Below are 57,671 nucleotides of genomic sequence, written 5' to 3'. Positions count from 1 at the left end.
GCCCAAATCATCAATAATAATGGCAACTCGTTTTGTGGATGGAGGAGAGTTAGAGAAACCTATTAGCATGGAAACGCTAGCTAATAGAAATGCTGCAAACAAATGAAAACATCTCACCTTATACACTTTCCTTTACTTTAGGATAATAATTTCATGATGTGCATTTTTGCTTCCCTTTATCCTCTGTTTTCTTTTTCCACTTTCCATTATAAGTTAATAATTCTTTCCATTTAGTCTTAAAGTTTTTATAAACTTATCCAAATTACACTTGAAACAGTCTGTTATAATATATTTTAATATTGGTATAAAATCATTTTTAATATTGTTTAGAATCTTATAATATCGAATGAAGGAGGCATCAGAATGATCAGCTGGTGGGTTCTTGCTACTATATTTTTTATATTTTTACTGATTTCCATCGTGATATACAGTATTTCACTGTTTGGCTATCGAAACATAACCCAAAAGAAAAAATTCACACCAGAAGAATGTTTTAAAGTGGTGGAAAAAAGGGGACTTTATACAAAAACACAGTTTGAGAAACTATCCAAACAAGAAATTGTGATTGAAAATAAAGATGAATTAAAGCTTCATAGCTACTATATTGAAACAAACCCACTTTCTAAAAAAGTTATGATTTTACTACATGGTTATACAAGGGCATATCCAATGTCTATGCAATTTACTGATCTGTATATCAAACATGGATTTAATTTACTTGCGATTGATCATCGTGCTCATGGAGAGAGTGAAGGAACGCACACCAGCTATGGTTACTATGAAAAATATGACATTGACAGCTGGGTAAACTGGATTCGAGAGCATATCGGAGCTGATACTCTCATCGGACTGCATGGCATCTCCCTAGGCGGCGGAACAGCTCTCGAATACCTTCATATTAACCAACACGCCAAATTCATCATAGCAGACTGTCCCTACTCTGATCTCGCAGAACTCATCCGATATCAAATAAAACATATCTATAAAGCTCCTACTTTTATCTTTTATCATACGATTGGTCTGCTTGTGAAAATATTTGCCCGTTTCCGACTTTCAGACGTCCGCCCTATTTCAGCAGTTGCCAATAGCGATGTCCCTATTTTCTTTATTCATGGTAACCGCGATCACTACATCCCTACCTATATGAGCAAAAAATTATATGAGGCAAAACAAAGAGGATTGAAACGTTTATACATCGCGGAAGGAGCTGGACATGGTGATTCCTTCCTGCGAAATAAAAAACGATATGAAGAGGAGGTCAGTACTTTTCTTCAAGAAGTATTTGTAAATGATAGTGTGGAAGTGGTTTAGAAGAGCTGATGACATAAATTCAGCTCTTTTTTCTCTGAATGTTTATTTAGTAAAAACACTATTTTGAATTACGCAATAACCTTTTGTCCCTGTCATCTCCGTTATCTTGATTTTCTTCCTTCTCTTCTTTTTCTTCATGAAATTCCGTTGAGGTTTGGCCGGTTATATAATCAAATGGAGTGTAGACTGTTTCAATCGTTCTTCGTTGGATATAAAATTTATACAATACAACACCGATCAACGATGTAATAACAGCTAATGGTAATAACATCACGATCATCATAAACATTAAACTTTATCCTTTCAGTTGAAGGGTAAAGATAGGACTTCTGCTCTGATTCATTTGCCCCTCACTCCTAAGAAGTTAATTTCTTTCTTCTTGTTCCCTAAATCTTCAATCTACAAAAGAAAAAGTACCTATTTCGTGATACATGGGCTCTTTCCCCAATAACGTCTCATAAAGTACAACTCGATCCGCAATCCATTTGAAATTGCCAACATTTAACGAAGTTAATTGATTACGATCAAAATCACTGGAAGTATATTTTCGGGCTAGGGTAATATGGGGATTGTAAGGACGACTTTCTGGAGGAAATCCAATAGGAGCTAAGGCAGTTGTAACCCTTTTTTGTAATTGTCGAAGCTCATCTAATTGCCCCCCGACACCCGCCCAAAAAATACGAGGTTGATCCAACTTACCGAAAGTTCCCAAACCATCGATAAAAAGCTCAAAAGGAACCTGCTGCTGACATACTGTCCTTAGAGCCTGTATCGTCTCTTCTAATTGTTCTTGCGAAGTACTTCCCAAAAAATGAAGCGTAATATGTATATCTTGTGGGTGTATCCACTTGCGAAAAGACAACTCATTTTGTGTTTCTTTTATCCATTCTCCTAATTGCTCTCGGAGAGAAGCTGGCAATGGAAGTGCAACAAATATACGTCTTTCTTGTTTTTGTTCCATAAAGACCCGCCTTCTTTGCATTTCGTTCACATTAACTAGTTCAATGTTGTGAAACCCTTAATAATCAAGGAGTTCGGTGTTTTCAACGACCTACTAGGAAAATAGCTTAATTTATCGATATTATAAGTCAATTATACAACAACCTTTTTATACAGAAACAGAGTACGTCCAATACCTCATAATTCCTTTTTCCGGTTTCTCCATTTCATTTGGATAAATCCGATGGCTAGCATAAGACATATAGGCAAAAATGCCAAAAAGAAATCGAGGAAAGGTTTTAATCGATGTAAATTAGCAAGATAGATCGTATCTGTTGATACAATGGCTGTAAAAGTGACCAGTAAGATACCAAACGGAATAATGAAAGGCCGCGAATCCTTTATACGGAACAAATGTGTCAACCCAATCAAAGAGCAATAGAAACACAATGATATACGTGCATACATGGAAAAAAAAGACATCAAATTAATGGCTACTTCAATTTTTTGGAAATACTCACCAAGACTCACTTTTCTAGCTATCTTCCATCCAGGATAAAGTTGGTCGGCAGTAATATTTACTCCTAGTGTCATTATGCACATAATTGCAAACATAACAAGACAAGCTCCTCCTAGTAAAGCACCGAGCAGCCAAGATTTTTTTACTTTTTCCTGCGGTTTCACATAGGGTACCAGCATAAGAAAAAAAATTAATTCAATGAAGGGTAAGCTCACAAAAGTAATAGATCCCTGTACAATTGGTTTCCATCCCCCCTCGAAAAGCGGTAATAGATTTTTGATTTCTACTACTGGAATCAATGCTACACCTAACAAGGTAATTGCTCCGAACAACGGAATATATAAGATTTCAATACTGCGTGCAATCGTTTCCATTCCCTCCAGCAGCCCCATCACAACAATGATGGCAAATAAAATATAGATAACTACTTTTGGTGTTTTCGGCAAAATTTGCGAAGTAGAGAAGTCTCCTATATACCGCAAGGTGAGACAAGCATAGTAAAAAGAATATAAAACAAAAAAGAATGTAAACAGTTTTCCAAACATAGATCCCAATAATTTTTCACTGTATTCCACAAGGTTTTTTTCCGGATAAAACTTGCTTACAGGATAGTAAATAAACAAAAGGATAAGCAACCCGATTACCAAACTGAGCAATCCCACAAACCAAACATTTTGCTTTGCATCTGCCGCTTGAATGGGGGGTAAAAGCGCAATCTCATCACCAACCATAAAAGCCAACAGAAATGTGATAAGTTGATGAGGAGTTATCTGAATTTTATTTCCCACCAAATCTACTCCTTTTTAATCCAATAAATCGTAGATATAATCTTTCAGCGGTTGCATCGTATAGACAACAATATTTGATGGATTGGGAACAGTTATATGCAAAGATAGAGATATACTTAATCCGAATCCGATTAAAATGAGGAAAAGATATAATCCAACTATCCTTTTTTGCTTTTTTTTCCACAGAATGGGTACTTCTTTTGAAACGATATAGAAAAAAAATATACAGAGCATTATCACTCCCACTTTTGCGATACTCCTTTATCGCTGTGTCATGGACCCTTGGGTTGTTCCAGTAAAAGTAATGTTGACTTCACTTTGAATACTTACAGGCAGCCCTACAAAAATACGATCCCATTTTGTTTTATTTTTCGCCCAATATTCTGCATCTGAGCGATGGATAGCATGTCCAAATTCTAAAATATCGGTTCGATATTTTTTTTGTGCTGCAAAAATGGCAGTGGTAATAATTCGTTTTATTTCTTGTTTTGAAAGCTTATTTAACGTATTTATATCTTCTAAATCTCTACATTGGGATTCATTTATATTTAACTCTGATTCTACTTTTAGTAAGATTTTAGGATGATTATTATTTACCAATCCTTTCACTTTTGTTTTGGTGTGAATAACTTCCATCGCTAATCGCCTTTTTGAATTTTTTGGACATGGAACATTTATATCTGTCGATTTCATTTTATTTAAGATCATCACCAGCCCTTTGCTAGCATCATCTGAAAGCCAGCCGACCAATTTATCATTATGGAAAGCCGAGATCGTATTGGTTTTCAATAATTTTTTAGGAACTATTTTCTTTGTATTTTCATCGGACCCATCTTCTTTATCTCCTATTACTTCGATACCAGTTATTTTGGCTTCTTCTCCTTCATTCATGATATTTGCTAATAGATCATCTGTAGTAGTCGCAAGCACAGTTCCTTTTGTCCTGACTAGTGTTTGAATGGAAGAATAAATCATATCTGAAGGACTTTTTGCTACCGGAGTCATCGTATTCAATATTTGTGCTGCTGTTGCTTTTTTAGCAATAACGATATAAAACGTCGGTTCTAAATCAGAACTTCTTGACAGATAATCTGTAAACTCATTGATTCCTTCTCTTGCTAAATTTTCACCTAATACGAGGATTTTCACTTGAGAAGTGTAGTTTTCTCGAGAACCTAATGTCATTCTCTTATGTAGTGCTTCCGTCAATGTCTTTCCTTTCGTTCGATACATAAAAACAGGAGACTGGTTGCTTCCTCCACCTTGTTGGGATGCAACAGCAGTAGGATTTACGACTTGAGTCGTCAGCAAATACTCTCCATTCTCCTTGTCAATTCCCATTGCAGTAATAAGTGCTAAATCATCTATTTCTCTAGTATCCCAACATCCTGTACACATCATACTTATCATCAGAAGGGCAATCCAAATGATCCGGATCATCCTTTCTCACTCTCCTTATTTGTCGGAGTTAGCGGCAGACGAACCAAAGCATCTTTTTGAGCCCCCATCACAAATGGCGCTAATGGGCTCATATAGGGTACTCCAAATGAACGTATGCTGCACAAATGAATAGCCAGAGCCGCAATTCCAATAATCACTCCAACTAATCCAAATAATCCTGCGATGAGCATAAATACTACTCGTAAGATACGAACGGCGATTTCCATATTATTTGCTGGCAGTACAAAACTTGCTATCGCAGTAATAGATATCACAATAACAACAGCTGCCGAAACAATACCTGCGGACACAGCTGCTTGACCAATAACTACTGCTCCGACAATGGATACCGTTTGACCGACAACTCTCGGCATCCTTACTCCTGCTTCTCTTAAAATCTCAAACATTAACAGCATCAAAAGAGATTCAGCAAAGGTAGGAAGAGGTACTCCTTCATGTTGAGCAGCTATGCTGAGGAGAAGAGGATAAGGTATCATTTCTTGATGAAAGGTAGTGACTGAAATATAAATTGCTGGCCCGAATAGTGCCAGTAAAAGTCCAATATAACGAACAATCCGAACGATTGTCCCAATATCTGTCCGTTGATAGTAATCTTCCGGTGATTGAAGAAATTGCACAAATATGGCAGGTACTAAGAGAACAAAAGGTGTTCCATCTACTAATATTGCTATTCTCCCTTCCAGCAATCCTGCTGCAATAACATCTGGACGTTCTGTATTGAAAATAGTCGGAAAGGGAGTAAATTTCTTATCTTGAATGGACTCTTCGATCATCCCTCCTTCTAACACACTATCCAGATCCACTTTTTTTAAGCGTGTACGAACTTCTTGCACTAAATTTTCATCCACTAGTCCATTTATATACATAATTGCTACACTGGTTTGTGTTACTTTACCAGCAGACATATTTTCAAACTTTAATTTTGGATCTTTAATTTTTCTTCGAATTAAAGCAATATTTGTTCCTAATGTTTCTGAAAATCCTTCCTTAGGACCTCTAACAACCGTTTGCGTCGTGGGTTCTGTTACTCCACGTTCTTTTGATTCATTTAAACCGATCGCTAAACAAATGCTGCTTCCATCAAGTAAAAAAATAGCATATCCAGCTAACAAATCTGCATACACTGTTTCAAAATCATAAACTTCCTGAATATCCCCTGCTGTCAATACAGATTCTTCCAATAAAATAAGAGGTTGATCACTGAGCATCACTAACTCTTCTAACTCAGTTCCTTTCATTTCTAATAAAAGTGGTTCTAATATATGTTGTTGGACAGACTTTTTATCTACTAGTCCTTCTGTGTAAACAATACAAGCCTGTAAGCTTCTTTCTTTTCCAAATTGAATTTTACGGAAAATAATATCCTTACTTTCCCCCATTTCTTCTTTTATCTGTTTTACATTATCCTCTAAAGTTTTCCATAATTTCTCTTTCTTTATTTCTTTTCTTTCTTTCGGAACTTCTAATGTTCCTTGCTCCATTCGCTTGAAAAAACTCATCTTGTATTCCATCCTGTTTAAAATGTTATGATTGTATTCTTTACTTCTTTTTCCATTGTTAACAGAAATTTTTTGTACACGTTAATGGGGCCTGATAATTGAAGTCAAGGGGTTAAAACATCCTGTCATGATGGCGTTTTGGAGGTAAGGATACCAAAAGTATAGATAACGAAGCTGATTCTGATAATCGGGAATCAGCTTTTTGCATTTTTTATCTCATTACTACTTTTGTTTTTTGGAGGAAAAAACTCAAAAGGAGCATAATCATAAGTGAATGACAAAAACCTCTAGTATCGTAGGCTAGAGGTTTTTTATACATGCTAAAAAATTTTATTTAAACGAACACTATTATACATTCCCCCGCACCGCGGGTTGTACTGTAGCAGCACAACCGCGGACGGGGAGAACCCTTGCTCAGAGGAAGTGGCGGTTACCGCAGCGGATGCAGCGACCCGACGAATCCGTCGGGAACCAGCGGAAGAACGTCAGCTGGAACACCAGCAGATCGCTGGGCGCCGCGGGCGGCTCCTCGACGGACTGCTGCTCCTCGACGAACTCCCTGTGGGCGCTGGCGACGATGCCGTCGACGAAGTGCTTGTCGTCCATGGCACTGGCGAGCGCGCCGTCGATGAGTTCGTTGAAGCGAGAATGGATCATCCCTTCCGGGTTGTCGAGATCCTTCTCGATCCGTTCGGCGATCTTGCCGGCCAGCCAGTCGGAGTCCAACTCCGCCGTCAGAGCCATCTGGGCCGACGAATTGAGCTTGTTCGTGGGACGCATGTCCCCTCCTTAAGGGTTCGGAACCTGTAAACTCATTTTAACAATATATTAAGAAAGTATCAATGTTTTCGATAATCGAACTCATTCTATTGGGCAGTTACAATATCTCACCTCATCGCTCTATATTTGGATTTTTCTTATACATTACTGAATAAACACCTATCAAAAATGAAAGCAAGCCCATCAATCCCCCTACCCATGCATTCATTGTTACAGGATAGTGGTTTACAATGTATCCACCGAAAGCAGAGCCGATAGCTACTCCTAAATGCATAAAAGAAGTAAACAAACTTATTTGAATGTCGGCTGTTTCTGGAGAGGTCTGGATGAGATAATTTTGTATTGGTGCAGCTGGGGCCCAAGCTAAAATACCCCAAATCACGATAACTGGTATTAATGTATAATACGAAGCAGCAGCAAACGGTAAGACAAAAAGAGACAAACTAAATAATATCAATATAATTAAAAATGTTTTCGCACCACCGAACTTATCAGTTGACCAACCACCGATCCAACCTCCTAATACCCCTGAGATACCAAAGACTAACAGAATAATACTAATCATTCCGATAGATAATCCCATTGTCCGCTGAAGAAATGGACTAAAATAAGTATAAATAGTGAAATGCCCGATCAACATCAAAGCAACCATGGTCTGAGCAGAAATAATTTTTGCATTCTTCAATGCTGATAACTGCACTCGGATTGGGACAGTTGGCTGAGGAGGAATATGGGGTAGAAATTTGAATATTCCTAATGTCGAGACAGCACTCAATGCAGCAACTAAAAGAAAAGTCATGCGCCAACCCCATTGTTCAGCGATAAATGTACCTAAGGGTATCCCTAAAACAAGAGAAGCACTTATTCCCATAAAAACTAGTCCCATCGCACGTCCAACTATTTCTGGTTTTACGATTTTTGAGGCTATCGTCAGCGCATTTACAACGATAACGGAACAACTTACAGCTATAATCACTCTAGCAATCATAAGAACAGCAAAATTTGGACTAAAGACTGAAAAGATATTACCTAGAATAAAAATAAGCATAGACCCAACTAATAACCTTTTTCTCTCTATTTTTGCCGTTAAAACATTAAAAATAGGTGTCCCAAATGCGATAACAAGAGAATACACAGAGACCAACAAACCTACTGTACCTAATGAAACGTGTAATTCTGTTGAAACCATGTCTAAGATCCCTGCGATAACCAATTCCACTGTACCTGTAACAAATGTTGCAAGTGTTAAAATATATATCCCTCTGTTCACACAACACCCTCCTAAAACCTAAAATTCTCTGAAAACATATTTATTTTTGATACATTTGGCTCGTTTAAACCTTTTTATATAGTTTATTAATCAAATGAAACGGAACAGTTCTGTTCTGTAATGGGTAAAAATTATTGCATAAACCCCGATTAGGAGGTTTATGCAACTTATGATTTCTGCTTTTTTTGTAGATGTCTATCAATCAATTCCGTAGCAATATTTCTTAACTGCGTACCGGAAACCTCCGATCCCATTACGGGCACAGATGACATTGCACCATTGATCACCAGTAAAAGTTGATTGTTTAATTCCTCATCTTTTATACCTGCTTGTTCACTTAAACGAGAGATTCTTAATCGCAGAGCACGATTGTACTCAATTGCAAGCTGATGAGCAGGATGATTTTCTTCTGAAAATTCCGCAAGTGCATTTAAGAACGCGCATCCTCTATATCCGGGTTCCATTAGAAAATCAATCGTTGCTTCAACTAACCCTAACAACTGGTCTCTTGGTGAATCTCCTCGTTGTGCAATCGCTTCATCGAAGTGTTTCCAATTTAAATGATCTTGTTCCACTAAGTAAGCAGCGATTAAATCATCTTTAGTTGGAAAGTGACGATAAAGTGTCGCCTTCCCAACACCTGATTGTTCCACAATTTTATCTACACCAACGGAACGAATTCCTTCTTTATAAAATAAATTGGATGCCACTTCTAAAATACGTTGACGTGCCGGAGTACGTGTTGTTACCATGATTTCCACCTCAACAAAGATTGGTTTCCTATTCTTTCCTTACGAGACAGAACAGTTCTGTAGATGATTGTATCGTGAACCTCTCACGACTGAAGTCGCAAGCTTCGTCTACGAAGGTTGACAGCTAGGCTATCCTTATTCGTACAGGCGTGTCCACTTCGCCTCTAGCGTATAAGCCCGTAAGGGCTACAACGTTACTTTTTCGCAAGATATTTAATGCTCCATGGATATCCGCGTTGAGCAAACTGCCCGAAGACGTACGATACAAACCACGTTTTACACGTGTCCCACTAAAGGTGTACGTTTTCGGGTCGGATTCCTTGTAGACTGGCAGTTCATCTCGATCCCAAAAACTCGCTTTGGATGTGTAGCTTTCTTCTTGTTGCACCAATGTCATCCCATATCGCTGACACAAGTATTCCAGTTTCTTTTTGATCCGTCCAAATGGGATATTCACGAAATTTTGGTTATTCCGTTTGCCTAAGTTGCTTCCTCTTTGCAGATTCTCGTTATATCCGATGACCAGTGTCCCAATGCGATTTTTCAAACAGTAGTTGATCATCTTACGACAGCTCTTGTTCAGGTAATCGTTCACCCGACGATTTCGTTTGGCAACCAGAGCAACTTGTTGTTTCGAACATCTTTTCTGCTTCTGTTTGTCTTTGATTCGCTGCAAACGGGCATTTCGTTTGTTATACCATTGGTTGATTGCCTTTAGTTGTTTTCCATCTATCAGAAAACTTTTTCCCTCGGAGGTGACACATGCCGCGAGATTGCTGATTCCCAAATCGATTGCAAGTGTATGGTTTTTATCGGTATCCCTTTGAACTGCTTGCTCTTCATACGTGTAATGCACTTCAAAGAACCTTGCTCGGTGTTTGGGAAGAATGCGAATCTCTTTGATTTTTTTGTCCGCCAACAAGGGAGGAATGCGAATCACCAGTGGTGGATGTTTCTTCTGATCCAAACGAGAAAAGGGCAGCACAAACTGATTTCCGTTTAAACGAATGAAGCCAACTACTAACGGATAAAATCCATCTTTCGGTAGATATCGTGGCATCTGAATGGCTGGAAAGTCATACTTCCCCTGTTTGGCATGTCGGATCAATGCAAAAAAGGATTTCCAAACCCCATCGACTTCTTTTAGAATTTGTTGTGCCATATTACTATTCAACCGCTCATAATTTTCGCTACCTTTTAAGAGATGATAGTTTTTCTGGTAATTCAGATATTTTTTCTCCTGAAAATAATGCTGGCGAACTTGGTATAGACCTTGGTTGTACAGGTTTTTAGCAGTATGGCACAATTCTTTCAAAAGCAGATATTCTTCTTTCGAAAGATGTTTAAGTTGTTGTTTGATGGTGAAATACATGAATTTCTCACCTCTTTTCTAGACTGGAATGAATCCTAACATACAAAATATGGATGGATTTGTCAAAAAAGAAAATCAAAAAACCTGGCGATTCATCCCTCGATTGAATTCACAGGTGTTTTCGCCACAAAAATAAAAATAAAGCCTAACTTACCATCTACGAAACGGAAACTACCTATTTGAGAGGATCGAAATATGTTATTCTCCATCGAACTCGGTATGAAGGGATAGTTCCTCCCATTCTTCTATTTCTTTTATCCGGTTTGATAGTGTTTCACGAATGCCATAAAAAGCATCTGCTCCTACAGGGAAATGAACAGGAGGATTAGGACTCTTTGCCATTTGGATGATTGCTTTTACTGCCTTAGCTGGATCACCAGCTTTTAGTTCACTAAAACTTTTTTGTGTTGCTTCATGTATAGGTGCATATTCCTCTAATCTCTGTGCAATTTGCATTGATCTACCACTAAAGTCCGTGGCAAACACACCTGGTTCAACAACTGTCGTTTTAATACCAAAATGAGCTAACTCCAAACTCATCGCATCCGATATGCCTTCAATCGCAAACTTAGAAGCAGAGTAAAGACTCAAAGTTGGCATAGTCATTACACCTAAAATGGAAGAAAAGTTGAGATAATGCCCAGACCCCTGTTTCTTAAACACAGGAAGCGTAGCTCGAATAACATTTAAAACGCCAAAAAAATTGACATCAAACTGTTCTCTCATTTCACCATCGGTATATTCTTCGAGCATTCCACCAAGCCCATAGCCGGCATTATTTACAACAATATCAATCTTACCAAATGCTTTTACTCCTTCTTCAACAGCTTGCTTGATCTGTTCCTTATTTTTCACGTCTAAAGCAGCAATATGGACATTATCGGGTGATTTTTCTTTAAAATGTATAATCGAATCCACATTACGTGCTGTAACAATAACTTTGTCCTCTGTCTCCAGCAATTGTTCTACAAACTCTCTACCAAAACCTGTAGAAGTTCCTGTAATAAACCAGACTTTGCTCATTATCGAATCCCCTTTGATGTATAATAGGAACAGAACTGTTCTGTCTACTAATAATACAGAACAGTTCTGTCTCGTGTCAAGATATAATGTCATTACTATTTGAGGTTATTTGCATATCCCCCAAAAATGTTCATTAGGGATCAGTGGAACAGAAATCCAGAGTAAGTGTTACTGGCAATAAAAAAACACTTGATCCGTGAAGCATATAGAATCAAGCGTTATCTATTGTATTAAAGCCCTAACACCTGTCCAAGAGGCACCCATCCGGCCACCGCAACCGCACAACAAAACATGGATAACAAAACGAGATTTCTTTTCATTAAAACAACTCCATTTTAATATTTTGTCAATTCTATCTCTTCTATTATCTCTTTAAATATGAGAATTGTCTAATCATGGATTTGCCAATTGCTGGACAAGCTCAGGCACCTAAATAGATGGTAAGCTCCACTAAAAGATAGAAAAGCTCAGACTTTTAAACAAAATCTGAGCATGTAGACTTCTTAACTTATGGATGTTGTTAGACCAATCTCCAACTCTATCGGACAGTGATCCGAACCCATGACTTGATTACAGATTCTCGCCTCTTTGATCTTATCTTTGAGTCTTTCTGAGACAACAAAATAATCAAGACGCCATCCACTATTTTTTGCTCGTGCATTGGAAAAATGTGACCACCATGTATAGGCACCCTCTTGATCTGGATAGAGGTGTCGATAGGTATCGATAAATCCTTCCCTCAATAAAATACTGAATTTCTCTCTTTCTTGATCAGAGAAACCTGCACTTTTGCGATGGTTTTTTGGGTTTTTGATATCAATTTCCTGATGGGCTACATTAAGATCACCACAAAATATAACAGGTTTATGTTTGTCTAACCGCTTGATGTAATCCAAAAATACTTCTTCCCACTTCATCCGATAATCCAGCCGAAGTAATTCACGTTTGGAGTTTGGTGTATATACAGTGAGCAAATAAAAATCTTCAAAGACCACGGTGATGACTCTGCCTTCTTGGTCATACTCTTCTAGGTCTAGTCCATAGGTAACAGCGAGTGGTTCTTGTTTAGTGAAAATAGCAGTACCCGAGTATCCTTTTTTCTCCGCATAATTCCAATATGTATGATAGCCCTTTAAATCAAGCTCTACTTGTCCTGCTTGTATTTTGGTTTCCTGCAAACAAACAATATCTGGATCTGTCTCTTCTAAATAATGTTGAAAATCCTCTTTTTTCATAACGGAACGCAGGCCATTTACATTCCAGGATACCAGTTTCATCATATGTGCTCCTCTATTAAACAAATGAATAAATACTAGTTTTATTTTATCAAACGATCAACTATATGCGAATATATATTCTCAAATGTGTAACAAAATTAATATCAAGTATTACCTTGTCATCTAAGTTGCAATCTTAATAAAATATATACATGAAAAACTACATTGCAACTATTAATGATCTCACTTGGACTGAAATTCAAGACCGATTGGATAAAGGCTGCACAATTGCCGTCTTACCTTTTGGTCATACAGAACAACATGGACCGCACCTTCCCTATGGAACCGACACCTATTTAATTTCTGAACTTACCAAACGCGGGGTTGAGCTTGCCATGAAAGAAACGAGTAAACCTATTGCTCTTGTTTTTCCTACGCTGCCGTTTGGCAATGGAGGTAAATTTGCAAATGGAGAAATGAGGCTGCGGCCATCTACCTTTCATGCAGTTTTCACTGATCTTATCAAAGAATTAGAAGAGCAAGGATTTACGAAAGTAGTGATTGCCAGCGGACACGGATCAAATGGCTCTATAGTGGGAAATGTCTTAAATGAGGCTTATTGGAATGGATCTAAATTAGAAGGATATACTGTTTCACCGTTTGCATTTTTTGGTAAAGTAATAGACGAAATACTAGAGAGCAAAGATTATGGTCATGCATGTGAAGTAGAAACCTCTGCCATGTTATATCTATTTCCAGAGCTAGTACAAATGGATAAAATTTCAAATGAAAAAGAACAACCTGAATTTTGGCTACAAGATGAAATGGTAGATGCTGCCAAAAAACAAATTGTCAGTCACTATTGGCCAAATGCTCGTCAAGTTTCAATAGATAAAATGCCAGGATACGTTGGTCGACCTCGTTTTGCATCCAAAGAAAAAGGAGAAAAGCTAGTCACTGCTTGGGTTCGTGGATTTGCTGACTTTTTAATAGATCTCGACAAAAATTAGCTTCTCTACTGCAAGAAGCACAATAAATGTTTCTCTTTACTTATGCAAATCCTCTTTTGGTCAGTTGGAACACTGCCGCTAGAGGATTTGCTCTATGTGAAATTATACTTCCCTCCTCTTTATTCATTATTCTTCGGATAGTAAACATATGGCGGATATTTAACTACTGGGTATTTCTCTTCATGAAGAGCATTTATTACATCAGGACCAACATTCAAATTATCCGCTACTAATTGATGTGGAGTTAGTGCCATCCACTGATTTAATGAAACATCTTCAAATCGACTACTCTTAAACATTTCTAAAAACCATAAACTATCATTTCCGGTGTTTTGAATATAATGACCAAAAGCAAAAGGTACATACCCCACATCTCCTGCACGGTAATCAAAGGTTCTAGCCGCTCCATTCCCGGCAAAAACCGTCATTCGACCTTTCCCTGTCAAATAATACTGCCATTCATCATTAGTGGGATGCCAATGCAGTTCCCTCATCCCTCCAGGTTTAATTTCGACTAATGCCGCAGCTATTGTTTTCGAAATGGGAAAATTAGTAGAATCGACGATTCTTACTGTGCCACCTGAAGTAACGATTGGTTCTTGCGCCATTAATTCATGTTTAAAACTTAGGGGAACCGTTCCATAAGGTGAGTCCACTTTTTGACTTTCCAATGAACCTGGAATTTCATCTTGGAAAATATACACTTGGTGATTTGGAATACACTTAAATTCCTTTTTGGAGACACCAAAATTAGCTGACAGCACCTCTTTAGGAGTATGTGCAAACCAATCGGAAATCGATAATGTATTTAAATCTGAAAAATTCCCATCATCAAATACTAATAAAAACTCACAACCTTCTTCTAATCCCTGAATCGAATGTGGAATTCCAGGTGGAAAATACCACAGATCACCAGGACCTACATCCGCAATAAAATTTCGTCCATTTTGATCAACAGCAGTGATTCTTGCTTTTCCTAAAATCATATAAGACCACTCTGCTTGCTGATGCCAGTGCAGCTCCCTCACTCCACCTGGCGTCAAACTCATATTTACTCCTGCCAAAGTAGTCGCTATGGGTAAGTCTCTCTTCGTGATTTCTCTAGACCATCCCCCATGATTCAACTGCATATGGGTATCTGAAAACGAAAACTTTAGGTTTGGAATAAGTCCATTATCTGTCTTAGGGGGAACCAGCAAATCGGGATTTTCAATATCCCTCCACACATCTCTTGGCCCAAAATCAGGACCACCAGCTCCATCTCTTCTTATGGGCTGTGGTATTTCTTCATATGACATCTCCCTACCTGCCCTCCACGTTTTTATTATCAATATGATAAAAAGGGGGCAATGTGCCTATCTTGAACTATCGACAAAAAAGGAACATACGTTTGATTTATATTCATTAAATAGGTAGAATAAAACAAGAAAGTTTGTTCGTTGTACATCGAAAAAGCAACCATGTGATAGGGAGGAATATCTGTTGATAGAAAAAAGAATATGCCACAACTCGGAACGAAAATCATACGGTATGTTAGAAAAAGATAATGTAGTAGTTCTGAATGGAACTAATATTCCTTGTCGTGTTATTGGAAAAGGACCTTCACTTGTCGTACTCCATGGAAAATTTCGGAATACCTATGATTATGAAAATCTCTGTCGCAATCTCGCTTATTGGTTTACGGTATATGGCATAAATCACCAGGGACATGGGAGCAATGTAGTTCAAGGATGGATTACTGTCTGCAAAAAAACTGGATAACTGCTTGAATAAAAAACGCTCAATCCTAAAATTCAAGGATCGAGCGTTTTTTATGTTTCATGCTTTAAGTGAGCACTTACCCAAAAATCCATTTCTTTTCTAACTCTTTAAATTTTCCATGTAACTTCATTTCATCCATCCACAAGTTAATCCAATTTTGAAAATCTAAGTCGCCTCTTTGCATCAAGTATCCCTTTTCATCAAGGTTGAAAGGATTTTTTGTTAAGATTGCAAGTAGCCGCTTATCTTGACCAGCATAGTATCGAGCTTCAGTAGTATCGGTAATCATTACATCTGCTTGTCCTTCGGCTACCATCTTCGGAATTTCCAAATTATTTTGGACAGTAATAATTTGTGCATTTTTGATATTTTCTTTCACAAATTTTTCGTTCGTACCTCCAGGATTTACAGCAATCTTCACATCAGGTTTATCGATATCAGCTAATGTTTTGAATTTACCCTTATCACTGCTTCGAATCAATGGTGATTTCCCATCTTGAATGTAAGGCTCTGAAAGATTAGCAGTCTTTTGGCGCAGCAACGTTCTTGTAATTCCGCCCATCGCAATATCAAATTTATTGTTTTGCAAGTCTTGCATCATCGTTGACCAAGTCGTTTTGACGAATTCTACTTTTACCCCTAGATCATTTGCTAACATCTTAGCTGCATCGATATCATAGCCTTCGTATTGTTTGGTTGTTGGGTTCCAATACGTAAATGGCCTGTAGTCCCCTGTCGTTCCTACACGAATTTTACCTTTAGCGATGATTTGATCCAACCGAGATTTTTGGGTATTTTGATAAGTGCCTGCATCAGACCTTTGAAAGAAAAAAACACCAGACACAAATCCAGATACGAAGAGAATTAAACTAGTTAAAATAATCAGTAATCGCTTTTGCAAGTTACCTCTTCCTTTCATCGTTTTAACTTTTTCATATATCAATCTTAAAACGAAGAATCTTATACTTTTATAAAAACACACATGATTGAAAATGACTAATTTGAGTAAGGAATAGCTTTATTTGTCTCTGTCTAATATCATATGATAAAAAGTTAATATTTATTAGAATCAATTATAAAAACTACCTCTTTCAATTGCTATATAACTGAAAATTATGTAAAATATATAAAGTATCGTCCTCGACTATAATCAAAGGATTTTCCATGTACTGGTTGAGACTAGCACCTCTAACTCTCGGGCAAATGTTCGTCATTGTGACGATCACTAGCCTAATCAGTCAAGCATTGCATATTCTACTCGATCAGCAAGGGCTGTCCATCGGGTTGATTATGACCAGCTTCTCATTGACCGGATTGATTTGCGGACTCCTCTTTGGAGAGGTGGTTGATCGGTTTGGAGCGAAAAGGTTGGTACTCTTTTTCCTCCCTATCCTTCTGGGAACGATCTCCCTTTATCCTCTAGCTCACACGACGACAGAATATGTGATCATTCAAGTACTGGTCGCTATCGTATATTCTTTGCTGGGAAATGCTTTCGTCGTGTTGATGCGGAGGAGTACTCCTTCCGATCCCAAAGTTCAAGCACAAGTCAATGGCTACCGTCTAGCAAGTAACTATCTCGGTTCAGGACTTGCGATGTACCTGGGGCTTAAGCTCGTGAACTCCCCATCTCTCCTTTGGTTCACAGTAACAGGAACCATTGCAGGGGCGATGATCTTGGTTTACTGGGGAATTAAGCTTATTCACGAACCGGAGAGGACATGGAGGCAAAAAGCGAAAACGCTGATCAAAAGGGCGTTTTTTGCTTCTCTTCAAAATACAAAGAGATTGATCGAACGAGATGCCTTTTTTATCACCCTTCCTGGAATGGGCATCTCTGCTAGTTACTTTGCATTCCTGACTTACTTTGCTCTCTATGTAGGGACAGAAAAAGCAGGTGTAATCCTCCTCACATCGACTATTGCCAATGGGATCGTCTCCATCACTATCCTTCCCAAAGCAGTGGTGAGCAAAGGATATCCATTCATCATGGGGTCAAGTATCTTGATCCTAACGGTAAGCCTGATCTTGATCTGGACTAGTGGTCCATTCTGGCTTCTTTTGGTAGCTGGGGTCATGATGGGGATTGCAGTTGCAGGAAGTGCGCAGAGCATTTCAGAAGAAGTCCATCAACGAGTAAACCATAGACTACTCGGTGCTGGATTTGCAACCTCTAACTTTCTAAGGCAGCTCGGAGGAGTCGTTGGCACCAGTTACTCTGGGTGGATGTGGGGGATCTTGGGTCCTAATATGTGGATCTCCTTGATTCCCTTCCTGCTGACCTCAGGAACACTGCTCTATTGGATTCGATCAAGAGTACGCAAAGAAAAAACGAGTATTGCCATTCAACTGAAAAGTGACCTATTGAACACCATGTATAAGGCTGCTCAGGATGTCGCTGTCGGCAATACGAAGACTAGACTCCCTCCAAATTACAGGGAATCGCCAGATACCGGGTATGTCACTTCTGGTATCGAAGACAAATTGATGCATATCCAACACTACCTGACGGTAGCACGAATTCAGAAAAAGCGATATCTAGGCGATCCTGAAGTGCTGGTGCTAAAGACAAAAAATGTAGCATTAGCTCTTTGTTTCTTGGTAGTAGCAAGAAATACAGGAGAATGCAGTTATGATTTCCAAAAGGCTAATATAAAGCTGATCCGAATGCTTCGGAGGAAGCTGACACATCTTTTGAAGGAAATCGAACGAGCAAAGCTATGTGACAGCTCCCTTGTTTACTCCCATTTGGATTGGTGGAATCCTGAAGACACCGTTCAGGAGTTTCAGGCAGAACTCGAACAAACAAATCTGCTTCGCTGGAACGCCAAGATTCCACGCTCCGCTCTCGAAATAGAACGCCCATTGCCAGTGGGAGAACATGCTAAAAAGGTGCAGCAGTTTCTTGAAGCTGTGCAGATCTTGAGGGTGCTGGAACCTTCAGATCAAGAAATCATCGAAAGAGAAATAGAACAACTTGATGTAGCCTACAAGAATTGGTGTGCACTAAACCTGATCTCCTAGTAGGCCACCATGCGCCTCTTCCTTTTTAATTGGGAGAGGCGCAGTCGCCTCCAAAGAATAGTAGACATAATAGCAATTCAAATAATAAAATATAAGAGTCTCCTCCCAATGAAAGAACATGACAGAGAAACCAAAACTGTGAATTTACCATTCTGAAATTATTTCCTTACTATTTTCATACTGATGCTAATTTCGTTCTATATATTTAAAAAGTATGAAAGGATATCATTTATGGCGTTGCTCACATTTCTTTGGAATGCTTTATACGTAAGCATAGTGGAATTGATTTACTTGGTTGGTGTGTTAATTGTAATCGGCTTTATTTTAGGAATCTTGGAGAAGCAATCCCAAATCTATCTGACCAAAACGTTTGGAAGACGTGGGATTTTGCTCACTGCATGGATCGGAACTCCTATCCATGAAATAGGACACTGGATTCAGTGTGTCATTTGGTTACATAAAGTAAAGTCGGTCAAACTATTACAAACAAAAGATCCTAATGGAGTATTAGGATATGTCGAGCATCAGTACAATCCCAACAGCGTATATCAGAGAATTGGAAATTTTTTCATTGGCATAGGACCGATCATCAGTGGGATCGGCACCATTATATTAGCGATGTATCTGCTTGTACCTCAATCTTTTGCTGCTTTGCAAAGTCAAATTCAACATAACTCTATTGCCAATCAAACGCTAGATTTACAGATGTTCCAAACATTAGGTAAAGCTGTAGTTCTGATGGGTGAGAGTTTATTTACCACTGAGAATTTCACTCGACCGACGTTTTGGATATTTGTTATTTTGGCAGTTTGTATCTCTTCTCATATTGCATTAAGTAAACCAGACATTGAAAATTCATCTCAAGGTTTACTCAGCCTTTTATCTGTTCTCATCTTGATTAACTTGATTGCCCCGCTCTATCAAGTGGATACGTACAGCATGATCAGACAATTTACGGAATACAACGCATATCTGCTCGCTTTTTCCAGTATTGCTGTGTTATTTTCACTCCTTTCACTTGTGTTTAGTTTTTTATTTTATAAGATTAAAAGATCATAGTTCATCCCTATTCAAAAATAGGGGCTTTTTACATTATGCATTTTTATTTTTGCCAATTCTTGCTTTTTTGTTCTTATCTTACATAAATCTTCCTAACATTACTTCCTCACCCTTTTCTCACTAAAACAAATATGTTATATTTATGCTCCAGAACAGCAGTCTCAACCGTTTGAGACCAATGAGTTTGGGGTTTTTGTGTTTTCCTATCAAGTATTTGAAGGAAATATGATGGGGATTGTCATTGTGTTGTTCTACACAGTGACAAGAGCAATCCGAGATCGGATGAGCTCCCATCGAGCCAGTGAGTGGCTGGAAAAATCGAGCAACTTGGCTGGCACGCTTTTGCCAGAGCGAAAGGTTGTAATAATCGTCAGCAGCTATAAGAGTGTGCACCCATACTGTTTTGACTCCATCGCAAATCAACAAATCCCAGACAACATGTCTATGGAAGTGATTGTGGTGGACGATGGTTCCCCCAACCAAGAGGAGCTCAAGAAAGAAAGGTACAGTGAGTACGAAGATCAACTTGGTTGGACCTTCCTCTACAAGAAACGAGTTAAAGGAGACACTGGAAAAAAGAAAGCACAGCAGACAGCAATCGAAAGTCGCAAATGGAAAAAGAACGATCTTGTTCTGTTCTTTGATGCGGACTCTTACCTAGCCGATCGCGATGCGGTTGCAAGCCTAGTTGCTGCCCTCGAAGATCCAAAGATCGGAGGTGTAGGAGCCCGGCTTGGTGTCGCTAATCCTGACGATAGTTGGGTTACCAAGTTCATCATCGAGGAGTACAACGAAACCTACCAGACGAAGGTACTCGAAAGCTCGTATAAGACAGTGACCGTAGTCTCAGGTGCCTGTTCCATGTGGAAGTGGGAAGTGATCGTTGAGATCTTCGAATCCTATCTCAATGGACCGGCAACAGGCGATGAAAACACGCTCTCGTATCTGGCTCTCCAGGCGAACTATGGCACTTCGATCGTACCGACTATCGCTAAGACGGATGTGCCGGATTCGCCGAAGGATCTGATCGATCAACAAGTCCGGTGGCTTCGATCGGATTGCCTGTACATCGGGAAAAACTTTCGGCTCCTGTTCAACCGCAAGAAGGGCATTCTGCTGTTCAACATGGCGGTAGAACTCTTCTCCCCTCTGCTGCTTTTGTTCACGGCAGCAAGTTGTATGTGGTATGGAACAATCGAAGCTGTCACTCCCGCAATACAGGGGACACTCTTCCTCCTGTTGATGATGGCGTTTGACGCTGTCACAGCTTGGAGGAAAGCAACTTCAGAGGGCAAAGATCGGCTGCGCTTTTCCCTGCTCTACCCTGTGCATGTTCTGTTGTTTTCCATGATTCGGATTTGGGCTCTCCTCACTTGTAAGAAAGAAGTGTGGATCTCCCGCTGAATCAAGCGCCCCAGAGAATCATCATCTCTCTGGGGCGCGCGTTCTCTTCTTTACTTTGCATAGGCTTTTGCCTGATATAACTCCGGTGAGACTCTTTCTACAAGAGGAGACATCGACTCGCCATAAGTAAGAAAGAGTTGATGCAACGCACGTGAACAACCTACATATAATAATTTCGCATGCAGAGCATCATCGAGGTATTGTTCTTTATCCACATCTAATAAAATAACGGAGTCAAACTCCATTCCTTTCGTCAAATATACAGGAGCAATGGAAATGCCTCCCAAGTATACTTTTTGGTCAGCTGTTATCCGATTGACAGAAATCCCAATGTTTTGGAGCGATTCATGGATGATAGAGCAAGTCGCTTCATCTCTCGTAACCAAAGCAATCGTTTGTACTTGATCCCTTTCTAACTTCTCGACTGTCTCTTTGATCCAATCGATTCTCTTCTCTTTTTCCACTTGCATAAATTGAACCGCTTGACCACTTCGAAAAACGGGTTCTGCTTGTTTTACATCCCCCGAATACTGACCTAATACTCCATTTGCAAAATGAATGATCTCCATCGTGGAACGATAACTTCTCTCTAATTGATGAAAACGGAGTTTTTTACTGTCGAACAAAGTGGAAAAATCATCCCACTGCCCTATTCCTTGAAAAGAATATATATTTTGCATGATATCACCTAAGATGGTGAAAGAATTACTAGGGCAATGCTTTTGTAATACTGCTACTTGTACAGGAGAAAAATCTTGTGCTTCATCGATCACAATATGATCATACTTCTGGTCTCCTTCTATTCCATATAAGCGATCATGAATATAAACCAATGGTGCTAAGTCCTCATAAGCAACTTCCCGTTTTTTTCCTTTTTCTTGGTGCTTTCCTGTTAAAAAATTGGATTTTTGAATAAATAAACGGTACCATTCAAGCACCGAATGATTGGGCCATGTTTTTTTATAAGCTGCAAACAGTTTGTTTGCTTGTTTCTTCTTTAATCCTTTAGGATCACGCCCGCGAATTTCTTTGTGTTCCATTTCTATCCATCGTTTTATCCGTGCCATCACCCGCTCTTTTCTTTTTATCAACGGATAATGTTTATACTCCTCAAAAAACCAGTGGCCTATTTCCTCAGCAGAAAGATGTTTGTTTTCCCATGCAGTAAACCCCTTGTGAGGGAAAAAATTGGTCTCATAACTTATTAACTGGTCTTCTATCTCTTGCAAAAAGAAATAACTCCCTTTTGGGTTTTTGGTTTGATGATCCATATTAGGGTCAAACCACTCTACCAGCTCCAGATGACGATCTTTTAAAGTGATATTCTCCTTCAATACCGTCAAAGCCCAGTCTTCAAAAGTTGTTTGCTGGATTTCTCCAACACCCAATTCAGGAAGTACCTCTGATATGTAATCCAAAAACATGTGGTTAGGAGCAAAAATGATAATTTTTTGAGGATTGATTTTATTTTGATATTGATACAATAAATACGCTAATCGATGAAGTGCTACTGTCGTTTTCCCACTACCAGCAACTCCTTGAATGAGAAGGACTCGATCATAGTCAGCTCGAATGATCAAATCTTGTTCTTGTTGGATTGTGGAAACGATATCTCTCAATCTACTATCCTTGTTATCACTCAACCGATAGAGGAGGAATTCATCTGTTACACCCAAGTTCTCCACGCCTCGAACATAGCTGTCTACCACACGCTGTAACACTTGGTTGCGAATAGCGATATTTCGTTTGAGATGTATCTTACCCCACACTTCCCCATCTGGAGATTCAAATGAGATTGGGTCATCTGATCCAGTAAAAGAATAAAACATACTAGAAACAGGAGCACGCCAGTCTATAACAATAAGCTCATTCGTATCGTCATCTTGAATACCTGCCTTACCGATATAGAGCGGAGTAATCGGTTTATCTCCTGCTTCCTCAAAATCAAGCCGCCCAAAATAAGGCTCTGCTTGAGCGATTTCCATGTTTTTCAACTGTTGCTGCCGCTGATCATCCAGAAGTTGCTCCACAATATCTTGACCATAATAACGAGGTATTTTTTGCAGAGCGAATCGAATATCCTCCAATTTTTCTAATGTCTGCTTTAATCTTTTTTCTTCCCATTCAATCGAATCCATAAGATGCACCCCCGTTTCGTTTCCAAAAAAATAAACCATGATTACAGCTAGTTGCAGTAAGTTCATGGCTGGATATTTGTATAAGGAAATTCACTATATCATGTCATTACTACGCTGTCTATTGTCTTTCTCCTAGGAATTTTTCCTCAAATGTCGATGCATGGTCTTTCATGCTTAAAAAGCCTTATTTAGAATCAAGGCTTTTTCAACACTGATATTTTTTTCAACCTAACCAACTAAGGTAGACACTCCCAATTGCTGCTTTGCCAACTCATAATAATAACCTTGCTTATTCATCAGCTCTTCGTGCGAACCTGCTTCTTCTATCCGGCCTTTGTTGACCACCAAAATGCGATCCGCATTGCGAATAGTCGCCAAACGATGGGCTACTACAATAATCGTCTTATCTCTATACACTTCTTCCAAACACGCTTGCAGTAAAGATTCCGTTTTTGCATCTAATGCAGAAGTTGGTTCATCTAACAATAAAATGGATGGTTTACGCAATAATGTTCGAGCAATTGCCAACCGTTGCTTTTCCCCGCCAGACAAGCGCACACCACGGTCCCCGATTAATGTATCCCATCCTTCAGGTAAATTTTCAATCAAATTCATCATTTGTGCTTGTTCTGCTGCTTTTAACATTTCCTCTTCCGAAGCTGACGGATTGACATAGAGCAAGTTTTCTCGAATGGTTCGATTCCACAAAAAGATATCTTGAGGAACCAAACCTACATGCTTGCGATAATCTTCTAAACGATACGAAGATAAAGGAAGTCCATCTATAAGTATTTGACCAGAATGAGGCTTGCCAAATCGAAGCAGCAAATCGATAATGGTCGATTTCCCACCACCTGTTGCTCCTACAACCCCAATAAATTCACCAGGTTGGATGGAAAACGACACATCTTGTAAGATTTCCCTTTCATCCGAGTAACCAAAGGAAACATTTTGAAATTCAATTTTTCCATTCGTTTGCTCCAAAGTTATTGCCTTTGCATCATCTATATTCTCATCTGGAAACTCCATCATCTCTTCGTACCGATCAATTTCTGGTTTCAATTGATCTCGATCCATATAGAGCACAAACAGAGAATTGATTGCTCCATAAAATTTAGGCACATAAACCGCAAATGCTAATAACTGTCCAATAGTCATCTGTTGATGAAAAATAAAATATATACCGGCTGCATAAACGAGACTAGTGCTTAAAGAATCTTGTAATTCCCAAAATAAGCGTCCTTGAAAACTCCGCTGTTTTTGTAGTTGATTTTGCAAATCTCGATACTTTCGATTGAGCTCTTGACCATGAGCTATTTCATGATTTTCTTGTTGAAAGGTCTGAACCGTTTTTAACCCAGGTACAACTTCGGTAATAAAAACATCGTATTCTTTTTGGGCCACACTGATATCTTTGTAAGTGGTCCGCCAAAAACGGATTCGGCGATAATAAAAATAAACCATCAATGGTGCAAAAAACAGAACAATGGCCGATAATTTCCAGTTCATCATCAGCATAACTACACCAATAAATAAAAACGAGATCACACTATTAAATCCATTGAGCAGTTTTGTAACAAATCCTGAAATATCATCGCAAGTTCGAACCAACCTGCCTGTGATATCTCCTTGTTGATATTTACTCAACGTAATAGGAGAAAGTTTTAGCAACTTCTCTAATAGTTGAAACCGCAGTTTTACAGTTATTTGGGTTTGTACATTACTTTTATATACATTTTCTAAAGCAGAAATCAGCATATTTAATATGGGAATAACAGCAATTCCGGCAACACATAGAATCAATAAATTTGCATCTCGTTTTGGCAGTGCTTTATCTACCAAAAATGACATCAGCCAAGGCGTAACAACGCCTAATCCTGTCGTAATCAGCATGACTATCATACTGAGCATCATCATCCGCCTATGTTCTCCGAGAAATTTCATAAGGTTTAAGCGGTATTTTTTTTCTTCCGATCTTTCCATTGGTACACCTCTTTTAAAAAATACTTCATCTTGATCATACGACTTTTTTTCACATTCTTGGCTTTTATATTTCATGACCTGTTGCAGAATGAATATCTAATGTGCCACCTTTGGTGAAAATTTTTTCATTTTGTTATGCCATTAAGAATGAGATCTACGATTTTCTCCGTTGACACACCAACATCCCACCTTCTTGTCCCACTAATCGACATAACAATGGTGAGAATAAGGGTGGCGGCATCAGAAACAGAAAACCGTAAATTTTTCTGGTCTCCCTCTAATGAATTACATACAGCGGCATGGATTTTTAAATATCCTGAACTGCGTTCCTCTTTTAATCGTTGTCTTTCTTGTTCAGATATCGCCTTCAGATCTTTTGGCTTGGGTGAATGCGCCATTCGTATAGCTTGCATAACTGCAAGTGTTCGCTCACCATTTGCTCGTACTATTTCAATAAGGGAAGATAACCGCTTTGTCATTGCATCATCGCTGTCTATCGTTTCTAACTCATTCACAACATAATCCGGATTCATCGCTTCTTCTAAGCAAGCAGCTAGAACTTCTTTTTTATCTGCAAACACTCGATAAATAGCTGGTTCACTGATCCCAGCTGCTCGGGAAATTTGCGCAGTTGTCACATGAGGACCAATCTCCACCAATAAAGGCAATGCTGCTTGTACAATCATGGCTCTCCGTTTTTCTGTACTCATGCCCGGTGCCCGCTTGCGATTTTCATGATTCATAATATTTCACTCCTAATAAACGTAGTGAATATTCACTACGTTTATTGTAGGGTATCTCTTACAAAAAAACAATAACTCGTCTAAACTTTTTTCTGTTAATTGCATCAACATTAATACTGGAAACAAATTATTAAATAATACATTGAAAAAAATTGCTGAACAACAAGATAATAGACCAGAAACTCCATCTCAGGAATCAAATGACAATGAATCATCGGTATTGACTCCATTGAAAAACTTAGTAGAATCAAAATAAAGCAAAGAGTCTTCAAATGAAGACTCTTTAAACTTTAAATCATTTTTCGTGTTGTGTTTTTGTAGTAAGCAATAGGTAACTCGATGAGAATAAAATAAAAAATTATTTTAAACCTCTGGTCGAACCCATCTCAAATATGGATTACTTGGGGAGAACACTTTCCATTTCTCCTCCATCTCATATTGATCTATTTTAACTCCTGAGATTCTTGTATTTAGACGGTTGAAATGGAACGCCTCTTGCAACTTAGCCTTTTCTGTTTCCAAAGCCTGCGAAAAAAGGGATTCTGATTTCTTTGGAAAAGCTTTGCTCCACCAGCCAGTCATCAGTGAACGGTATTGGTTTGTATACGATACTTCTATTATAGAAGTACGCTCTTCTTCTGAAATTCGATAATCTACAATTTGCTCTCCGCCAGGAAAATACACTTCTAACTGAAAACGTTGAGGCCTTTTTAAAGCTAAAAACTTCCCTTTAATCGGCACAAATCTATGATCATTGATCTCCTCGTATGCGAGAAACCTGCCACCCTCATCTAATTCATCAAACTGGAAGGATTGGAGGTCTAATCCTGCGAGCAAGAAGTTGCCATGCAATAACCATTCAAAGACAAATTCAGCAGTAACATCTACCGTATAAGTTGCAGTTTGTCTCATATGTCCTATCCCTTCTATCAGTACTGTTCTATCCCTAGCCTCTCATATGTGTATCTTCTAATCAAGATATTGCTTATCAATCTGATAGAAGTTTGAATATACCAACTACTCTAGAAGTATAAAGTACACAGATTTTTATTTTCTAGGTTGCAAAATTCCAAGATACGCTTGCCACGGCCCTACTTCATCTTCATAGTATCTAGCTAGCACTCTGGAGATCTGACCGATATGATTGAAATCATGTACGGTCCAAGTAGCTAACAACTCTTGAAGTGACACAATTCCAAAGTCCGGATGCTTCCCTTTTCGATCCAAATCGCTTTTTGTTACTAATTCAGACACGAGTTTTATATTCTCTTGACGTATCGCTTCAAATTCATCTAATAACAGATCAAGTGATTTTTGTTGATTCTCTTTTAAATGTGCTTGTCGGTCAAAAGGTTCAAATTCCTTCGTATCTCCATAATCGAGTATCATTTGAATCCGATTCACCCAGTCCGTTTTTTCCCCATGAATCAGATGCCCTACAACATCAAAAGCTGACCAAGTATTTTCTCCTTCGTTGTGGTGTATCCAACTATTCGAAAGTCCTTCTAGCATGGAACGTAATACTTGTGGTGTTCTGGAAAGATTATCGATTACATCTTGCAATTGGAATTTTGGATCGGTCATCCTATGAACCCTCTTTTCTTTCCAAGATTTATTTGTCCTCGAATTGTTATGTCAGCATTAACCAACTTCGTCCATTTTTTTGCTCCACTGATAACGAGGTTTGAAAGAAGTCACTCAATTTTTGCTCTGTCAGTACATCCTTGGTTTGTCCTTTTTGTGCAACCTGTCCTTGTTTTAACAAAAGCGTATGGGTAAAACACGGAAGTATTTCTTCAATATGGTGTGTTACATAAATAAGAGTTGGTGCATTAGGGTTTTTAGCAATTTGATCAATCATCTGGAGTACTTGCTCCCTGGCAAAAATATCTAGTCCTGTACAAGGTTCATCTAAAATCAGTAACTCTGGAGAAGCCATCAATGCCCTTCCTATCAATACTTTTTGTTTTTCCCCTTGGGACAATGTTTGATAGATTCTTCCTAATAAATGACCACATTTCCATTCTTGGAGCAATGTGTTTACTTGTTCATAATCTTCTTCTGTTGGATTCTCATAAACTCCTACAGATGCAAACTTTCCACTTAGTACAACGTTTTCAATTGTTTCATAACCATGTAATCTTTGCTGCATAGAAGTACTTACCCAACCAATTTTCTTTCGCAACTCCCTAAGGTCTGTTTCTCCAAAACGTTGATCCAATACTGATATCTCTCCACTTGTTGGCCAATGGTAGCCGTTAATCAAATCAAGGATACTCGTTTTACCAGATCCATTTAGTCCTACTAGGCACCAATGCTCCCCTTTTTGTATCTCCCAACTAATCTGATCTAAAATCAAACGCTTATCGCGGCGCCATGAAACATTTCTCAACTCTACAATCATGAGCAATCCTCTCCTAATGTCTTCCTATTCCCATATGCTTCGATTACAATATAGCTTGTCAGGAGGTTTCCGATGAATATCTCACAAGCTCAACCTTATTTACAAAAATATTTTGGCTATTCTACCTTCCGCAACGGACAACAGCAAATTGTGGAAAGTGTATTAGCAGGTCTTGATACATTTGGCATTTTACCTACAGGTGGAGGTAAATCGATCTGTTATCAAATACCTGCTTTGTTACTTGATGGAATAACTGTGGTTGTTTCGCCTCTTATTTCATTGATGAAAGATCAAGTAGATTCACTCAAACAAACAGGGATTTCCGCTACTTATATTAACAGTTCATTGACCGCTGCAGAACTACGCGAAAGAATCAAGGAGATTCATCAACATACATATAAAATCATTTATGTAGCACCAGAACGACTGGAAACGGAGTACTTCTTATCGCTGTTTCGCCAATTACCAGTAGCATTACTTGCGATTGATGAAGCACATTGTATTTCTACATGGGGACATGATTTTCGTCCTAGTTATCAATTGATACCACAGGCGATCCGTACTCTCTCAAAAAAACCAATCATTTTAGCTTTGACTGCTACAGCTACGAAGCAAGTACAAGACGATATTCTCCATCTTTTGCAAATTCCTGTTGAGAACACTTACCGTACTACATTTCTGCGAGATAACTTGCATTTTACGGTGCAAAAAAATGTAAATAAAAAAGATTTCATCCTTCAATATTTGCGTACTCATCCCAATCTTTCGGGTATCATCTATGCCGGTACTCGAAAAGATGTCGATATGCTCTATCAATTTTTACTTAAGCAAAAATACAATGTGGGCAAATACCATGCTGGAATGAGCGAAGAAGAACGGAATATTGCCCAAGAAGCTTTTTCTTATGATCGTACACCTATCATTGTAGCGACAAATGCCTTTGGTATGGGGATTGATAAAAGTAATGTTCGGTTTGTTATTCATTATAATCTACCAAAAAATCTAGAAGCTTACTACCAAGAAGCTGGGCGAGCTGGCAGAGATGGTGAAAACAGCAATTGTATTCTACTCTATGAACCTAGTGATATATATTTGCAAAAGTATTTCATTGAACAATCCAATCCTGATCGACAGGCGTTAGACAACAAAAAATTACAGGCTATGATCTATTACTGCCGAACAAATCAATGCCGTTCTAAAACAATTGTACAATACTTTGGCGAATTAGATAGCGAGCCCTGCCAAATGTGTGATAACTGTGACCCAAATAAGGCCAAAAATACGGTGGATATCACTACAGAAGCACAAATGATTTTTTCCTGTATACGTAGAGTAAACGAAAAAGTAGGGCTAACTTTTCTCACCAAAATATTAAGAGGCTCGAGGAGTAAAAAAATTACAGACTTTCGTTATGATCGTCTATCTACATATGGCTTGATGAAAGAACAGAGTGAAAAAAGAGTCATGCAGATATGCAAATCGTTAGTAGATGAAGGATATATAAGGCTAGAACCATTATCGGAAGGAATGTATCCTGTAGCGAAATTGGATATATCCGCAGTTGCTGTGTTGAAGGGGGAAGAAAAAGTTGCATTACATCTAGCAGATGAACCAGTGCCTGCGGCAAATACGATCAACGAAGATAATCCTATTTTTGAAGCGTTACGACAATTGCGCAGACAAATCGCCGAAGAAGAAAATGTTCCACCATATGTCATCTGCAACGATGCTACCCTCCGCGAAATGACTACCTACATCCCGCAAGATGAAGCTGCGATGTTGCGGATAAAAGGCTGGGGTGAAAGTAGACAAAACCGTTTTGGCGATGCGTTTCTGGAATTATTACAACAATATAAACCAAAAACCACTTCCACATTAACAGAGATTCAAAAAACACATCCCAAAGCGTATACACCATGGACAAAAGAGGAAGAAGAACAGTTAGAAACCTTATTTAAACAAGGTCTAGATATTCCCCAGATCGCTCAGACACTAGGAAGACAAAATGGCGGCATCCGTTCTCGTCTAGAGAAACTCGGTCTTATTTCGAAAGAGTACCCTGACACTGAAACAGCAGCAACCAAAACCTAACACACCCATACCACTTGAGGCACACAAAAAAGCTTCACAAGAGAAGGTGTACGACATTACATCGAATCCAAATCGCAAGATCAGTCAAGTATTCTTTTATTAATTGGATCACAAGAAAACGATCATATCATAGGCGATATTCAATTACTCGATATCGATACAATCAATCGAAACTGTTCTATTCGTATCTCCATCGAAAATAATGCACACCAAGGGAAGGGCTATGGGACAGAAGCGATGAGACTCATGCTCGATTATGCATTTGGTATATTGAATTTACATCGAGTAGAACTAAATGTTTTTTCTTATAATCAAAAGGCGATACATGTATACGAAAAATTGGGATTCAAAAAAGAAGGTGTTCAACGGGAATCATTATTTTATGATCACCAGTATCACGACTCCATTATCATGAGCATACTGGATCACGAATACCGGCAGCAGTATATTGGCAAATGACGAAGCAATGCATATAATAAAAACCCTACCTTCCAAGCAAATTGGGGGGTAGGGATTTTTCCTTATATTTTGAGCTCTCCTAAACGGACTAATTCCACGACTGCTTGAGAACGACCTTTTACTGCCAACTTCTGCATGACATTTGCTATGCGTACCAATAGAAAAATAATACACACTCCAACAAGCTATTCCACATAATTTGAAATGGCATATCTTTCAACTTGTAGATAGACGAATATCAACTTCAAATTGATCTGTTTTTCACACACGTCATTTCTGTGGTGCCCTCTGGAGGTAGAGTTTCTCTATCTATCACCAGAGGGTTTGTTAGGGAATGACTACTGGTTCAGATCCCCGATCTCATCGAGAACCTCATCGAGTTCCGTCCGGTCTCCGGTAGCTGCAGCTTCTGTTGCGGCTGCATCCCCTTTCTCCCATAGCTCGGCCAATTTTTTATCATCAGGATTCTGAGGCATCCTTCACTCCTAGAGTCCAGTTGGATATTGCTAAAATATTATACCATAGTGGGTATTTTTGCCACAATACCTCGAAATGGTACATTAATAGATAGCTCACAATGCATTCCAAAAGAAAACAGATAAAGAATAAAAAAACTACTCAACATTAAATGTATAGTATATATCCATTTCCCCCTTGGGATGTATCACAACTCTTTCAAGTAACGTTCTAAACGCATGGTGTAAATTTTGACTATCGTTGCTCAACAATTCAAACGCCTGCTCTATGCTCTCGATTTTCTTCGTTGCATAACCCTGATTGGACAAATCAATTTGTTCATTTTCCAGATTTTTCATTTTCCAATCTAATTCATCACGTTTTTGTCTAAATTCTTCTTTGGTGATAATCTGCTCCAAATGCAGATCGATTAATTTCGTCCCTTTATTTTTGAGATCTTCGATTTCTTTTTTTATCACAGTGAGACGATCATGTTTTTGGCCTTGAAAGCTATCCTCAAATGAAAATTGGAGCATGTAGCTTTTTTCTAATAACTGTTTAATCAAAAATGCCTTTATATCCTCATATAATATCGGACTGTGATTTACACAACCAGCTTCTCCCATACGACGATATTTGCTGCATTTCATGTAACGATAGTCTTTTTTTTCTCCATTTGCAAGCAATCTCCACGATAACAAAGGAACTATACTTGACCCGCATTCGCTACATTTCAGAATCCCACGAAGATCATTCCAAACAGATATTTTCTTCTTCGTCTTGGTAAGATTGGAGTTCGCCTTCTCCCACCACTCACGACTAACAATAGGTTCATGATGTTCGTGAAAAATAATCCAGCGACTTTCCGGATTTTGTATTTGTTTCTTTTTTCCTTCTACTTTCATCGTGGTGTATCTATTTAGCACAAAATCCCCACAATATATACGATTCCGAATGATCGTTTGCACACTCGTTACTTGCCATTTCTGTATTTCTTTCGGTTTCAAGCTCAACTGATTTAACTTATGAGTGATCGCTTTAAATCCCAATCCTTCATTTACATACCAGTCAAAGATCATCCTCACAATTTCGGCTTCATCTTCCTTGATCTGCAATTTTCCGGCTTCACGAGTATAACCAAATGGTATCTTTCCGATATGTTCACCTCGTCTAACCTTAGCAGCCAGTGCAGATGATATACTCCCTGATAGCATTCTGCTGTAGTGATCTGCAAACATGGATGCCATTTCAAAGCTCATGTCGTTTTTTCCAGCAACATCGGAATCATAGCCTTCTTCAATCGATATAATTCGCACATTTCGAGATAAAAATATCTCTCTTATTTCCAAAGCATCCTTCAAATCCCTAGCAAGCCTGCTGATCGATTTGAACAACACCATATTGATTTCTTTTTTCTTTGCTTTCTCCAATAGTAATTGAATCGCTGGTCTGTCTTTGAAAATGGTTCCACTGATCCCTTCGTCCTTATACACGCTGTTTTCATTCCATATGTATCCCTGTCTCTCCAACCAATTGCGACATATATCAATTTGATTCTCAACAGAAGACACCTGTTCATCTCGATCAGTAGAAACACGAACATAACATGCATATTTTTCGTTCATTGTTCTATGCTCCCTTTACCTTACAACCTTAGAATTATAACTTGTTGCTTCATTTAAAAATCATGCTCCGTTTTCTTTGTTGGCAACTTTCAAACCTCTTCTTATCAGCTCTTGTATAACTTGTGATTGTATGGGAATCCCTTCTCTTTCTTGGTATTCCGCAATTTTCTTCAAAAAGCTCACAGGATAACACATGTTCACCATTTGAGATGGCTTTTCTATGTAAATAACTCTACTTGAGCAAAAATAAAAACAAATAATCCCAGCGAAGATATGCTTGGCTGTAGCGTCCTTTGTTGCTCTTTACAACAGACGCGGAAGACATGAATATCGAGCGGGTTTGGAATAAAATGTTAGTGAATTTCCTCAACTGGAGTAAATAATTATTTTCCGCTCTCTCCTTTTTGCTCAAGCCACACATTCAAAGCTTCTGTTACTGCTTTCTGTAGAGTAATCCCTTTTTTTGCACATTCCACCTTTAATTCTCTTATCATCTCTTCTTCAAGTCGAATACTAATTTGTTTCAACGACATGTCGTCACCTCTTAAATAGTATGGTAAATTATTATAATTCCAACTTATTGCATAGTTAGGTAGCATGTTATAATTATAGTATTATAACCCAATTTATGGAAATTCAAAAGTTTAGATCTAACTGGAGGTACACAACATGAAAAAACGAACAACACTGGACATTGTTGTCCTAGGGATCGTAGTAGTGATTGCATTAATCGTCGTCGCATTATCTTTTCAGAACACAACAAAGTTATCTAGAGGATTAGGGTTAAATCCATATCTAACAGCAGGACTTGTGGAGATACTCTTTGCGTCCTTGCTACTCATACGGGGAAGACAACGAGCTTTACAACGAAATGTCCCAATTTTTTTGGGAATTGGTTATTTCACCAGTTTAGGATTTGTGACAGCAGTAAATATGTATGGATTAGCACAGAAAAATTTAATAGTTGGCTCCGTTGTTGGGGTAGCCATAAGTGGAGCTATGTGGCTCATGGAGAATACGCTCGTATGGCTTTGGACAAGAAGCCACGAACCTCATGTGAAAAGTGTTAAAGAACGCTTAAAACAAGCTAAAAAAGATATCAACGAAGAGAAAATAATTCAGAAAATAGAGTGGATGAAATGGGAATCTCGTAAGCCGGACTTACGATTGATAAAAGAAGTTCGAAAATCAGAGGAGCAGCGTAAGGAGATAATAGAAGAAGGTCTTCCAGAGTATTTCAGAAGAGAACCAGAGTCATTACAAGAGATAGTTGTCACTCCCATAACGGATGATCAGAAGGAAGTACAAGAGACCCACGTCATACCGTTTAAGCGTCAAATCGGATTTTATCAAGAGAAGAAGAAACAAGATCATCTTTTTCAACCAAACACAGAGGCACGAAGCAAAGCTATACAAACAGCGAAAGAATTAACCGATGAGCTGGGAAGATTTCCAACATATAAAGAGATGAAAAATAAGGGAATAACAACGCATTATTCACGTATCGCACTCAAAACTATCAAAAACGGATAAACCCGCATAGACGTTGTGAGACGATGAAATACGAACAAGCAAAACGGTGATTTAATATGAGATACAACATAAACAAAGGCGGGAATCCCGCCTTTTTATTTATCTATCATGACCAGCAATCGAGTTCTTCCAGTTGATAATTTACAATTTTTAGGAGATAATACAAAAGGGTGAATTCCCAAAAAATTGTAATTGGAGATGTTTGAATGAAAAAGAGTATTTCCATTGTTTCCTCTGCTGTAGTGCTTGCTTGTTCGCTTATTCCAGCCGCTGCATTTGCTCACAACCATCACAAAAAACATCATTCTTGTGTAACGCTGTATGAGCATATTAATTTTAAAGGTCGATCCATCAAATTCTGCTCCGATGACAGTACACTAGTGGACAACAATTGGAATGACCTAGCGTCATCTGCAAAAGTTTCTGGTGGAGATGGAGTCGTATTATATGAGCACATCAATTACAAAGGTCAAAAATGGAAGCTGAAACCTGGAAATTACTCTGATTTCACCAAGAAAAAACTAGACAAGAATAGATCATGGAATGATGTTGTTTCCTCTCTCCATATTAGTAAATAGCAATAGAAAACACATGACCTCTGCACTTAGAGGTCATGTGTTTTTCATTTGTCTGATAAGTCCGTTCGTTCTCTAGTAGGGCCTCTTCTCAAATGGTTTCCCACTCGTCACTTGTTTTGCTAAGAGTAATACCAGTGCTTGATCTTTGGTTCCCAATTATTTGACAAAGAAATCAACTTTATTTGGTAAGACATTACTTAGATTATTTTGTTATTAAGACCCCCTATTTCGATTGTGACTTAGAAACCTTATCAACGATATAAATGATATAGCTTGAAGGTTCGTTGGCTTATTCGTCTCGATTTACTTTCCCAATAACTTTTCATGTATGATTTATGCTACTATCGTTTATATGATTAAACCATTAAAACAAAGGTGCTGAATATGGATAAACAAGAAGGTTTAAAAAGATTGCTCAATGAATTCAGCGAATGCCAAAAAGTACTAACTGCGGTTGGGGATGAAACACGTCAAGCCATTATAATTGCTCTAATTGAATGTGGTTGTGAACAAGGGATAAGGGTTGGTGAGATTACGAAAAAGACACACTTATCACGTCCAGCAGTATCACACCACTTAAAAGTGTTGAAAGATGCCAATATCATCGAAGTAGATCGAGTAGGTACAAAAAATTACTATTCCCTAAATGGAGCAAATAGTGCCATCTTTAAAGTGAAACGGCTTTTCGATAGCATTGAATTATTTATAACCGAAAGTTCAGGATAATTCTCCTGTTGATCAGGTATGAAAATCAAAATTCTTCTTATTAAAATAAAGTAAATAGAGAAGGGTGATATTGTGGTTGTACAGGAAACATCATTCAAGTTACGAAAGTTGGGGAATTCGGATTTAGAACTTTCCCCGCTCGGTCTCGGCTGTTGGCAATTTAGTAATGGAAATGGAATAGTAGGAAAGTTTTGGCCTGTGCTTCATCAGGAAGATGTGGTGCAAATTGTTCGGACAAGTTTACAAGGAGGTATTAATTGGTTCGATACTGCAGAAGTATACGGTAAAGGGCAATCGGAACAAATGCTTGCAAAAGCTTTAAAAGAAGTAGGAAGTTTAGCAGACAAAGCACATATTGCAACGAAATGGTGGCCTGTTTTTCGTACTGCTAAAAGTATTTCCAACACAATAGAAGAGCGGATGCAAATGCTTGATCATCGAACTATCCATCTTTATCAGATTCACCAGCCTTATTCTTTTTCTTCAGTAGCAAGCCAGATGAGAGAAATGGAAAAGCTGGTCAAACAAGGGAAGATAAAGAATGTAGGAGTGAGTAACTTTTCCGCAAAAAAAATGCGTGAAGCAGACCGTGTATTGCGAGAAAACGGATTACGACTAGTATCGAATCAAGTAAAATATAGTCTATTGGATCGGAGAATAGAACAAAATGATATATTGGATACAGCCAAAGAGCTTGGGGTCGCAATTATTGCTTGGTCACCGCTTGAGCAAGGCATTTTAAGTGGGAAGTTTCATAAAAATCCTGCACTTGTGAAGTCGCTTACTGGTCCGCGTAAATGGGCACCAGCATTCCAGCCATCAGGTTTGCAAAAGTCAAAACCCCTTATAGATACACTCGAAAATTTGGCACAAAAATATAATGCATCTCCCACACAGATTGCACTAAATTGGATGATTTATGCAAATGGTGAAACTGTATTTGCTATTCCTGGTGCATCGAAAGTTCATCATGCTGAGGAAAATGTTCAAGCGATGAGTTTTACTTTGAAACCCGAAGAGATTGATATGATTAATACAATCTCACTGGAAGTAGTGAAATCAAGAAGATAGTCCTTATTAACAAAAGGAAGAATGGTGCAAGAGCTGGTCTCTTATCGGTAATGACAGGTGAAGTAAGGAGCCGAGCGCTGAAGGCGCATCAACTCCTCTGGGTAGAACGGCCGACCAATCGGGGGCCTAAACCCCACAGAACCCGGCGTGTGGATTTTCCGCACCGGGCTTTTTTAATCTCTCCTTCTCCGTTTGGGGTCCCGCCATAAAGTTACCTTCCCTTTTAGGAAGTTACAGAAATAAACATCCATGTATTCTCACAGTTCGTTTATTTGATAGGTGTGCTTCGAAAAGGACTTAAAAACGACTTAGGAATTTTAGTTTCAAAACGTAGCAGGAGACCAGTTGTGGGATGTACAAACGACAAGACCTGAGCATGGAGTCCAAGTCGACCAATTGGTTTCATATGTGACCCATATTTCTTATCGCCTACTATGGAATGCCCTATATCTTGCATATGTACACGAATTTGATTTTTTCGTCCAGTATCGAGATTCACTTTCAATAAGGAAAAGCTTTGATTGGATTTAATTACTTTGTAATGTGTCACAGCGAGTTTCCCATCATTTGGACGAGGACTTGAATACGTTTTGAATGTTTTCGTCTCTTTCAACCAAGATGAAATAGTACCCTCCGATTTCTTTACCGATCCTTCAACAAGGGCAATATAAAGACGCTCCTGTACAATGTCTTTCCATGAATTTTGCATGATTTGCTGTACATCTTTGCTTTTGGCAAACATCATCACCCCAGATGTGTCTCGATCCAAACGATGCACGACAAAAATCCGGTTTTCAGGATTCCCTCTACGAACATGATCCATGAGCTGTCGATAGGCTGTTAATTCGTTTTCTTTAGAAGAAGAAACCGATAACAATCCAGCTTCCTTCTCAATTACGATGATATCCTCATCTTCATGTAAAATAATAACTCCTGCCATGAGTGGTGTATTTACAGTTTTTATCTTACGAATGGACACCGTTTGTCCAGGCTGTAGCGGAAAGTTGTATTTCGTCACGGCTTGATCGTTTACCAATACTTGTCCATGGCTCAATAGGGATTTAACGGAGTTCCGGCCAATATTTGATAAAGTATTCAATAAAAAAACAAGCAACTCCGTTGGTTCTTTAACTGTGTATCGTTTGATTAGAGCCTGAGTTTGATTTGTGTTGCTCTTTCTTTTCCTTTTATGCATACTGTTAACCTCTTTCTGTACAATTGAATACGGCTTATTTTAGCAAAGTTGTCTACGAAGCGATAGTAATTTTGAATACCACGGTTCGTACTGCTGCATCGACACGTAGGCGACCCATTCGTCACGCACATAGATTTATTCAAAAAAAGTGAAAAGCAGCTAAAAAAGAAAGTATATCTTTCATCAAAACTTCTAATGTGATTGATCCTGAGCTTTTCAAATAACAAAGATTATGTAATTACTCTTTGTGGAAATGCCTGTTTTAACATCTTATCCTAATCTCTGACAATAAAAAAACCCTTGAAATACAAAGGGTTTGGGTGATGGAGAATAGCAGGATCGAACCACTGACCTCTACACTGCCAGTGTAACTTACCATATGATTCAAGGTTATCTTAGTGTACATAAGTCAATCACTGTGCAGTGTTTCAAGGACACCTATGTTGGTTCATGTCTATTCATTAACCCTATACTTATATATGATAATTTTATACAGGAGAGAGAAGGATAGCGTATTAGCAAAGGTCAAAGAACGCTTTTCAGTAGTTCATACAGTTAACACGCAGATTACCATTCCTATCATCTCTAACTGGCTGTCCCCCTTTAAGCCTTCTCTTTCCTCGGTAACATGATAATAAAACTAGTTCCTATCCCTAGCTTACTCTCGACACGTATTTCTCCCCCATGTTCTTGCACAATCCATTTAGCAATAGATAATCCAAGTCCCGTCCCTGCGAGTGTTCTAGTTCGGGCTTTATCCCCACGATAAAAACGATCAAATATATATGGAAGATCCTCTTGGGAAATCCCAATCCCCGTGTCGGAAATCGATAAATTAACATAAGAACCAACCTTCTTAACAACCACCGTAACTATCCCTTGTTCCTTTGTGTACTTTAACGCATTATCTAGTAGTATGACAATTAATTGATGAAGGCGTTCTTTATCCCCAATCATTTCAATCGAAGATTCAATCGATGTTACGATCTTAATATTTTTAATCATAGCCATATCTTGGAACTGAGGAATAACATGACTTAATATGTTATCCAATTTAACGATCTGAAAATCCAATTGGATTTCACTAGAATCAGAACGAGCCAAAAGCAGTAGATCAGAAACCATCTTACTAATTCGATTTGTTTCATGAATTACTTCAGAAATATGTTCACTCTCTTGTTCAATTGTTCGGTTGGGATGGCGAAACAATCGCTCTAGATGTAACCGAATAACAGCCAGCGGTGTTCGTAACTCGTGAGAAGCATCTGCTACAAATTGTTGTTGTTTGTTCCACGCCAACTGAATGGGGATAAGCGAACGATTAGCCAAATAAAAACCAGCGCTGAATGCAATAGCAACACTTAATAATGCCCCTACTTCCATGACAATTAGTAAATGTCCCAATACTTCTTTTTCTGGCTGCATCGAATAAACGATTTGACCAGCTTTTATTCGACTCGTTTGTCCTTCGTTCTGAAATTTATCAGTAGGAATCATCAAAGTTCGATAATAATGACCATTCAAAATGATTGTTTGTGGTAGCTTTACTATGGATTTAGAATGTAATTTTTGCACCATCTCACTATCAAAGGCATCATTAGGAATTTGTTTTGCTAATTTCCCTCTACTATCCCAAAAAAGATAAAAGATTTGACTGTCTACTTCCCGTTCCGAATCTTTCTCAAGCAGTACTTTCGTCAAATGTTCCTGTTCGAGATGAATCATAGCAGCCTTTAATTCCTCATCTACCGAATGATATAACCGTTGTTGTGTATAGAGATACATAACTGCTCCGAAACCATTTAAAATAACCAAGAGAACCAGAGAATTAAAGAGGACAAGCCGGATTTTCGTTCGTTTAAACATCTTAATTCTCCTTCAACATATAACCAGCTCCACGGATCGTACGAATAACCTGCTCACAATCATGTAAAGATAACTTCTTTCGTAAATAGTGAATGTAGAGATCTACCACCGAATCACCTGCATCTGAATCAACACCCCATATTCGATTGAAAATTTGTTCCCGTGTCAAAATTTGTTCACGATTTTGAACCAGATACAGCAATAACTCAAATTCCTTTGTCGTTAAATTTAATCGACTATCACCGATATATGCATCCCGCTCATGAATGAATAGGGTAATAAGACCATACCTGAATTGACCTTCTACTTCCAATTTACCAGCTCTACGCAATAGGGAGCGAACTCTAGCCAGTAGTTCCTCTACTGCAAAAGGTTTGACAAGATAATCATCTGCACCAGCATTTAAGCCTTGTACTTTTGACTCGATGCTATCTTTAGCTGTTAAAAATAGAGTTGGTGTGTTATTTGACTTAGCCTTCAACTTTTTTAGCATGGTAAGTCCACTCATTTGAGGCAGCATAATATCAAAAACAAATAGATCATGTATTCCTAATTCTGCCACCACTAATCCTTCATTCCCTGTTGTAGCTGTATCTACTTCAAAGGATTCATCTTCCAGTACTGTTCTGACGACCTTGAGTAATGGAAGATCGTCTTCTACTACCAATATTCGCATAATCACTACTCCTTTTAAGCTTCAAAAAGAACAGTCGGTCAAAGTGCCCGACTTTCCTTACCAATTAAATTCAGCACTAGTATTTGGTCTATTGGATACATCCTGATATTCCTTTGATGATGTTTTTCGAACAAGAGACCGCTTTTCTGATTGTTTTCTGGATTTTTTCCAAGCTGTCCACACATTCGCTACAAGTAATCCGATCAATGGAAAGGTTAATCCACCAAACTTAGCATAAATCGAAACGCTCACGATAGCAGCAATCATGCCGAACCACATCTGATCTACATCTTTTGCAGGTGACGTAGGTGGATCAGTTAGCATGAAAAATGCCAAGAACAGTGCTGTGTTGATATAAGGTACACGAAAAGCAGCACTTGCATTTTCTATGTGGAGTGAACCCATTAAAAATAGTAACAAGAAATAAACACCCAAGAAAACAAAAACCTGTATAAATTTGTGTACCCGTTTGGTTACCAAATAGCCCACTATGAGCAAAATAACCACAAAGATAACAGGCAATGTTGATAAACTACCCCACCAACTTTGTTCCGTTGAAAAAAACACAGAAGAGACTAATAATCCAAAGGCGGCTGGATTAAAGATAAGTCTTTTCTTTATCTTTACTAAATGTTTAGAAGCTAGAGCTACAATAGTTGTAAACGCGATCAAGTACCATGGAACCGTCGTACCTAACACAAGCGCAATGATAAGCCCCGTTATAGTAGCTCCATCTGGATAAATTCGTTTATGTTGTTGCCAAATCCCAAATATGATTTCTAAAATAATAGCTATTACAACCGCTAGCCCTGCATGGATAAAAGCACTAGTATTTTTGGTATAAATACCTGCTATCATCATCAGAATAGACAAAATAAGCAGCACATATCCCTTCGGTGTTTTGAAGACATTGGGCTGTCGTTTCTTTTGTTGTTGACGAATGCGGTCACTTCGTTTTCCTATTGTATTCATAGCAAATAAGCCTCCATCCCCTTCGTCATGTGTACATCTAACGATGGCGTGATTAGGACACCATCTAGCCCAACTTGTTCTAGTAGAGCTAGACCAATATTTGGTCCCAGTAAAAAAGCTGCAGTAGAAAAAGCATCTGCCATCATCGCAAATGGAGCTAAAACGGTACAACTTACAAGTGCCGACGAAGATTCTCCACTCTGTGGAAGAATCAAATGATGTATCTGTTTCTGCAACGGGCTAACCCGTTCATAACTTCCAGAGGTACAAATAGCAGCATCAGATAAGCAAAAGGAGCAGATCGTTTCCATTTTATTTAGCGGATGTTGAATACCAATCACCCAAGGTTTTACTCGCTCATTTTGCCCTCCTGCATATATATCTCCACCAGCATCAATTACAAATCCTTCAAATCGGCTTAGTTCTTTTGCCGCAAGATCAACTGCTAATCCTTTTGCTACTGCTCCTAGATCTAAGACAAGTGGCTTTTGGAGGCATACTGTTCGTGTCTCTTTATTTAGAATAATATCTTGGTAACAAACTGAATTTGCAAAAGAATTGCCAGAGTCTATTATTTCTCCTGTAAGATAATGGCGCTGAAATCCATATGTTTCTAGCTGACGGCCTATGGTAGGGTCAAAAACACCATGGGTGAGATCTGCCACTTCCCAGCTAAAACGTAACACCTCAAATAATAGGTCACTTACCTTTACTGGCGTTCCTACTTGACTGATTAGACACATCAATTCACTTTGATGATCAAATCGACTACATACATCTTCTACTAAACGAAATTTATCAAATGCACGAATCATGCTCTCATCCACTTCATCTTCTGACCGAGCAGTAGTCACCTTAAGAGATACAACCGTATCCATATACAGGGAGGATCTCATCCTTTTTTTGGTCATCGCTGATTCCTCCTTATGTGTTTTGAGCTTTTTGTAATGCTTCTTTTATTGCTGCATGAAAATCCTCTGAACTTAAAGTTGCGCCGGTGACAAAGTCAACATTAGAGCTTTGACGTTGAACTACTTGCTGAGGTAAACCATCAATATCACTTTGTGGATAAGAAGTAGTACTGTTGGTAATTTCAACTGATGAAATCTTGCTATTTTTAATCGTTACTGCTACTTCTACAGATCCGATAGAATTACTTCCTGACCCATTATAAGTACCATCTCGATATTTTCCTTGTTTTTTAGTAGTGGAACTAACTTGTGAACTATTATTTTGCTGATAGGGATTATTTATATTTTTATTTTGTTGGTGCATAACGTAAGATTGTGTTTCCAAAGAGTTCTGTTTTGCAGATGTCTCCGTTACTATATATCCAGCTGAATAGATAAGTCCAATCGCAGTCGAACACAAAAGGACAAGCTTATTTCCCATTTTAACTGCCATCATATCCGCCCCTTGTTTAGCTTGATTCAGAAATATGTTCAAGTATACAAGGCAAACATTTGAATTATCTTTGAGATACCTTTTACTTGAATTAGAAAGATGCGCCAGTGCGGGTATCAATCTGGCCCAAGTACCTGAAAGGTGGTCGAATTGAGAATACGGATTCGTGTAAAACATCTTGACATTTAAGTGGGATGGAACAAGATGGACTTAGTTCTGATTTGGGGATTATTTTGTTTTAGCTTGAAGGATATGGTAATACTTAAAAATGAATGAATCGCTGAGAAAAGGTGAATTTATGGATAACAAAACAACACATTCACATGAAGAAAAACATTTTATGGCTTCCGAAGTCGTTCGAGATGTTGTCATCGGTATGGCCGATGGTCTCACTGTACCATTTGCACTTGCAGCAGGTTTATCTGGTACTCTCTCAACCACATCTCTTGTTGTTGTAGCTGGATTAGCAGAAATTGCCGCTGGTTCTATCGCAATGGGACTCGGTGGATATTTGGCAGCCCGTACAGAAAGAGAACATTATTTTTCTGAATTGGAGAGGGAAAAAAGGGAAATTATCGATCTTCCGGATCAAGAAAAACAAGAAGTAGCTGATATTTTAAATGAATGGGGTTTGGAAGAAAAATCGGTTCAATCAGCTGTTGAAACTATCAGTAGCGATGAGAAACGTTGGGTTGATTTTATGATGAAATATGAATTGGGATTAGAAGAGCCAGACCCAAAACGAGCAAGCAAAAGTTCTTTTACTATTGGAATGTCTTATATTATTGGCGGAATTATTCCATTAGCTCCATATATGTTCCTTCGCAATAACTTGGTTGCGTTAACCGTTTCCGTGATCTTGACGTTGATTGCCCTTTTCGTCTTTGGTTTTATCAAAGGGAGATTGACTGGGGCAAGTGCGATAAAAAGTGCTTTTCAAACAACCTTAGTAGGTGGATTAGCAGCCGGTATCGCTTTCCTTGTAGCAAGGTTGATCGCCTAACTGGGGTGTCGGGTAGGTCAGGTTCCATTATATTGTTAAATCGTCCCTCAATCGCCGGTTACTAGTTCTGTTCCTACTATTGAACGAAAATGCACTCTCCGGAGATCCAATATTGATATTATTGTTATATTTAGTTTTTTTAAAAATAAGTAATGGTGAAGGAGAAAGTTGTAAAGGAGAAGAAATATGATTCTCTCTAAATTTGTAGATAGACTTCCCATTCTTCCTGTTTTAAAACCTGTCCGGAAAGATTGGTATCACTCCTATTACGAAGTAAATATGGCAGAATTTAAGCAATCCCTTCATAGTGAGTTACAAGATACAACCATTTGGGGATATGAAAACAGTTGTCCTGGACCAACCATTGAAGTGGAAAGTGGAGAAAAAGTATTTATTAAATGGATCAATAATCTTCCCAAGAAGCATCTTTTTCCAATAGACCATACGGTACATGGTGCCCAATTAGATGTACCAGATGTAAGAACAGTAGTACATGTCCATGGGGCAAGCGTTGAACCGGAAAGCGATGGTCATCCAGAAGCTTGGTTTACACAGGGATTTAAACAAGTTGGTGCATATTATACAAAGAAAGTATATCAATATGATAATTACATGAGAGCTTGTACCCTCTGGTATCATGATCATACACTTGGGATCACGCGACTCAATCTATATGCAGGGTTGGCAGGATATTACTTAGTAAGAGATCAAAATGAACGCTCCTTACATTTACCATGTGGAAAGTATGAAATTCCGCTTATGATACAAGACAAATCTTTTCATCAAGATGGTTCTCTTTATTACCCTAAGCAACCAAAAAAACCAGTTCCAGAATTAGAAACATCAATCGTTCCTGAATTTGTAGGAAAAACAAATCTTGTGAATGGAAAAGTATGGCCATATTTAGAAGTAGAACCTCGTAGATATCGATTTAGGTTGTTAAATGCATCGAACTCTCGCTTTTATCGACTTAAACTGGATTCGAAGCAACTTCTATATCAAATCGGGACGGATGGAGGATTGATGGAATACCCAATAGGAGTCCAAGAAATTATGTTGGCTCCTGCAGAACGAGCAGATGTCATCATAGATTTTGCCAATCAAGAGGGGAAAAATATTATCATGACAAATGATGCTCCCGCTCCTTTTCCTGGCGGCGATTTGCCAAATCCAGATACAGTAGGTACTGTGATGCAATTTCGAGTAACCCTCCCTCTTTCTAGTATTGATACAAGTGTAATACCGTCCCATCTGTCATCTTTTCACAAATTAAGAAAAAGATCAGTTTGCAAAATCAGATATTTGACATTAAATAATATTATGGATACGTACGGTCGTGAGTTTATGTTATTAGATCGTAAAAGATGGAATGATCCCATAACAGAAGATCCAAAATTAGAGTCAACTGAAATATGGTCTCTAGTCAACTTAACGAACGATTCACATCCTATTCATCTTCACTTAATTGATTTTCAAATAATAGACCGAAGAAGTTTTGATGTGGAAAAATATAAAAAGGAGAAAGTGATTCATTACACTGGTCCACCGATCACACCTGAACCACAAGAAAGAGGTTGGAAGGATACAGTTAGAGCGAATCCTAAACAGGTAACGCGAATAATCATGAAATTTGGTCCTTATACCGGTCTATATGTGTGGCATTGTCATATTCTTGAGCATGAGGATTATGAAATGATGCGACCGTATGTCGTTATCCAATAGAACTATACCTTCTGCCTACTAATTAGCCAAAAGGCTGCATTTCCCTACATTATAAATCAAAAAGATGTAACAGCAACAAATGCCATTACATCTTTTCTTGATAGAGAGAATTTAGGCGGGGTGACCTTCCCGCATCTCCTAACTCCTAACAGTGGACGACGGCTTCCATGTTAGCGAGTTTACATAAATCGAGTAATCATTATTTATAAGTTTGCATCATTTTATTTAAAATATCATAAACCAATGGAAAAGTAATGAAATTATCAACATCTCGAAAATGACCGCCCTTCTCAACAGGATGAAATGATGCATCCAATTGTTTTGATAACTTTTTAGTTAGTTCGAAAGGACACATATAATCATCTTTTGCGGCAATAACAGCACGTGAATTAGTTACAGAAATTATTTTTCTATAATCCACTTTTTTCGCTGTAAAAGGATCTAGTGTAGGAAAGGATGCTAATGGTTCAGAAAAGCCAGATACAAGAATAAAGCCTCCAAAGTTTGTTAATGGATCTAGTCCATCTAAATAGTTCAATAGTGTAATACACGCTAAACTATGTGTTACAAAATAAGTGTTGGTATCTAAGAACTTTATTTCATCAGCTAATGCCCTCACCCATTCTTCTTTCTTTGGGTCAGACGAGTTTGGCATATGAAGAACCGAAGCTTGATTACCATCTGCTACTAATTTTTCTTTTAACCATGGGAACCAATGTTTAGCTGGTGAAGCATAACCTCCATGTATAATATAAACTTGTTTTTTCATTACTACTCTCCTAATCGTCTATTTATATATAACTTCAAATGCGCAACTTCATAACATTGTTCAAATCCGCTTAATATTTAAAGGATTCAAGTAGGTACCTACAACAAGTGAAAGCATTGATTTTCTAATTTAAATATGGTTTTCAATATATTTATTTTCATGAACATCATATATTAAACAACAATTACTCAAAGAGCCTAATGTGAAAACAACTTATTACTAAACTGTGATGACAGTTGACGTATGTTGAAATATATTGAATACGAATCATCGCTTGATTTCCATTTTCATCAATAAAAACTATCCCTGGCTAATTGATCAGGGATAGTTTTTATTGAATTATTCGATTTTATATAGATTTCTTTACTTGCGGATATTATTTTGCAATCACTTCATATTCCAAAGTAAGGACTTCCAAACCAAATATCCAAAGCCGGTGGGTCATTTGTATTCTACCATATTCATCAATCCAGATGATGAGATTTTCATTATAAGGTATACGAATAGAAAAGTTTTTTGTCATGAGATAATGACCCTCATCGCCACCGCCGCCTCTTCTCGGTATAGAAGTTACTCGGAGAGATCCATTTATACCATGCTCCAGTTGATAGATTGTCGCACGATTGTATTTCGGTATTGGCATCGTGAAGTGCATATAACGTTGTCCATTATGTTTATGATCAGACCAAATACCCACAATGTAAGTCTCCAGTGTGTCCTTAAAGCTACAAATCCAAGCATTTAATTTCCTATTCCAATATTGCTCATGGTTAATAATACTAATAATTTTGCTGTTTAGCGATCTTACACCCTCATCATTAGATGGGATATTTGCTTGTTGTATTTTATTTGAATATAGTTTAAGACATTTTTCCAACAGCCAAGAACTTTTGGACCAGTTGGCTTGAATGGTAACATCATATAATGATGTATTTTCAGCAAAAGATATTACTTTTGGATGCAGTAGATCTATAATAAAATCATTTCTTTTGAACTTTTCTAGCTTAGTTACAATACCAGCATGAGAAGCGATACTATCTTGGTATCCATTTCGTTCTAAGAAATCGGAACCAATAAATGATCCTCCATTTATATTCGTTTGAGGAAGCTGATATAAGTTGATTTGCTCTATCGGTTTTTGGTAATACCACCCAAATGTTCCCAATGCAAATGCAAAAGCAATTGGAATGTCATGATACCATAGCCACTGTCCTGTATGTATCCATGTATGTCCTTGTAATTGGAATATACCTTCTATAATAGAAAAAATAGAGGTTGCTACTAATATAATTGCAGATAATTGAATACAAAGACTGGTAATCGAATTCTTTTTTTCCATACAGAAAACAAAAAAACTATAAGCAATGATGCATAAAGTATAAATCCATAATCCTGCGTTTTGGACCCAGGGATTGTTTATGATACCGATTCCAATAATGAGAGGGCTTATAATTGTACCATTAACAGCCCAGCGGAAAGCATTTCCAAGTTTTAGATCAATGGGAAGTACCCTTCCTGTCAATCCTACGAAGAATGTAGAAAAGAAAGCAGTAAAATAAAGATGGACAGTGGTGTTTAAATAATGATATGAGATGATAGGATCGGTAGAAAAGCAATAGATGCTGAGTGTAATTCCACCAATGAAAGCATATAGAAAACTTGCATCAACAGCATTCTCTTCAAGCTGATACCAGCCACGTTCCATAAAACGTCTAACTCCATAACCAAATAAAACAAATGTATAGATTGTCCAAATTAATGAAAATATTTCAGAGTAAACGCTTCCAGCAGGAAATAACAATGCAATTCCAATGGTTATTGCAAAATACGGATAACTTTTCAACAGTAAAGTATGATAACGTGAGCTATTTCCATTTCTTTTAACAGTGGGGACAAGTGAAATCGAAGTGGGTACCAAAAGAAAAATGTAAAATAACAGGATCATTTCCAAGCTTGACACCATTGTAATGCTTATTAACCAGAAAAGGGTAGAAATCAGTAAATTTCTAAATAAATAATTTTTCATTTTATACAGATTCCTTATCTTTTTTCCGAATAGTTTACCATAATTAACAAGAAGTTGATACATAATTAATAAATCAAGGTGCATTTCTACTTGTCTATTTTATTTCAGTTGTTTGAATTGAAAGCCTTCCTATCGATTCAAACAGCTTTGTCATGATGTTTCCTCCTTGATTATACCCATTACCTTTGCTAAAATAGGAATAATTTTCAATTTTTGTAATTTGCATTCTATGAGGTGAAACAATTGGATAACTTAAAACAAAATAAAACCAGACTACAACAATTGCTTGATCTTCCCGAAACTTTAGATAAAGAAGATATCAATCGAACTGCTTCAGAATCTAAAGATGATCCAACTGAGAACCAATCTATATTTGATTACTTAGACTTGTAGAACTACTTGATCTTGCCGAATGTTTTCGAAGAATATTAGTGGTAATGGAATTTTATGAATTCCGTGTCCCGCCAAATCTTCCTAGAGGATCAATCCGCCAATAAATCATTTAGAAAATTCTTGGCTTACTATTTCTGGATCATGCCATTTCATACATTATCCTTCCTCTGCTTGTCCAAATCTCTAACAAAAAAGGGGCTAACCACTCCCCACACGTTTTTTGGGCTCTTGTGTAATCCAACTTACAAACCTTGCAGGGTGCATATTGTTTTGTTCGAAATACGGAGCAAATGCTTCATAGAAAGCTTGTTTGATATCTTTTGTTCCGTATATTTCCTTGCCTACGCTTAGTTTGGACTTCTTCAAACTAATCACCCCTTCCATTCAATGTATGCAGACATTCAATGCATAAAAGCATGTCTTATTTAAAATTTGCATCGAATAGAGCAGAAAGAATATTCAGACTTTTAATAACTGGCTTTTCCTACAAAATGATTTAGGTTTAGCAAAAATCCAACAAAGATCATCGCAGATAGGAAAAAGAAAGACAGCTTAATTGAACACGGGGTGAAAGCAGTTCAGCTGGAAAATATCTCAATAGAAAAGTTCGGAAAAGATATCTGTATCTCTGGATATCCCATAAAAAAAGTAAATAAAACGATTTTAAACCAATGCAAAGGTTGTTTATCCTCAACATTGGTTTTTTACTACTCCAAAAGAAATTTATTGTACTTTATCACAATATTCCTGACAAAAAACAACAGGATATCCTTTATGAAATTGATTTTATCGAATTTACACATTATTCGTTTTATATTATGATATTGAAAATGGAATAAATAATAATAAGAGAGGTTATTGTAATGAAAAAATTTATGATGTCAGTTTTTTCACTAGTATTACTAGGTAGTATTCTATTTCCCTTTCCATCCTTTGCTGCGTCAAAATCTTGTATCACTCTGTATCAACATATCAACTTTAAAGGAAAGTCAAAAACATTTTGCAATAACGTGAAAGATTTAAGAACATATAATTTTGATAACATAACTTCTTCACTTAAAACTACTAAACACAAAGGAATAAAGCTATTTCAATACCCTAATTATAAAGGAGATTATATAATTTTAGAAAAAGCTTCTGGAAACTCAAAAGCCCCTAATCTAAAAGAATTCGGATGGAACGATAAAATCTCATCATTTTATTTCATTAAATAACTGTGATAAAAACAAACCATGGTTATTTTATGATACCTGTTTAGCCATAACTAAGAATATGCCCAAAAACACCATTTTTGATCAAGTGAAAGGTGAGGTAAGGGAGCCAAACGACGAAGGCAAATACCTGATGAAGCGGAATTGGAGCCTAGATGAGTTATTAGAACGTTTTGGATTAGATATTATCTGGTATAGGATACTGGGGAATATGAGAAAATAAAGAAGTGTTAAATACTCGTCCTTTTATATGGGGTGAATGATGTCTGATCTATTAGAAACTACTATAAGAACCATATTATCTGTATTCTTACTCATGATAAGCATTCATATAGTTGGAAAACAACTCATTTCTCGTATGACCTATTTACATTATATTACTAGTATCTCTTTAGGTTCAATTGCAGCTAACCTCGCTTTTGAAACAAATCTCAACTTTTTTAATCTAACCGTTTCTTTTGTCATCTTTGTAGTCATTTCTGTTCTGTTGTCTCATCTTTCCTTAAAGAGTCGTACTTTAAAAAAATGGATTATTGGAAAACCTATTATCCTTATCGATAAAGGAAAAATTCTTGAAAAAAATCTATCTAAAATCAATATGAGCTTAGAAGTTTTGACTGAAAATCTAAGAAAAAAAGATATTTTTGATATGAATGAGGTAGAATGCGCAGTGCTGGAAATGGATGGTGGACTATCCGTTTTAAAAAAATCCATGTATCTTCCAGTAACTAGAAAAGATCTAGCATTGCAAAAATCTGACCTTTCCTATCCAATAGAATTGATTGTAGATGGAGAAGTCATATTCGAAAATTTAACAGGAAAAAATCTGACAATGAAGTGGTTAGAAAAAGAGTTGGTTAAACGAAAATTGGTACACCAAGATGTCAATTACATGATACTTGGTACAAATAATCAACTGTATATTGATCTATATCAAGATCACTTAAATTAACCGGGATGAAATATACGTTGCGAATAATGGAGAAAATTCCGCTCATAACATTAGAATAGTCAAAGCAGATAAACTCACAAAGGAACATGAGACATTACTAAAGAAGGGATAGCTTAATGGCTATCCCTTAATTTTCTATCGACTCCCGATAAATAAATTTGTTGTCTGTTTTTAATGAGTGTATTCGTCGCTTTTGTACTCCAAAATATCACTTGGCTTACAATCCAGAGTCTTACATATCGCTCCTAATGTTGAAAAACGAACCGCTCTTGCTTTCCCATTTTTCAGAATAGAAAGATTCGTCATAGTAATCCCAACCCTCTCCGAAAGCTCCGTTACGCTCATTTTTCGTTTTGCTAACATCACATCAATATTAATAATAATAGTCATATCCTCCACCTCAGACCGTCAAATCATTTTCTGATTTTATGTTAATCGCTTCTTGTAGAAGCCGTTGAAGGATGGCAGCAAAAACGGCGACAACCAACGAAGCAAAAATGATGATGAATCCCAATAATCCAATAGGAGGGTCAACTTTCTTCGCTATATAATGAAAGAGCGGCAAGCCTAATACGTAAAAACCACTGATTGTAATCGCACAGCACTTTATGTTCTTCAACGCCTTTACAGATAATTCCGAGAACGCCGTGTTCTCGTCAATGTACCGTAAAAGATTGAAAGCCTGATAGAGAGCAAAGTAAAAAGGCACAGCCGCTCCATACATCACGATGAAAACGAGATATTTCATTGGGGCAATATTTGGATACAATTTTGCTGCGAAATTCGCCATATTGGGCACTAAAAATATACATAAAGTAAGAACCAGTAGTCCTATAATAAAAACAGCTATTTTTAAAAACAATGTAGTGACTTCTCTCAAAATAAACACCTCACTTATTTTTATGACAACATGATTTTAGCACGTAATTTATCGTTCTACAATAAATTAATATCGCTTTTTATTAAGTTATTATTGTTATTGAAATATACTTATAATTTAGACAAAAATAAAAAACGTGAATCCTTGTGTGAATTTACGTTAAAAATGTATTGTGAAATTGATTTACCCCAAAAGAGAACCCGCAAGAATTATATCCCCTATCTTTCTTCTATAATTTATTAAAGGTTTTTCCTTATACCCAAGGACAGGAAAGCAGAACATGAAATCGAGTGAAGACCAAGCTAAGGACTATGCCAGTGGTACACGCGAGCTTCTTGGGATCGTTTCCAACTTTCCTGGTTCCGAAAACCATCCCGCTGTCACCAAAGCGATGAATGTTCTCGACGAACACAAGGGGATCACTCTCGCAGAGGCACATGACAAGGGAGATCAGAGTCAAAATTGACCAATCTTCATCCCACAAGACGGATTCACTATCTCTTGGTATCCACCACTGAGACGGTGAAACAGTCGCCTATTTTTTGGCTCTTTTACCTTTTATCAGCTACAACCATAAACACAAACTCCAAATTGTTTGTATCATTTTGCAAAAGGTACATATGACATTACTGATGTGGTTGCGAACGGTTTTCTCACTGATAAACAATTGACCGGCGATGTCTTTGGTGGTCTTATCTACAACCATACATTTATCACTAACTAAGAAATCACAGGGAGATAAGTGTATAAAATGCGTATATTTAATTTCATCTTTGGTGCTCTGCTTTTCGCAGCAGCTATCTATTTGTCATATTGGCATACATATGACCTTCTGGAACGAGGATCATATTTAAGTTATTCCGCCCATGTGGGCACATTTTTAGGAGAGGGAATTTTTGCATTAGGCACCATTAATATTTTCCACTCCAAAATCAAACGGATCATAGTGAGATGGTATTCTGCTCCACGAATTGCATTGTATGCTGGTGTGGGCATTGTAGGATATTCGAACATATCATCTGGATTTGGAAAAGGTGGAGAAGCAATTGGAATTGGTGTAGCTATTCCGATTTTAATGCTAATAGCGGAAGCGGTTGTCAGTCATTCTTTACAAGCCGGATTAAACGAGAAACGGACACCTACAGACAGTTCAGACACTCATACACTTTCGGAAACGGACAGCAGCACAAACACTCGGACACTGTCCGACTCGAACATCATGGACTACCAAACAAGAAACTATTTCAGACACACAGACAATCCACTTCGGACAGTCCGGACAGTAAAAAAGAAAGTGTCCAGACGAACAACCAGACGCTATTATTTTAACGGACACTTTCTCGGACAAACCAGTCCGGACAGCACAGAAGATGCGGACGGACACCTCGGACACTCGGAAACGAACACTAATCATACAGCCAGCCAGATAGTAGAAAATATAAGCCTTCGGACACTCAGACAGACAAAAACAGACAGTTCGGACAAAAATAAATTCCAGACAGTTTCGGACACTCAAACACTGGAGCAAACAGAGAACAAAACGGACACTTTAAAAATTCCGGACACTCCGGACACCATCAACGGACAGACACTCCAGACAGAAAACAGGCACCGGACACCTCGGACAAGAATAGCAAATCGAATTAATTATTTACTTGATGAAGAAGACACCACAGAAGACTTCTTGGACATTGACGAACATACTTACCAAACAGCTATTCAATATATAAAAACAAAAGGCAAACGTCCTTCCATCCGAGGTCTAATGGATATTGCAGGCGTAAAAAAGAACCGAGCAGAAAAGGCAATCAAAAGAGTGAAGGCTGAACAAATGGTATGAGATACTATAAAGACCAACATACCTTAGTAGAGGAAGAAGAAATTGAGTTGGACACAGACTATGGGAATTATCTTGCAGTTGTAGCTGTAGAGACGATGGTATTTCCAAGTCGAATATCCCGAAAGAAATATATCACGATATATGAGACGGAAGATGAAAGTGAGGATGAAGAAGAGGAAAAATGCTTCTGGAGAAAATTGTGGAGCATATTGAAAACAAACCATCCCATTCTCCCACGCACTCTCGTTCCAGATGAGATACAAATGAATGATGCCATTCATGATTGGATTATTGCTTGGGAACTTCCCAAGCATCAGATCGAACAAGCAAAACAAGGCGGGAAAAAATTAAAGATTAATTATGACAAAGAACTCGAAAAAAGAACCGAGAAAGCGAAATTGAAGGTATTGCGGTATGAGCCACCAGATATAGATTCATGGAATCAACCACAACATAACGACATCGATTTAGATAGAACTTTCCCAGAGAAGAAATACAAAAGAGGGATGCATCCTAACTCCCAAGCTCATCTAAAACAAAATCAGAAAACAAGTTAACCCCTATTTTCTTTCTTTTCATTCTATTTTAATATAAAATAAAAATCGAATTTACGGAAAACAGGGAGAGAATGAAGTGAACGAAAAAACATCCGACAAACCTCAGACTGTATATGGTAACCACACTGAAATCAAAATGAATTTATATGATTTCCGTTTAGTGATTGCCGATCGTGAAGATAATAATATTGAGCATGGCGTCTCAGTGGTAATGAGTCCTCAACATTTTAAAGCAGTCGCTCAACTAATGCTAATCAAAGTAAAACAATATGAAGAAATCTTTGGTACAATCAGCTTAAATATCAATGAAGAAGCAGCTAAAAGAGCTAAAATCATTGAGGAAAACACAAATGAATGAAAAAGATGATATAATATTTATAACATCAGATCCATTCCAACGATCAGTGCAATTAAAATCTACAACGTGGAACATGCACGTGACCAATGGAGATCATAATCGGCTCGAACTTATCGAACAGGAAAACGTTGTGAAATCGCTTATTGAAGATCCATCATACATTCTAAAAAGCGCGAAACATGACAACCGAGAAGAATATATTGATATTGTACACAATCCACTTCTAGACAAACTTAAGTATTTAAAAGCAGTTGTTGAATATACTGAGGACATAGGAGATGTCTGTACAATCTTCGTTCAATCACAGTTCAAAGATATTGTAGATGGGAGGATTATCTATGAACGCCAGAGAAAATCAAAAAATGAATTATGATAAAGATCATGACGTTCTTTATGTTTTTCTTGGCGAACCTAGATTGGGATATGAGGATGAAATATATCCTGGTATTTATCTCCGAAAAGCCGATGATACAGATGAAGTAATTGGAGCTATCATTATGGACTACCAAAGAATAAACAAAAGATTTGTTCCAGATTTTGTTCCATTCGATATAAATTTTAACTAAGGCGGGAATGTCTCGCCTTTTTTCTTTTTATCCCCCTCCTCCCTTCTCTCTCGGAGGTATCGATTTACCGAAACGTTTCGGTATTTCGGCTTTCGGTAGTCGATGGGGGAGGGGGTAATATTAGCTAACCTCCCCTACCGATAAAAGTAAGCAAAAAGACTGGAACGTTTCGGAGTTCTGGTTCTTTCGATATTTCGGAATCCAACTGAGTTACTCCTTCAACTTCGCAACCATCAATCCATCTCCTATGGGCAATAAAATAGATTCCAATTCATTATGTGCTGCTACTTTTTGATTGAATAAACGAATTGCTTCTGTATTTTTTGATTGATCACTTGAGTCAAGAATTCGTTTACCCCAGAGTACATTATCCGCTAAAATCACTGCGCCAGGGGCAGATAATTCTAAAATCTTATCCAAATACTGTGGATAGTTTACTTTATCCGCATCAATAAAAAACAAATCGAACTGCACATTGTACTTCTTTAAATAATCCAACGTTTGCATGGCTTCCCCTGTCACATATTGAATCCTTTTCTCTAAATTAGCTTTCTGTGCATTCGACTTTGCCAATTCTACCAAAGATGAACGAATTTCAATCGAAGTAATCGTACCATCAGAATGTTGTAAACCTCGTGCGAGCCAGAGGGAGCTGTACCCAGCGAGAGATCCGATCTCCAAAACACGCTTAGCACCTGAAATTTTGACCAACATATACAACGTTTTGGCTACAATAGGCGAAACAAGATTAGCTGATACATCCATTTTCTGTAGTTCATCAACAATCTCTTTTCGCATCACTTCATCTTGCACAAAAAGGGTCTCAACATACTCTTCCACATCCATCACTAGGAAACTCCTCTCATCCACATCTTCTGTCTGCTCATCTCAACCCAATAAGCAGATTTTTCATACTGTCCTCGCTTATAGTAAGCAACAGCCAACATCTTTCTTACTTCTCGTAGCTTGTCGATTGATGTGCTATTTTCGTTTATTTGCTCTGCTTCTAACAATACTTGAATTGCATCTTCAGATTTTCCAGTCTGCAATAAAACGTATCCATATTTGGACAAAGCCTCTGCCAGTGATCCTCTATGAATTTGCTTACTTAGCTCTACTGCTTTTTGAAAAATGTCAACCGACTGCGACCAATCCTTTGTTAAACTATAGTACAGAGCTAGATTCTCAATAATCTGCATACTATAGCGTCCTACCATGCTTTCTTCAACATCAAGCCTATCAATTGAAACATTCGATACATTATCCCAAGCTTCATGTATGAGAACTCCAGCTGTTGATAAATCGCCATTTTTTAAAAAATGCAGTGCTTCCAAGTTCGCAATGAGTCCGTTAAGAAATAGGGTGTTGATGGGGTTGTTCGTTTTCTTACCGTATTCATTGGAGGCTTCTTTTACGCACTTTAATGACGACTCAATCATTGTTGTATTACTATCCAAACGCTTTATCTCAGCTACAGCAATCCGGAAATATGTCATAAACCAATGGTATACATCTTCCCACAAATCAATCGAACGACGATATAACTCACGACAACGTATATCACGTCGTTGCGCGAATAAATTTCCACACGTCGTTAGCAAAGATGCTGTTTGCTCTGTCTGTGGTAATTGATTCATGTGTTGGACCACTTGATCGGCAATTTGATCCGCATCTGACCAACTTCCCAACACATCTACGTAATACATCATAATTCGATGCAACAATGAAGGCTGTTGGATATGTTTCTTCACAAACCTACTAAAATCAAATGATTGATCATATGTTCCAACACCAAAGAACGTGAAAAGGTCATTCGTGATACAGTCTTGATTCTTGACAACTGAACGAATCTCATGGGGAGAACTCTTGAAAAATGTAATCGCATTTTCGATAAAAAAATGGCTAGGTTCTTCAATACGTCTCAATCCAAGATCGGAAATATAACTGGTATCCATCAAGTTAGGAAGCTTCTTTTTCCGTAACAATCTTTGAACAAACAACGGATGACATTCACTTTTCCTAATAGGTAAATTTTCGATTAAATATTTGGCTATCTGTAGTCCAGGTATTTCATGTCTTAAAAAAGATAAATCTTTCATCCAAATCAACTCCTTTAAAAACGAACCAGAAGATAAAGAAACTTATCTTCTGGTTCAATTACTTATTATTTGGGGGCATGCTCCCAGTCATGGTCGAGTTTTTTGGTGAAATTTACTACATCATCCATTTCAAGTTGAATTTGAGAGATGATATTTGCCAACTCCTCTTGACTCATGTGCCCTCA

The 57,671-nt window shown here is 37.8% G+C and carries 58 protein-coding genes and 3 pseudogenes (1 of these 61 running past the window's edge); 23 read left to right on the top strand and 38 right to left on the bottom strand.

Going from position 1 to position 57,671, the window contains the following annotated elements; all coding sequences use genetic code 11:
- Window positions 1-117, bottom strand: the 5' portion of a protein-coding gene (locus AC5WOE_RS19375; protein ID WP_496053296.1) for a divergent polysaccharide deacetylase family protein. 651 nt of this gene lie to the left of the window's left edge; only the first 117 of its 768 coding nucleotides appear in the window; its start codon is at window positions 115-117; the stop codon falls past the left edge of the window.
- Window positions 118-363: 246 nt separating this feature from the next.
- Here AC5WOE_RS19375 and AC5WOE_RS19370 point away from each other — a divergent pair, with 246 nt between their 5' ends.
- A complete protein-coding gene (locus AC5WOE_RS19370) occupies window positions 364-1,311 on the top strand; it encodes an alpha/beta hydrolase (RefSeq protein WP_496053295.1) in 948 nt (315 codons plus the stop codon).
- A 58-nt stretch (window positions 1,312-1,369) separates the two neighbouring features.
- Here AC5WOE_RS19370 and AC5WOE_RS19365 read toward each other — a convergent pair whose 3' ends face one another.
- From AC5WOE_RS19365 to AC5WOE_RS19315, 11 genes are all read right to left on the bottom strand, one after another.
- Window positions 1,370-1,600 carry a DUF3951 domain-containing protein gene (locus AC5WOE_RS19365; protein ID WP_496049252.1) on the bottom strand — a complete coding sequence of 77 codons (231 nt, stop codon included), beginning with the start codon at window positions 1,598-1,600 and terminating at the stop codon, window positions 1,370-1,372.
- A 105-nt stretch (window positions 1,601-1,705) separates the two neighbouring features.
- Window positions 1,706-2,272 carry an RNA 2',3'-cyclic phosphodiesterase gene (thpR, locus tag AC5WOE_RS19360; RefSeq protein WP_496053294.1) on the bottom strand — a complete coding sequence of 189 codons (567 nt, stop codon included), beginning with the start codon at window positions 2,270-2,272 and terminating at the stop codon, window positions 1,706-1,708.
- Window positions 2,273-2,448: 176 nt separating this feature from the next.
- The gene (locus AC5WOE_RS19355) at window positions 2,449-3,558 is read right to left on the bottom strand and encodes a GerAB/ArcD/ProY family transporter (RefSeq protein ID WP_496049254.1); all 1,110 of its coding nucleotides are present in this window, start codon (window positions 3,556-3,558) and stop codon (window positions 2,449-2,451) included.
- A 261-nt stretch (window positions 3,559-3,819) separates the two neighbouring features.
- Window positions 3,820-4,998 (bottom strand): Ger(x)C family spore germination protein, encoded by a 1,179-nt coding sequence (locus tag AC5WOE_RS19350; protein ID WP_496053293.1) that lies wholly within the window; start codon window positions 4,996-4,998, stop codon window positions 3,820-3,822.
- Window positions 4,995-6,518: a spore germination protein gene (locus tag AC5WOE_RS19345; RefSeq protein ID WP_496053292.1), complete on the bottom strand. Its 1,524-nt coding sequence runs from the start codon at window positions 6,516-6,518 to the stop codon at window positions 4,995-4,997. The genes AC5WOE_RS19350 and AC5WOE_RS19345 overlap by 4 nt, the downstream gene beginning before the upstream one ends.
- A 414-nt stretch (window positions 6,519-6,932) precedes the next feature.
- On the bottom strand, window positions 6,933-7,298 hold the full coding sequence (locus AC5WOE_RS19340) for a hypothetical protein (RefSeq protein ID WP_496053291.1): 366 nt from the start codon (window positions 7,296-7,298) through the stop codon (window positions 6,933-6,935).
- A 112-nt stretch (window positions 7,299-7,410) separates the two neighbouring features.
- Entirely contained in the window at window positions 7,411-8,568 is a 1,158-nt protein-coding gene (locus AC5WOE_RS19335) for an MFS transporter (protein ID WP_496053290.1), read from the bottom strand.
- Window positions 8,569-8,735: 167 nt separating this feature from the next.
- Window positions 8,736-9,320 (bottom strand): TetR/AcrR family transcriptional regulator, encoded by a 585-nt coding sequence (locus AC5WOE_RS19330; RefSeq protein WP_496053289.1) that lies wholly within the window; start codon window positions 9,318-9,320, stop codon window positions 8,736-8,738.
- A gap of 124 nt (window positions 9,321-9,444) precedes the next feature.
- A complete protein-coding gene (locus AC5WOE_RS19325; protein WP_496053288.1) occupies window positions 9,445-10,692 on the bottom strand; it encodes an RNA-guided endonuclease InsQ/TnpB family protein in 1,248 nt (415 codons plus the stop codon).
- A gap of 198 nt (window positions 10,693-10,890) precedes the next feature.
- Window positions 10,891-11,715 carry an oxidoreductase gene (locus tag AC5WOE_RS19320; RefSeq protein ID WP_496053287.1) on the bottom strand — a complete coding sequence of 275 codons (825 nt, stop codon included), beginning with the start codon at window positions 11,713-11,715 and terminating at the stop codon, window positions 10,891-10,893.
- 503 nt (window positions 11,716-12,218) lie between these two features.
- Window positions 12,219-12,992 (bottom strand): exodeoxyribonuclease III, encoded by a 774-nt coding sequence (locus AC5WOE_RS19315; RefSeq protein ID WP_496053286.1) that lies wholly within the window; start codon window positions 12,990-12,992, stop codon window positions 12,219-12,221.
- 152 nt (window positions 12,993-13,144) lie between these two features.
- On the opposite strand from AC5WOE_RS19315, the gene AC5WOE_RS19310 reads away from it, so the two are divergent.
- The gene (locus tag AC5WOE_RS19310; RefSeq protein WP_496053285.1) at window positions 13,145-13,942 is read left to right on the top strand and encodes a creatininase family protein; all 798 of its coding nucleotides are present in this window, start codon (window positions 13,145-13,147) and stop codon (window positions 13,940-13,942) included.
- A 119-nt stretch (window positions 13,943-14,061) separates the two neighbouring features.
- Here the strand turns inward: AC5WOE_RS19310 and AC5WOE_RS19305 are convergent, their stop codons facing one another.
- The gene (locus AC5WOE_RS19305) at window positions 14,062-15,240 is read right to left on the bottom strand and encodes an oxalate decarboxylase family bicupin (RefSeq protein WP_496053284.1); all 1,179 of its coding nucleotides are present in this window, start codon (window positions 15,238-15,240) and stop codon (window positions 14,062-14,064) included.
- A 184-nt stretch (window positions 15,241-15,424) separates the two neighbouring features.
- Here AC5WOE_RS19305 and AC5WOE_RS19300 point away from each other — a divergent pair, with 184 nt between their 5' ends.
- Window positions 15,425-15,703, top strand: coding sequence for an alpha/beta fold hydrolase (locus AC5WOE_RS19300; RefSeq protein WP_496053283.1), 279 nt, complete (start codon window positions 15,425-15,427; stop codon window positions 15,701-15,703).
- Between the two features lie 76 nt (window positions 15,704-15,779).
- Here AC5WOE_RS19300 and AC5WOE_RS19295 read toward each other — a convergent pair whose 3' ends face one another.
- Window positions 15,780-16,604 carry a transporter substrate-binding domain-containing protein gene (locus AC5WOE_RS19295; protein ID WP_496053282.1) on the bottom strand — a complete coding sequence of 275 codons (825 nt, stop codon included), beginning with the start codon at window positions 16,602-16,604 and terminating at the stop codon, window positions 15,780-15,782.
- A gap of 263 nt (window positions 16,605-16,867) precedes the next feature.
- On the opposite strand from AC5WOE_RS19295, the gene AC5WOE_RS19290 reads away from it, so the two are divergent.
- From AC5WOE_RS19290 to AC5WOE_RS19280, 3 genes are all read left to right on the top strand, one after another.
- The gene (locus AC5WOE_RS19290; protein WP_496053281.1) at window positions 16,868-18,727 is read left to right on the top strand and encodes an MFS transporter; all 1,860 of its coding nucleotides are present in this window, start codon (window positions 16,868-16,870) and stop codon (window positions 18,725-18,727) included.
- Window positions 18,728-18,958: 231 nt separating this feature from the next.
- Window positions 18,959-19,786, top strand: a complete 828-nt coding sequence (locus tag AC5WOE_RS19285; protein ID WP_496049269.1) for a hypothetical protein — start codon at window positions 18,959-18,961, stop codon at window positions 19,784-19,786.
- Between the two features lie 195 nt (window positions 19,787-19,981).
- On the top strand, window positions 19,982-21,190 hold the full coding sequence (locus AC5WOE_RS19280) for a glycosyltransferase family 2 protein (RefSeq protein ID WP_496049270.1): 1,209 nt from the start codon (window positions 19,982-19,984) through the stop codon (window positions 21,188-21,190).
- Window positions 21,191-21,240: 50 nt separating this feature from the next.
- On the opposite strand, the gene AC5WOE_RS19275 is transcribed toward AC5WOE_RS19280, so the two are convergent.
- From AC5WOE_RS19275 to AC5WOE_RS19250, 6 genes are all read right to left on the bottom strand, one after another.
- Entirely contained in the window at window positions 21,241-23,328 is a 2,088-nt protein-coding gene (locus tag AC5WOE_RS19275; RefSeq protein WP_496053280.1) for a HelD family protein, read from the bottom strand.
- Window positions 23,329-23,556: 228 nt separating this feature from the next.
- The gene (locus AC5WOE_RS19270; RefSeq protein WP_496049272.1) at window positions 23,557-25,311 is read right to left on the bottom strand and encodes an ABC transporter ATP-binding protein; all 1,755 of its coding nucleotides are present in this window, start codon (window positions 25,309-25,311) and stop codon (window positions 23,557-23,559) included.
- A 125-nt stretch (window positions 25,312-25,436) separates the two neighbouring features.
- Window positions 25,437-26,054 carry a TetR/AcrR family transcriptional regulator gene (locus AC5WOE_RS19265; RefSeq protein ID WP_496049273.1) on the bottom strand — a complete coding sequence of 206 codons (618 nt, stop codon included), beginning with the start codon at window positions 26,052-26,054 and terminating at the stop codon, window positions 25,437-25,439.
- 363 nt (window positions 26,055-26,417) lie between these two features.
- The gene (locus AC5WOE_RS19260; RefSeq protein ID WP_496049274.1) at window positions 26,418-26,966 is read right to left on the bottom strand and encodes a hypothetical protein; all 549 of its coding nucleotides are present in this window, start codon (window positions 26,964-26,966) and stop codon (window positions 26,418-26,420) included.
- Between the two features lie 135 nt (window positions 26,967-27,101).
- Window positions 27,102-27,638 (bottom strand): DinB family protein, encoded by a 537-nt coding sequence (locus AC5WOE_RS19255; protein WP_496053279.1) that lies wholly within the window; start codon window positions 27,636-27,638, stop codon window positions 27,102-27,104.
- Window positions 27,639-27,684: 46 nt separating this feature from the next.
- Window positions 27,685-28,458 carry an ABC transporter ATP-binding protein gene (locus AC5WOE_RS19250; RefSeq protein ID WP_496053278.1) on the bottom strand — a complete coding sequence of 258 codons (774 nt, stop codon included), beginning with the start codon at window positions 28,456-28,458 and terminating at the stop codon, window positions 27,685-27,687.
- 72 nt (window positions 28,459-28,530) lie between these two features.
- On the opposite strand from AC5WOE_RS19250, the gene recQ reads away from it, so the two are divergent.
- The gene (gene recQ / locus AC5WOE_RS19245; RefSeq protein ID WP_496053277.1) at window positions 28,531-30,549 is read left to right on the top strand and encodes a DNA helicase RecQ; all 2,019 of its coding nucleotides are present in this window, start codon (window positions 28,531-28,533) and stop codon (window positions 30,547-30,549) included.
- An 18-nt stretch (window positions 30,550-30,567) separates the two neighbouring features.
- A pseudogene (locus AC5WOE_RS19240) lies at window positions 30,568-31,008 on the top strand (GNAT family N-acetyltransferase); the annotation flags it as partial.
- Window positions 31,009-31,070: 62 nt separating this feature from the next.
- On the opposite strand, the pseudogene AC5WOE_RS19235 reads toward AC5WOE_RS19240, so the two are convergent.
- From AC5WOE_RS19235 to AC5WOE_RS19220, 4 genes and pseudogenes are all read right to left on the bottom strand, one after another.
- A pseudogene (locus AC5WOE_RS19235) lies at window positions 31,071-31,157 on the bottom strand (helix-turn-helix transcriptional regulator); the annotation flags it as partial.
- Window positions 31,158-31,346: 189 nt separating this feature from the next.
- Window positions 31,347-31,484 (bottom strand): hypothetical protein, encoded by a 138-nt coding sequence (locus AC5WOE_RS19230; RefSeq protein ID WP_496053276.1) that lies wholly within the window; start codon window positions 31,482-31,484, stop codon window positions 31,347-31,349.
- 138 nt (window positions 31,485-31,622) lie between these two features.
- Window positions 31,623-33,089 carry a recombinase family protein gene (locus tag AC5WOE_RS19225; protein WP_496053275.1) on the bottom strand — a complete coding sequence of 489 codons (1,467 nt, stop codon included), beginning with the start codon at window positions 33,087-33,089 and terminating at the stop codon, window positions 31,623-31,625.
- Between the two features lie 383 nt (window positions 33,090-33,472).
- Complete coding sequence (locus tag AC5WOE_RS19220) at window positions 33,473-33,622, bottom strand: hypothetical protein (protein WP_496053274.1); 150 nt, start codon at window positions 33,620-33,622, stop codon at window positions 33,473-33,475.
- Window positions 33,623-33,758: 136 nt separating this feature from the next.
- Between AC5WOE_RS19220 and AC5WOE_RS19215 the strand changes: the two genes are divergently transcribed.
- The 4 genes from AC5WOE_RS19215 (at window position 33,759) to AC5WOE_RS19200 (ending at window position 36,997) form a co-directional block, all read left to right on the top strand.
- On the top strand, window positions 33,759-34,622 hold the full coding sequence (locus tag AC5WOE_RS19215; protein WP_496053273.1) for a hypothetical protein: 864 nt from the start codon (window positions 33,759-33,761) through the stop codon (window positions 34,620-34,622).
- Window positions 34,623-34,828: 206 nt separating this feature from the next.
- Window positions 34,829-35,200, top strand: a complete 372-nt coding sequence (locus AC5WOE_RS19210) for a beta/gamma crystallin family protein (RefSeq protein ID WP_496049282.1) — start codon at window positions 34,829-34,831, stop codon at window positions 35,198-35,200.
- Between the two features lie 384 nt (window positions 35,201-35,584).
- Window positions 35,585-35,926, top strand: a complete 342-nt coding sequence (locus AC5WOE_RS19205) for an ArsR/SmtB family transcription factor (RefSeq protein ID WP_496049283.1) — start codon at window positions 35,585-35,587, stop codon at window positions 35,924-35,926.
- Between the two features lie 72 nt (window positions 35,927-35,998).
- A complete protein-coding gene (locus AC5WOE_RS19200) occupies window positions 35,999-36,997 on the top strand; it encodes an aldo/keto reductase (RefSeq protein ID WP_496049284.1) in 999 nt (332 codons plus the stop codon).
- 268 nt (window positions 36,998-37,265) lie between these two features.
- Here AC5WOE_RS19200 and AC5WOE_RS19195 read toward each other — a convergent pair whose 3' ends face one another.
- The 6 genes from AC5WOE_RS19195 to AC5WOE_RS19170 all read right to left on the bottom strand — a co-directional run bounded on the left by AC5WOE_RS19195 (window position 37,266) and on the right by AC5WOE_RS19170 (window position 43,110).
- Window positions 37,266-38,192: an RluA family pseudouridine synthase gene (locus AC5WOE_RS19195; protein ID WP_496053272.1), complete on the bottom strand. Its 927-nt coding sequence runs from the start codon at window positions 38,190-38,192 to the stop codon at window positions 37,266-37,268.
- 603 nt (window positions 38,193-38,795) lie between these two features.
- Complete coding sequence (locus AC5WOE_RS19190) at window positions 38,796-40,058, bottom strand: sensor histidine kinase (protein ID WP_496053271.1); 1,263 nt, start codon at window positions 40,056-40,058, stop codon at window positions 38,796-38,798.
- Between the two features lies 1 nt (window position 40,059).
- Window positions 40,060-40,734 (bottom strand): response regulator transcription factor, encoded by a 675-nt coding sequence (locus tag AC5WOE_RS19185; RefSeq protein ID WP_496053270.1) that lies wholly within the window; start codon window positions 40,732-40,734, stop codon window positions 40,060-40,062.
- Window positions 40,735-40,791: 57 nt separating this feature from the next.
- The gene (locus tag AC5WOE_RS19180) at window positions 40,792-41,706 is read right to left on the bottom strand and encodes an RnfABCDGE type electron transport complex subunit D (protein ID WP_496053269.1); all 915 of its coding nucleotides are present in this window, start codon (window positions 41,704-41,706) and stop codon (window positions 40,792-40,794) included.
- A complete protein-coding gene (locus AC5WOE_RS19175) occupies window positions 41,703-42,617 on the bottom strand; it encodes an FAD:protein FMN transferase (RefSeq protein WP_496049289.1) in 915 nt (304 codons plus the stop codon). Before AC5WOE_RS19175 ends, AC5WOE_RS19180 begins: the two co-directional genes overlap by 4 nt.
- Before the next feature lie 13 nt (window positions 42,618-42,630).
- On the bottom strand, window positions 42,631-43,110 hold the full coding sequence (locus tag AC5WOE_RS19170) for an FMN-binding protein (RefSeq protein WP_496053268.1): 480 nt from the start codon (window positions 43,108-43,110) through the stop codon (window positions 42,631-42,633).
- 298 nt (window positions 43,111-43,408) lie between these two features.
- Here AC5WOE_RS19170 and AC5WOE_RS19165 point away from each other — a divergent pair, with 298 nt between their 5' ends.
- Together AC5WOE_RS19165 and AC5WOE_RS19160 are read left to right on the top strand one after the other, a co-directional pair.
- The gene (locus tag AC5WOE_RS19165; RefSeq protein ID WP_496049291.1) at window positions 43,409-44,113 is read left to right on the top strand and encodes a VIT1/CCC1 transporter family protein; all 705 of its coding nucleotides are present in this window, start codon (window positions 43,409-43,411) and stop codon (window positions 44,111-44,113) included.
- A gap of 186 nt (window positions 44,114-44,299) precedes the next feature.
- Complete coding sequence (locus tag AC5WOE_RS19160; RefSeq protein WP_496053267.1) at window positions 44,300-45,835, top strand: multicopper oxidase family protein; 1,536 nt, start codon at window positions 44,300-44,302, stop codon at window positions 45,833-45,835.
- A 199-nt stretch (window positions 45,836-46,034) separates the two neighbouring features.
- Here AC5WOE_RS19160 and AC5WOE_RS19155 read toward each other — a convergent pair whose 3' ends face one another.
- Window positions 46,035-46,604 (bottom strand): RBBP9/YdeN family alpha/beta hydrolase, encoded by a 570-nt coding sequence (locus AC5WOE_RS19155; protein WP_496049293.1) that lies wholly within the window; start codon window positions 46,602-46,604, stop codon window positions 46,035-46,037.
- 376 nt (window positions 46,605-46,980) lie between these two features.
- Window positions 46,981-48,630, bottom strand: coding sequence for a YndJ family transporter (locus AC5WOE_RS19150; RefSeq protein WP_496053266.1), 1,650 nt, complete (start codon window positions 48,628-48,630; stop codon window positions 46,981-46,983).
- 243 nt (window positions 48,631-48,873) lie between these two features.
- On the opposite strand from AC5WOE_RS19150, the gene AC5WOE_RS19145 reads away from it, so the two are divergent.
- Window positions 48,874-49,023, top strand: coding sequence for a hypothetical protein (locus AC5WOE_RS19145; protein ID WP_496049294.1), 150 nt, complete (start codon window positions 48,874-48,876; stop codon window positions 49,021-49,023).
- Between the two features lie 198 nt (window positions 49,024-49,221).
- On the opposite strand, the gene AC5WOE_RS19140 is transcribed toward AC5WOE_RS19145, so the two are convergent.
- Window positions 49,222-49,389: a hypothetical protein gene (locus AC5WOE_RS19140; protein ID WP_496049295.1), complete on the bottom strand. Its 168-nt coding sequence runs from the start codon at window positions 49,387-49,389 to the stop codon at window positions 49,222-49,224.
- Between the two features lie 497 nt (window positions 49,390-49,886).
- Here AC5WOE_RS19140 and AC5WOE_RS19135 point away from each other — a divergent pair, with 497 nt between their 5' ends.
- Both AC5WOE_RS19135 and AC5WOE_RS19130 read left to right on the top strand, forming a co-directional pair.
- Window positions 49,887-50,237, top strand: coding sequence for a beta/gamma crystallin-related protein (locus tag AC5WOE_RS19135; protein WP_496049296.1), 351 nt, complete (start codon window positions 49,887-49,889; stop codon window positions 50,235-50,237).
- 259 nt (window positions 50,238-50,496) lie between these two features.
- Window positions 50,497-51,186, top strand: a complete 690-nt coding sequence (locus tag AC5WOE_RS19130) for a DUF421 domain-containing protein (RefSeq protein ID WP_496053265.1) — start codon at window positions 50,497-50,499, stop codon at window positions 51,184-51,186.
- Between the two features lie 171 nt (window positions 51,187-51,357).
- Here AC5WOE_RS19130 and AC5WOE_RS19125 read toward each other — a convergent pair whose 3' ends face one another.
- Window positions 51,358-51,576, bottom strand: coding sequence for a helix-turn-helix domain-containing protein (locus AC5WOE_RS19125; protein ID WP_496053264.1), 219 nt, complete (start codon window positions 51,574-51,576; stop codon window positions 51,358-51,360).
- 10 nt (window positions 51,577-51,586) lie between these two features.
- Window positions 51,587-52,066, bottom strand: a complete 480-nt coding sequence (locus AC5WOE_RS19120) for a DUF2975 domain-containing protein (RefSeq protein ID WP_496049299.1) — start codon at window positions 52,064-52,066, stop codon at window positions 51,587-51,589.
- Between the two features lie 280 nt (window positions 52,067-52,346).
- On the opposite strand from AC5WOE_RS19120, the gene AC5WOE_RS19115 reads away from it, so the two are divergent.
- Entirely contained in the window at window positions 52,347-52,532 is a 186-nt protein-coding gene (locus AC5WOE_RS19115; RefSeq protein ID WP_496053263.1) for a hypothetical protein, read from the top strand.
- Between the two features lie 99 nt (window positions 52,533-52,631).
- Here AC5WOE_RS19115 and AC5WOE_RS19110 read toward each other — a convergent pair.
- A pseudogene (locus AC5WOE_RS19110) lies at window positions 52,632-52,772 on the bottom strand (LuxR C-terminal-related transcriptional regulator); the annotation flags it as partial.
- Window positions 52,773-52,817: 45 nt separating this feature from the next.
- Between AC5WOE_RS19110 and AC5WOE_RS19105 the strand changes: the two are divergent.
- The 5 genes from AC5WOE_RS19105 (at window position 52,818) to AC5WOE_RS19085 (ending at window position 55,387) form a co-directional block, all read left to right on the top strand.
- Complete coding sequence (locus AC5WOE_RS19105) at window positions 52,818-53,906, top strand: hypothetical protein (protein WP_496053262.1); 1,089 nt, start codon at window positions 52,818-52,820, stop codon at window positions 53,904-53,906.
- Window positions 53,903-54,463 carry a hypothetical protein gene (locus tag AC5WOE_RS19100; protein WP_496053261.1) on the top strand — a complete coding sequence of 187 codons (561 nt, stop codon included), beginning with the start codon at window positions 53,903-53,905 and terminating at the stop codon, window positions 54,461-54,463. Before AC5WOE_RS19105 ends, AC5WOE_RS19100 begins: the two co-directional genes overlap by 4 nt.
- A 76-nt stretch (window positions 54,464-54,539) precedes the next feature.
- A complete protein-coding gene (locus AC5WOE_RS19095; protein ID WP_496053260.1) occupies window positions 54,540-54,821 on the top strand; it encodes a DUF3467 domain-containing protein in 282 nt (93 codons plus the stop codon).
- Window positions 54,814-55,194, top strand: coding sequence for a hypothetical protein (locus AC5WOE_RS19090; protein WP_496053259.1), 381 nt, complete (start codon window positions 54,814-54,816; stop codon window positions 55,192-55,194). The genes AC5WOE_RS19095 and AC5WOE_RS19090 overlap by 8 nt, the downstream gene beginning before the upstream one ends.
- Window positions 55,160-55,387 (top strand): DUF2283 domain-containing protein, encoded by a 228-nt coding sequence (locus AC5WOE_RS19085; RefSeq protein WP_496053258.1) that lies wholly within the window; start codon window positions 55,160-55,162, stop codon window positions 55,385-55,387. The genes AC5WOE_RS19090 and AC5WOE_RS19085 overlap by 35 nt, the downstream gene beginning before the upstream one ends.
- Before the next feature lie 210 nt (window positions 55,388-55,597).
- On the opposite strand, the gene AC5WOE_RS19080 is transcribed toward AC5WOE_RS19085, so the two are convergent.
- Both AC5WOE_RS19080 and AC5WOE_RS19075 read right to left on the bottom strand, forming a co-directional pair.
- Window positions 55,598-56,233, bottom strand: coding sequence for an O-methyltransferase (locus tag AC5WOE_RS19080; RefSeq protein WP_496053257.1), 636 nt, complete (start codon window positions 56,231-56,233; stop codon window positions 55,598-55,600).
- Window positions 56,234-56,235: 2 nt separating this feature from the next.
- The gene (locus AC5WOE_RS19075) at window positions 56,236-57,486 is read right to left on the bottom strand and encodes a tetratricopeptide repeat protein (protein WP_496053256.1); all 1,251 of its coding nucleotides are present in this window, start codon (window positions 57,484-57,486) and stop codon (window positions 56,236-56,238) included.
- Between the last annotated feature and the right edge of the window lie 185 nt (window positions 57,487-57,671).

It is taken from the genome of Shimazuella sp. NTD248, from assembly GCF_059510395.1.
The sequence above is the reverse complement of the archived record's forward strand: the minus strand, read 5'-3'. Positions and strand labels throughout refer to the sequence as shown.

What these genes read in the sequence shown, in the direction of transcription:
- AC5WOE_RS19365 (WP_496049252.1), bottom strand. Translation starts at nt 1,600, where the DNA reads ATGTTTATGATGATCGTGATGTTATTACCATTAGCTGTTATTACATCG.
- AC5WOE_RS19075 (WP_496053256.1), bottom strand. Translation starts at nt 57,486, where the DNA reads ATGAAAGATTTATCTTTTTTAAGACATGAAATACCTGGACTACAGATA.
- AC5WOE_RS19285 (WP_496049269.1), top strand. Translation starts at nt 18,959, where the DNA reads ATGGCGTTGCTCACATTTCTTTGGAATGCTTTATACGTAAGCATAGTG.
- AC5WOE_RS19220 (WP_496053274.1), bottom strand. Translation starts at nt 33,622, where the DNA reads ATGTCGTTGAAACAAATTAGTATTCGACTTGAAGAAGAGATGATAAGA.
- AC5WOE_RS19090 (WP_496053259.1), top strand. Translation starts at nt 54,814, where the DNA reads ATGAATGAAAAAGATGATATAATATTTATAACATCAGATCCATTCCAA.
- AC5WOE_RS19180 (WP_496053269.1), bottom strand. Translation starts at nt 41,706, where the DNA reads ATGAATACAATAGGAAAACGAAGTGACCGCATTCGTCAACAACAAAAG.
- AC5WOE_RS19165 (WP_496049291.1), top strand. Translation starts at nt 43,409, where the DNA reads ATGGATAACAAAACAACACATTCACATGAAGAAAAACATTTTATGGCT.
- AC5WOE_RS19080 (WP_496053257.1), bottom strand. Translation starts at nt 56,233, where the DNA reads ATGGATGTGGAAGAGTATGTTGAGACCCTTTTTGTGCAAGATGAAGTG.
- AC5WOE_RS19255 (WP_496053279.1), bottom strand. Translation starts at nt 27,638, where the DNA reads ATGACCGATCCAAAATTCCAATTGCAAGATGTAATCGATAATCTTTCC.
- AC5WOE_RS19230 (WP_496053276.1), bottom strand. Translation starts at nt 31,484, where the DNA reads ATGCCTCAGAATCCTGATGATAAAAAATTGGCCGAGCTATGGGAGAAA.
- AC5WOE_RS19175 (WP_496049289.1), bottom strand. Translation starts at nt 42,617, where the DNA reads ATGACCAAAAAAAGGATGAGATCCTCCCTGTATATGGATACGGTTGTA.
- AC5WOE_RS19085 (WP_496053258.1), top strand. Translation starts at nt 55,160, where the DNA reads ATGAACGCCAGAGAAAATCAAAAAATGAATTATGATAAAGATCATGAC.
- AC5WOE_RS19100 (WP_496053261.1), top strand. Translation starts at nt 53,903, where the DNA reads ATGAGATACTATAAAGACCAACATACCTTAGTAGAGGAAGAAGAAATT.
- AC5WOE_RS19325 (WP_496053288.1), bottom strand. Translation starts at nt 10,692, where the DNA reads ATGTATTTCACCATCAAACAACAACTTAAACATCTTTCGAAAGAAGAA.
- AC5WOE_RS19205 (WP_496049283.1), top strand. Translation starts at nt 35,585, where the DNA reads ATGGATAAACAAGAAGGTTTAAAAAGATTGCTCAATGAATTCAGCGAA.
- AC5WOE_RS19305 (WP_496053284.1), bottom strand. Translation starts at nt 15,240, where the DNA reads ATGTCATATGAAGAAATACCACAGCCCATAAGAAGAGATGGAGCTGGT.
- AC5WOE_RS19275 (WP_496053280.1), bottom strand. Translation starts at nt 23,328, where the DNA reads ATGGATTCGATTGAATGGGAAGAAAAAAGATTAAAGCAGACATTAGAA.
- recQ (WP_496053277.1), top strand. Translation starts at nt 28,531, where the DNA reads ATGAATATCTCACAAGCTCAACCTTATTTACAAAAATATTTTGGCTAT.
- AC5WOE_RS19160 (WP_496053267.1), top strand. Translation starts at nt 44,300, where the DNA reads ATGATTCTCTCTAAATTTGTAGATAGACTTCCCATTCTTCCTGTTTTA.
- AC5WOE_RS19130 (WP_496053265.1), top strand. Translation starts at nt 50,497, where the DNA reads ATGTCTGATCTATTAGAAACTACTATAAGAACCATATTATCTGTATTC.
- AC5WOE_RS19330 (WP_496053289.1), bottom strand. Translation starts at nt 9,320, where the DNA reads ATGGTAACAACACGTACTCCGGCACGTCAACGTATTTTAGAAGTGGCA.
- AC5WOE_RS19370 (WP_496053295.1), top strand. Translation starts at nt 364, where the DNA reads ATGATCAGCTGGTGGGTTCTTGCTACTATATTTTTTATATTTTTACTG.
- AC5WOE_RS19290 (WP_496053281.1), top strand. Translation starts at nt 16,868, where the DNA reads ATGTACTGGTTGAGACTAGCACCTCTAACTCTCGGGCAAATGTTCGTC.
- AC5WOE_RS19350 (WP_496053293.1), bottom strand. Translation starts at nt 4,998, where the DNA reads ATGATCCGGATCATTTGGATTGCCCTTCTGATGATAAGTATGATGTGT.
- AC5WOE_RS19135 (WP_496049296.1), top strand. Translation starts at nt 49,887, where the DNA reads ATGAAAAAATTTATGATGTCAGTTTTTTCACTAGTATTACTAGGTAGT.
- AC5WOE_RS19195 (WP_496053272.1), bottom strand. Translation starts at nt 38,192, where the DNA reads ATGCATAAAAGGAAAAGAAAGAGCAACACAAATCAAACTCAGGCTCTA.
- AC5WOE_RS19105 (WP_496053262.1), top strand. Translation starts at nt 52,818, where the DNA reads ATGCGTATATTTAATTTCATCTTTGGTGCTCTGCTTTTCGCAGCAGCT.
- AC5WOE_RS19215 (WP_496053273.1), top strand. Translation starts at nt 33,759, where the DNA reads ATGAAAAAACGAACAACACTGGACATTGTTGTCCTAGGGATCGTAGTA.
- AC5WOE_RS19265 (WP_496049273.1), bottom strand. Translation starts at nt 26,054, where the DNA reads ATGAATCATGAAAATCGCAAGCGGGCACCGGGCATGAGTACAGAAAAA.
- AC5WOE_RS19210 (WP_496049282.1), top strand. Translation starts at nt 34,829, where the DNA reads ATGAAAAAGAGTATTTCCATTGTTTCCTCTGCTGTAGTGCTTGCTTGT.
- AC5WOE_RS19125 (WP_496053264.1), bottom strand. Translation starts at nt 51,576, where the DNA reads ATGACTATTATTATTAATATTGATGTGATGTTAGCAAAACGAAAAATG.
- AC5WOE_RS19315 (WP_496053286.1), bottom strand. Translation starts at nt 12,992, where the DNA reads ATGAAACTGGTATCCTGGAATGTAAATGGCCTGCGTTCCGTTATGAAA.
- AC5WOE_RS19170 (WP_496053268.1), bottom strand. Translation starts at nt 43,110, where the DNA reads ATGGCAGTTAAAATGGGAAATAAGCTTGTCCTTTTGTGTTCGACTGCG.
- AC5WOE_RS19260 (WP_496049274.1), bottom strand. Translation starts at nt 26,966, where the DNA reads ATGAGACAAACTGCAACTTATACGGTAGATGTTACTGCTGAATTTGTC.
- AC5WOE_RS19185 (WP_496053270.1), bottom strand. Translation starts at nt 40,734, where the DNA reads ATGCGAATATTGGTAGTAGAAGACGATCTTCCATTACTCAAGGTCGTC.
- AC5WOE_RS19340 (WP_496053291.1), bottom strand. Translation starts at nt 7,298, where the DNA reads ATGCGTCCCACGAACAAGCTCAATTCGTCGGCCCAGATGGCTCTGACG.
- AC5WOE_RS19155 (WP_496049293.1), bottom strand. Translation starts at nt 46,604, where the DNA reads ATGAAAAAACAAGTTTATATTATACATGGAGGTTATGCTTCACCAGCT.
- thpR (WP_496053294.1), bottom strand. Translation starts at nt 2,272, where the DNA reads ATGGAACAAAAACAAGAAAGACGTATATTTGTTGCACTTCCATTGCCA.
- AC5WOE_RS19150 (WP_496053266.1), bottom strand. Translation starts at nt 48,630, where the DNA reads ATGAAAAATTATTTATTTAGAAATTTACTGATTTCTACCCTTTTCTGG.
- AC5WOE_RS19270 (WP_496049272.1), bottom strand. Translation starts at nt 25,311, where the DNA reads ATGGAAAGATCGGAAGAAAAAAAATACCGCTTAAACCTTATGAAATTT.
- AC5WOE_RS19225 (WP_496053275.1), bottom strand. Translation starts at nt 33,089, where the DNA reads ATGAACGAAAAATATGCATGTTATGTTCGTGTTTCTACTGATCGAGAT.
- AC5WOE_RS19190 (WP_496053271.1), bottom strand. Translation starts at nt 40,058, where the DNA reads ATGTTTAAACGAACGAAAATCCGGCTTGTCCTCTTTAATTCTCTGGTT.
- AC5WOE_RS19250 (WP_496053278.1), bottom strand. Translation starts at nt 28,458, where the DNA reads ATGATTGTAGAGTTGAGAAATGTTTCATGGCGCCGCGATAAGCGTTTG.
- AC5WOE_RS19320 (WP_496053287.1), bottom strand. Translation starts at nt 11,715, where the DNA reads ATGAGCAAAGTCTGGTTTATTACAGGAACTTCTACAGGTTTTGGTAGA.
- AC5WOE_RS19345 (WP_496053292.1), bottom strand. Translation starts at nt 6,518, where the DNA reads ATGAGTTTTTTCAAGCGAATGGAGCAAGGAACATTAGAAGTTCCGAAA.
- AC5WOE_RS19310 (WP_496053285.1), top strand. Translation starts at nt 13,145, where the DNA reads ATGAAAAACTACATTGCAACTATTAATGATCTCACTTGGACTGAAATT.
- AC5WOE_RS19115 (WP_496053263.1), top strand. Translation starts at nt 52,347, where the DNA reads ATGAAATCGAGTGAAGACCAAGCTAAGGACTATGCCAGTGGTACACGC.